The organism is Micromonospora sp. DT46, from assembly GCF_049841735.1.
In the GTDB taxonomy this organism is placed as follows: domain Bacteria; phylum Actinomycetota; class Actinomycetes; order Mycobacteriales; family Micromonosporaceae; genus Micromonospora; species Micromonospora reichwaldensis.
The window spans coordinates 1-48,609 of the sequence record NZ_JBNCKW010000002.1 but is presented as its reverse complement, the minus strand read 5'-3'; the positions used below and the strand labels follow the sequence as shown (position 1 = coordinate 48,609).

45 protein-coding genes are annotated in these 48,609 nt (G+C 74.5%); 25 read left to right on the top strand and 20 right to left on the bottom strand.

Features of this window, described 5'->3' with window-relative positions:
- Window positions 1-117: 117 nt before the first annotated feature.
- The 3 genes from ACLQ20_RS04450 to ACLQ20_RS04440 all read right to left on the bottom strand — a co-directional run bounded on the left by ACLQ20_RS04450 (window position 118) and on the right by ACLQ20_RS04440 (window position 2,653).
- A complete protein-coding gene (locus ACLQ20_RS04450) occupies window positions 118-930 on the bottom strand; it encodes an ABC transporter permease (protein ID WP_151456603.1) in 813 nt (270 codons plus the stop codon).
- Window positions 927-1,862: an ABC transporter ATP-binding protein gene (locus tag ACLQ20_RS04445; protein WP_151456604.1), complete on the bottom strand. Its 936-nt coding sequence runs from the start codon at window positions 1,860-1,862 to the stop codon at window positions 927-929. The genes ACLQ20_RS04450 and ACLQ20_RS04445 overlap by 4 nt, the downstream gene beginning before the upstream one ends.
- Before the next feature lie 131 nt (window positions 1,863-1,993).
- A complete protein-coding gene (locus ACLQ20_RS04440) occupies window positions 1,994-2,653 on the bottom strand; it encodes a hypothetical protein (protein WP_425854297.1) in 660 nt (219 codons plus the stop codon).
- 104 nt (window positions 2,654-2,757) lie between these two features.
- On the opposite strand from ACLQ20_RS04440, the gene ACLQ20_RS04435 reads away from it, so the two are divergent.
- The 3 genes from ACLQ20_RS04435 to ACLQ20_RS04425 all read left to right on the top strand — a co-directional run bounded on the left by ACLQ20_RS04435 (window position 2,758) and on the right by ACLQ20_RS04425 (window position 5,018).
- Entirely contained in the window at window positions 2,758-3,264 is a 507-nt protein-coding gene (locus tag ACLQ20_RS04435; RefSeq protein ID WP_425854296.1) for a hypothetical protein, read from the top strand.
- Between the two features lie 111 nt (window positions 3,265-3,375).
- On the top strand, window positions 3,376-4,155 hold the full coding sequence (locus ACLQ20_RS04430; protein ID WP_425854294.1) for a GNAT family N-acetyltransferase: 780 nt from the start codon (window positions 3,376-3,378) through the stop codon (window positions 4,153-4,155).
- Window positions 4,152-5,018 carry a lysophospholipid acyltransferase family protein gene (locus tag ACLQ20_RS04425; protein WP_425854292.1) on the top strand — a complete coding sequence of 289 codons (867 nt, stop codon included), beginning with the start codon at window positions 4,152-4,154 and terminating at the stop codon, window positions 5,016-5,018. Before ACLQ20_RS04430 ends, ACLQ20_RS04425 begins: the two co-directional genes overlap by 4 nt.
- Before the next feature lie 19 nt (window positions 5,019-5,037).
- Here the strand turns inward: ACLQ20_RS04425 and ACLQ20_RS04420 are convergent, their stop codons facing one another.
- Window positions 5,038-5,238, bottom strand: a complete 201-nt coding sequence (locus tag ACLQ20_RS04420) for a DUF397 domain-containing protein (RefSeq protein WP_225852412.1) — start codon at window positions 5,236-5,238, stop codon at window positions 5,038-5,040.
- Window positions 5,229-6,026 carry a helix-turn-helix domain-containing protein gene (locus ACLQ20_RS04415; protein ID WP_151456608.1) on the bottom strand — a complete coding sequence of 266 codons (798 nt, stop codon included), beginning with the start codon at window positions 6,024-6,026 and terminating at the stop codon, window positions 5,229-5,231. Before ACLQ20_RS04415 ends, ACLQ20_RS04420 begins: the two co-directional genes overlap by 10 nt.
- Before the next feature lie 522 nt (window positions 6,027-6,548).
- Here ACLQ20_RS04415 and ACLQ20_RS04410 point away from each other — a divergent pair.
- The 8 genes from ACLQ20_RS04410 (at window position 6,549) to ACLQ20_RS04375 (ending at window position 14,784) form a co-directional block, all read left to right on the top strand.
- On the top strand, window positions 6,549-6,887 hold the full coding sequence (locus tag ACLQ20_RS04410) for a hypothetical protein (protein WP_151457816.1): 339 nt from the start codon (window positions 6,549-6,551) through the stop codon (window positions 6,885-6,887).
- A gap of 96 nt (window positions 6,888-6,983) precedes the next feature.
- Window positions 6,984-7,814 (top strand): DUF4097 family beta strand repeat-containing protein, encoded by an 831-nt coding sequence (locus ACLQ20_RS04405; protein WP_327029485.1) that lies wholly within the window; start codon window positions 6,984-6,986, stop codon window positions 7,812-7,814.
- Window positions 7,811-8,491 (top strand): PadR family transcriptional regulator, encoded by a 681-nt coding sequence (locus tag ACLQ20_RS04400; protein WP_425854290.1) that lies wholly within the window; start codon window positions 7,811-7,813, stop codon window positions 8,489-8,491. The genes ACLQ20_RS04405 and ACLQ20_RS04400 overlap by 4 nt, the downstream gene beginning before the upstream one ends.
- 75 nt (window positions 8,492-8,566) lie before the next feature.
- Entirely contained in the window at window positions 8,567-9,268 is a 702-nt protein-coding gene (locus tag ACLQ20_RS04395) for a response regulator transcription factor (protein WP_151457730.1), read from the top strand.
- Window positions 9,265-10,821, top strand: a complete 1,557-nt coding sequence (locus tag ACLQ20_RS04390; protein ID WP_425854287.1) for a HAMP domain-containing sensor histidine kinase — start codon at window positions 9,265-9,267, stop codon at window positions 10,819-10,821. The genes ACLQ20_RS04395 and ACLQ20_RS04390 overlap by 4 nt, the downstream gene beginning before the upstream one ends.
- Window positions 10,822-10,883: 62 nt before the next feature.
- Entirely contained in the window at window positions 10,884-12,689 is a 1,806-nt protein-coding gene (locus ACLQ20_RS04385; protein WP_425854285.1) for a trypsin-like peptidase domain-containing protein, read from the top strand.
- Between the two features lie 175 nt (window positions 12,690-12,864).
- Window positions 12,865-13,536: a BON domain-containing protein gene (locus tag ACLQ20_RS04380; RefSeq protein WP_151457651.1), complete on the top strand. Its 672-nt coding sequence runs from the start codon at window positions 12,865-12,867 to the stop codon at window positions 13,534-13,536.
- 186 nt (window positions 13,537-13,722) lie between these two features.
- Window positions 13,723-14,784 carry a glycosyltransferase family 4 protein gene (locus ACLQ20_RS04375; protein ID WP_151457652.1) on the top strand — a complete coding sequence of 354 codons (1,062 nt, stop codon included), beginning with the start codon at window positions 13,723-13,725 and terminating at the stop codon, window positions 14,782-14,784.
- A 10-nt stretch (window positions 14,785-14,794) separates the two neighbouring features.
- Here ACLQ20_RS04375 and ACLQ20_RS04370 read toward each other — a convergent pair whose 3' ends face one another.
- Window positions 14,795-16,345: a serine/threonine-protein kinase gene (locus ACLQ20_RS04370; RefSeq protein WP_425854283.1), complete on the bottom strand. Its 1,551-nt coding sequence runs from the start codon at window positions 16,343-16,345 to the stop codon at window positions 14,795-14,797.
- Between the two features lie 180 nt (window positions 16,346-16,525).
- Here ACLQ20_RS04370 and ACLQ20_RS04365 point away from each other — a divergent pair, with 180 nt between their 5' ends.
- The 5 genes from ACLQ20_RS04365 (at window position 16,526) to ACLQ20_RS04345 (ending at window position 23,668) form a co-directional block, all read left to right on the top strand.
- A complete protein-coding gene (locus ACLQ20_RS04365; RefSeq protein ID WP_132231132.1) occupies window positions 16,526-17,359 on the top strand; it encodes a patatin-like phospholipase family protein in 834 nt (277 codons plus the stop codon).
- Window positions 17,359-18,375 (top strand): 1-acyl-sn-glycerol-3-phosphate acyltransferase, encoded by a 1,017-nt coding sequence (locus ACLQ20_RS04360; protein ID WP_132231133.1) that lies wholly within the window; start codon window positions 17,359-17,361, stop codon window positions 18,373-18,375. Before ACLQ20_RS04365 ends, ACLQ20_RS04360 begins: the two co-directional genes overlap by 1 nt.
- A gap of 9 nt (window positions 18,376-18,384) precedes the next feature.
- On the top strand, window positions 18,385-18,705 hold the full coding sequence (cutA, locus tag ACLQ20_RS04355) for a divalent-cation tolerance protein CutA (RefSeq protein WP_151455675.1): 321 nt from the start codon (window positions 18,385-18,387) through the stop codon (window positions 18,703-18,705).
- Between the two features lie 47 nt (window positions 18,706-18,752).
- Entirely contained in the window at window positions 18,753-22,466 is a 3,714-nt protein-coding gene (locus ACLQ20_RS04350) for an SCO7613 C-terminal domain-containing membrane protein (protein WP_425854280.1), read from the top strand.
- 152 nt (window positions 22,467-22,618) lie between these two features.
- A complete protein-coding gene (locus ACLQ20_RS04345; protein WP_151455677.1) occupies window positions 22,619-23,668 on the top strand; it encodes a fatty acid desaturase family protein in 1,050 nt (349 codons plus the stop codon).
- A 58-nt stretch (window positions 23,669-23,726) separates the two neighbouring features.
- Here the strand turns inward: ACLQ20_RS04345 and ACLQ20_RS04340 are convergent, their stop codons facing one another.
- On the bottom strand, window positions 23,727-24,500 hold the full coding sequence (locus ACLQ20_RS04340; protein ID WP_425854278.1) for a hypothetical protein: 774 nt from the start codon (window positions 24,498-24,500) through the stop codon (window positions 23,727-23,729).
- A 198-nt stretch (window positions 24,501-24,698) separates the two neighbouring features.
- Between ACLQ20_RS04340 and ACLQ20_RS04335 the strand changes: the two genes are divergently transcribed.
- Both ACLQ20_RS04335 and ACLQ20_RS04330 read left to right on the top strand, forming a co-directional pair.
- The gene (locus ACLQ20_RS04335) at window positions 24,699-24,992 is read left to right on the top strand and encodes a 4a-hydroxytetrahydrobiopterin dehydratase (RefSeq protein WP_151455679.1); all 294 of its coding nucleotides are present in this window, start codon (window positions 24,699-24,701) and stop codon (window positions 24,990-24,992) included.
- Window positions 24,989-26,140, top strand: coding sequence for an FHA domain-containing protein (locus ACLQ20_RS04330; protein ID WP_151455680.1), 1,152 nt, complete (start codon window positions 24,989-24,991; stop codon window positions 26,138-26,140). The genes ACLQ20_RS04335 and ACLQ20_RS04330 overlap by 4 nt, the downstream gene beginning before the upstream one ends.
- 65 nt (window positions 26,141-26,205) lie before the next feature.
- Here the strand turns inward: ACLQ20_RS04330 and rocD are convergent, their stop codons facing one another.
- The 4 genes from rocD to ACLQ20_RS04310 all read right to left on the bottom strand — a co-directional run bounded on the left by rocD (window position 26,206) and on the right by ACLQ20_RS04310 (window position 31,509).
- On the bottom strand, window positions 26,206-27,420 hold the full coding sequence (gene rocD, locus ACLQ20_RS04325; RefSeq protein WP_192581461.1) for an ornithine--oxo-acid transaminase: 1,215 nt from the start codon (window positions 27,418-27,420) through the stop codon (window positions 26,206-26,208).
- Window positions 27,417-28,232, bottom strand: a complete 816-nt coding sequence (ddaH, locus tag ACLQ20_RS04320) for a dimethylargininase (RefSeq protein WP_207913845.1) — start codon at window positions 28,230-28,232, stop codon at window positions 27,417-27,419. Before ddaH ends, rocD begins: the two co-directional genes overlap by 4 nt.
- Before the next feature lie 341 nt (window positions 28,233-28,573).
- A complete protein-coding gene (locus tag ACLQ20_RS04315) occupies window positions 28,574-29,407 on the bottom strand; it encodes a thrombospondin (RefSeq protein ID WP_425854276.1) in 834 nt (277 codons plus the stop codon).
- Window positions 29,408-29,583: 176 nt separating this feature from the next.
- A complete protein-coding gene (locus tag ACLQ20_RS04310; protein ID WP_425854274.1) occupies window positions 29,584-31,509 on the bottom strand; it encodes a ricin-type beta-trefoil lectin domain protein in 1,926 nt (641 codons plus the stop codon).
- A gap of 252 nt (window positions 31,510-31,761) precedes the next feature.
- On the opposite strand from ACLQ20_RS04310, the gene ACLQ20_RS04305 reads away from it, so the two are divergent.
- Window positions 31,762-32,571: an Fpg/Nei family DNA glycosylase gene (locus ACLQ20_RS04305; RefSeq protein ID WP_425854272.1), complete on the top strand. Its 810-nt coding sequence runs from the start codon at window positions 31,762-31,764 to the stop codon at window positions 32,569-32,571.
- A 24-nt stretch (window positions 32,572-32,595) separates the two neighbouring features.
- Here ACLQ20_RS04305 and ACLQ20_RS04300 read toward each other — a convergent pair whose 3' ends face one another.
- From ACLQ20_RS04300 to ACLQ20_RS04275, 6 genes are all read right to left on the bottom strand, one after another.
- Window positions 32,596-33,480 (bottom strand): aminoglycoside phosphotransferase family protein, encoded by an 885-nt coding sequence (locus tag ACLQ20_RS04300; protein WP_425854270.1) that lies wholly within the window; start codon window positions 33,478-33,480, stop codon window positions 32,596-32,598.
- A gap of 178 nt (window positions 33,481-33,658) precedes the next feature.
- Window positions 33,659-35,077: a WGR domain-containing protein gene (locus ACLQ20_RS04295; protein ID WP_425854269.1), complete on the bottom strand. Its 1,419-nt coding sequence runs from the start codon at window positions 35,075-35,077 to the stop codon at window positions 33,659-33,661.
- Window positions 35,078-35,230: 153 nt separating this feature from the next.
- Window positions 35,231-36,610, bottom strand: coding sequence for an FAD-dependent oxidoreductase (locus ACLQ20_RS04290; RefSeq protein WP_425854267.1), 1,380 nt, complete (start codon window positions 36,608-36,610; stop codon window positions 35,231-35,233).
- Between the two features lie 13 nt (window positions 36,611-36,623).
- Window positions 36,624-37,772: a carboxylate-amine ligase gene (locus ACLQ20_RS04285; RefSeq protein WP_192581566.1), complete on the bottom strand. Its 1,149-nt coding sequence runs from the start codon at window positions 37,770-37,772 to the stop codon at window positions 36,624-36,626.
- 149 nt (window positions 37,773-37,921) lie between these two features.
- Window positions 37,922-38,269 carry a hypothetical protein gene (locus ACLQ20_RS04280; protein ID WP_192581567.1) on the bottom strand — a complete coding sequence of 116 codons (348 nt, stop codon included), beginning with the start codon at window positions 38,267-38,269 and terminating at the stop codon, window positions 37,922-37,924.
- A 38-nt stretch (window positions 38,270-38,307) separates the two neighbouring features.
- Window positions 38,308-38,778, bottom strand: a complete 471-nt coding sequence (locus ACLQ20_RS04275) for a hypothetical protein (RefSeq protein WP_225852466.1) — start codon at window positions 38,776-38,778, stop codon at window positions 38,308-38,310.
- A gap of 316 nt (window positions 38,779-39,094) precedes the next feature.
- On the opposite strand from ACLQ20_RS04275, the gene ACLQ20_RS04270 reads away from it, so the two are divergent.
- The 4 genes from ACLQ20_RS04270 to ACLQ20_RS04255 all read left to right on the top strand — a co-directional run bounded on the left by ACLQ20_RS04270 (window position 39,095) and on the right by ACLQ20_RS04255 (window position 43,352).
- Complete coding sequence (locus ACLQ20_RS04270; protein WP_311413083.1) at window positions 39,095-39,388, top strand: DUF6412 domain-containing protein; 294 nt, start codon at window positions 39,095-39,097, stop codon at window positions 39,386-39,388.
- 93 nt (window positions 39,389-39,481) lie between these two features.
- Window positions 39,482-40,231, top strand: a complete 750-nt coding sequence (locus ACLQ20_RS04265) for a YidC/Oxa1 family membrane protein insertase (RefSeq protein ID WP_151457082.1) — start codon at window positions 39,482-39,484, stop codon at window positions 40,229-40,231.
- Window positions 40,232-40,304: 73 nt separating this feature from the next.
- Entirely contained in the window at window positions 40,305-41,729 is a 1,425-nt protein-coding gene (locus tag ACLQ20_RS04260; protein WP_358117849.1) for a carbohydrate-binding protein, read from the top strand.
- Window positions 41,730-41,948: 219 nt separating this feature from the next.
- Complete coding sequence (locus ACLQ20_RS04255; protein ID WP_358117895.1) at window positions 41,949-43,352, top strand: chitinase; 1,404 nt, start codon at window positions 41,949-41,951, stop codon at window positions 43,350-43,352.
- Window positions 43,353-43,567: 215 nt separating this feature from the next.
- Here ACLQ20_RS04255 and ACLQ20_RS04250 read toward each other — a convergent pair whose 3' ends face one another.
- The 3 genes from ACLQ20_RS04250 to ACLQ20_RS04240 all read right to left on the bottom strand — a co-directional run bounded on the left by ACLQ20_RS04250 (window position 43,568) and on the right by ACLQ20_RS04240 (window position 45,571).
- Complete coding sequence (locus ACLQ20_RS04250) at window positions 43,568-44,224, bottom strand: DedA family protein (protein ID WP_311412091.1); 657 nt, start codon at window positions 44,222-44,224, stop codon at window positions 43,568-43,570.
- An 85-nt stretch (window positions 44,225-44,309) separates the two neighbouring features.
- Window positions 44,310-44,912: a DUF1349 domain-containing protein gene (locus ACLQ20_RS04245; protein WP_358117852.1), complete on the bottom strand. Its 603-nt coding sequence runs from the start codon at window positions 44,910-44,912 to the stop codon at window positions 44,310-44,312.
- A gap of 104 nt (window positions 44,913-45,016) precedes the next feature.
- Entirely contained in the window at window positions 45,017-45,571 is a 555-nt protein-coding gene (locus tag ACLQ20_RS04240; protein ID WP_358117855.1) for a hypothetical protein, read from the bottom strand.
- 202 nt (window positions 45,572-45,773) lie between these two features.
- Here ACLQ20_RS04240 and ACLQ20_RS04235 point away from each other — a divergent pair, with 202 nt between their 5' ends.
- A complete protein-coding gene (locus tag ACLQ20_RS04235) occupies window positions 45,774-47,366 on the top strand; it encodes a class I SAM-dependent methyltransferase (RefSeq protein WP_425854262.1) in 1,593 nt (530 codons plus the stop codon).
- 119 nt (window positions 47,367-47,485) lie between these two features.
- On the top strand, window positions 47,486-48,609 hold a 1,124-nt coding region (locus tag ACLQ20_RS04230; RefSeq protein WP_425854261.1), incomplete at its 3' end, for a peptidoglycan DD-metalloendopeptidase family protein.

The following is a 48,609-nucleotide window of genomic DNA, read 5'->3' as shown; positions in this document are numbered from 1 at the left end:
CCCACCGGCTGGGGGGGCGCCCGGCGGCGGTAACGCCCCGTGGGGGGGGTCGCCCCCTGGGCGTCCGGGGGGGGGGGGGGGGCGGGCCCCCCCCCCCGCCGCCAATGCCCGGACGCGTCAGGAGATGTCGCGCCGCCGGGTGATGAGCACGCCGACGACCCCGCTCACCACCGCGTAGCCGATCAGCACGAGCGCGCCGACCCACCAGGCGGGGGTGAAGTCGGTCTGGCCCTCGCTGACCATGACGGTCGAGGCGATGGCGGGCCAGATCACCTGCCACTTGACCACGGCCTCGCTGTTGAGCAGGTTCGACAGCAGCATGAACAGCAGCCCCACCACCTGCGTGCCGACGAGGTAGAGCACCGCGGCGGTGATCACCGCGCCGAGCTGGTTGGTGATCAGCGTGCCGATGCCGATGCCGAGGACCGTCCAGATCGCGTACGCCAGCAGGTTGAGCAGCAGCGCCCGCTGCACGGCCCACTCGCCGAGCAGGGTGCCGTGGCCGTTGGCCGACAGGAACACCGCCCCGGCGGCCAGGTCGATCAGCGTGGTCACCAGCCAGAAACCGATGCCCAGCAGGCTGGCCGCGACCAGCTTGCTGAGGATCACCGACGTGCGCCGCGGTGTGGCCAGGAACGTGGTGGTCGCCGTCTGGTGGAAGAACTCGTTGGTGACCATCAGGATGCCGATCAGCATCACGAACATCAGGCCCAGGTACTGCCCGGAGGTGTACAGGTTCGCGGCCTGCGCCGCCGCGGAGGCCTGGTCGCCGGTGACGCCCAGTTCCTCGGCGTTGCCGTTCAACGTCTCGTTGGCGACCCAGGCGTTGAAGGCGAAGGCCAGCGCGATCGACAGGAACGCGGCGATGGCCAGCCACCACCAGGTGCTGGTAGTGCGGATCTTGAGAAGCTCGGACCGGACGAGGTTCATCGGATGCCCGCCTTTCCGGCCGTCAGCTCCAGGAAGACCCGTTCGAGGTCGGGCCGTTCCGTGGTCAGTTCATGCAGTTCGACGCCGGCCGTCAGGGCGACCCGGCCCACGGTCGGGGCGTCCACCCCGCCCACCAGCAGGACGCCGTGCTCGTCGACGTCGACCGTCGCCGGACCCTCCTTGAGGGCGGCGGTCAGCGCGTCGGCCTGCGGGGTGCGGACGCGGACCCGTACGCCCTGCGCCATCGAGCCCATGACCTGCTCGACCGTGCCCTGGCGGACCAGCTGCCCGGCGGCGATGATCACCACGTCGTCGGCGAGCAGCTGCATCTCCGACAGCAGGTGGCTGGAGACCAGCACCGTGCGGCCCTCGTGCGCGAGGTTCTTGAGGAAGCCGCGCATCCACCGGATGCCCTCCGGGTCGAGCCCGTTGGCGGGCTCGTCGAGGATCAGCACGCGGGGGTCGCCGAGCATCCCGGCGGCGATGCCGAGCCGCTGCTTCATGCCGAGCGAGTAGCCCTTGAACTTGCGCTTCGCCGCCGGAGTGAGCCCGACCTGCGCCAGCGCCTCGTCGGCCCGGTGCTTCGGCAGGCCGGCCGCCGCGGCGATCACCCGCAGGTGGTTGATGCCGGTGCGGCCCTTGTGCGCGCTGGACGCCTCCAGCACGGCGCCGACGTGCCGCAGCGGGTCGGTCAGGTCGGCGTAGCGCCGCCCGCTGATGGTCGCCGTCCCGCTGGTCGGCGTGACCAGGTTCAGCAGCATCCGCAGCGTGGTCGTCTTGCCGGCGCCGTTGGGGCCGAGGAAGCCGGTCACCCGCCCCGGTTCGACGGTGAACGACAGATCGTTGACGGCCCGGACGTTCTTGTACTGCTTCGTCAGGCCGGACACCACGATCTGACCGTCACCGGTGGGGCTTCTCTGCCCGTCAGTCATTGCTCTCCTTCGTGCGGTGGCGTCGGGGTACGCCGTGACACAGCGTGGCGGGCGGGCGCAACCAGGTCAATCAGGCGCACTTCCGAGATCCACCTCCGCCTCAGGCAGGAGGCCCTCATCCCCAGGAACGATTATCCGATGTCGTCGGCCACGGCGATCCAGGTTGCCCGGGCCCAGGCCAGGAGAGCGCCGTCGGGTGCGTACAGGCTGGTGTGCACGAGCGCCTTGCGGCCCTCGCCGCCGACCATGACGCCGGTCACCACGCACTCGTCGCCCGGCTCCGGCAGCGCCGCTACCACCGCTGCGATCCGGCCCAGGACGTACGGCCGGCCGGGGGCGATCACGGCCCAGCCGCCGGGGCAGTCCAGCGCGGCCCAGACGGTGGCGGTCGTGACCGACCCGGGCACCCGGAACGGCGCGGCGGTGCGGCCGTCCGGCAGCCGCCCCGGAAAGATCCGCAGCCCGTCGGCGCGGTCCGGACCGCAGACGTAGCAGCCCGGGAAGGGGTGGTCGACCAGCCCGGGGTACGCCGCCGAGGCGGCCCGCGCGGCCGGCAGGTCCACCGGCGGCACCACCGCCCGGGGGTCCTCCGTGGGGCGGACCTGGGCGACGAGGTTGCCCTGCGGGTCGCGGACCTCGCCGTCGACGAGAGTGAGCGGGGTCTCCAGCGGGGGAGGGCGACGCAACGTCACCTCGACCGGCCCGGGGCCGACGGCGCCGGCGAGTACCCCGGCGCTCCAGCCGCCGTTGCCCGAGCCGGGCGGCCCGTTGAAACGCGACTCGATGATCATGAGACACCTCCGACCGCGACGCCGGCCCCGTCGCCGGTGCGCCCCCGGCAGCCTCGCACGCGGTCGACCCCGGTGTTCGTCCGGTGCTGTGCCACTGTGGGGTCGTGCCAAGTCCTCACCTGCCGGCCGGCCCGACCCGCCAGGCGGCCCGGCGCCGGCTCCGCTCGCTCGCCGGCTGGGAGCTGCTGAACATCCCCCTACAGGCGTGGGTGTGGTTCCAACTGGTGGGCCTGCCGCCGACGGCGGCGAACCTCGCCGGCTTCGGGGCGTTCGCGGCCCTGCTCGTGGTGGGCGCGGCCTACTGGGCGCTCAAGCTCCGGCAGTTGCGCCGTGGGGAGCCGCGCCTGCCCGGCCGGCGCCACTTCGGCACCGCCCGCGCCGCCCTGCCGGTCCTCCTGGCCGTCGTGATCATCGCCTGTGCCGTGGCCGCCGTGCGGACGCCCGGCGCGCAGTCGTACCCGGGGCTGGCCTTCGGGCTCTTCGCCGCGCTCGAATACGTCAACTACTTCCACGTGCAGCTCATGCACGACAACCGGGCCGACCTGCGGCGCCTGGTCACGGTGGGGTTCCGGCGCTCGCATCTCGCCCGGGACCTGCGCGCCACCCGCTGAGACGAGCGCCGACCTCGCCGCGGTCGTCGCCCCGACACCGGCACGGGCCGTTCACCTCATCGACACCCCTCACCCCGCCGGGCGGCAACCCGGGCCGCCTACACAGGTCCCATGGCCGTTCTGCACGCCGCTGGCGCACCCCTGACGACCAGCGGTTACACCCTGCTGATCGCCGACGACCCGAGCGAGGTCGCGGCCGCGCAACGCCTCCGTCACGAGGTGTTCGCCACCGAACTCGGCGCCACCCTGCGCCCGGGGGCCGCCGGGCTCGATGTCGACGACCTCGACGCGTACTGCGACCACCTGATCGTCCGGCAGGAGGGCACCGGCGAGGTGGTCGGCACGTACCGGCTGCTCCCGCCGGGCCGCACCGAGCGGCGGTACGCCGCGACCGAGTTCGACCTCACCGGGCTCGACCCGCTCCGCGACGACCTGGTCGAGGCCGGCCGGTCCTGCGTACACCCCGATCACCGCTCCGGCGCGGTGATCAACCTCATGTGGGCCGGCATCGTCCGCTACCTGCACCTGCGCGGGTCGCGTTGGCTCGGCGGCTGCGCGTCGGTGCCCGTTGCCGACGGGGGCGGGACCGTCGCGCGGGTGTGGGACGAGGTCGCGGCCCGGCACCTGGCCCCGCCGCGGCTGCGCGTACGGCCGAGGCGCCCCTGGTTCGCCGAGCCGGACGGGCTCGTCGGGCCGGCGGCGGCCGACGGCCCGGCCGCGCGGGCCTCCGTTCCGCCGCTGCTGCGCGGCTACCTGCGCCTCGGGGCCTGGGTCTGCGGCGAGCCGGCGTACGACCCGGACTTCGGGGTGGCCGACTTCTACGTGCTCTTCTCCCTGGACCGGATGAACCCCCGTTACCTGCGGCACTTCCTCGGCGGGGCCGAGCGGTGAGCATCGCCGGACGCCTCTGGCTGCCCGCCTCGGGGTGCGGGCCCACCTGCCTTCCGGCGGCCGGCGAGGCGCCGGCCGTGTCGCCCGTCCGGCGGGCGGGCCGCACCCTCGCCGTCCTCGGGACGCTGTCGGCGGGGACGGTGCTGGCGGTGCTGCTGCCGGTGCTGCCGGCCGGGGACCGGGCGGCGGCCCTGCGTGGTTGGGCCCGGTGGACGCTGCGCGCGTTCGGCGTGCGCCTCGTGGTGCGCGGCCGGCCGCCCCGGCGGCCGGCGCTGCTGGTCGCCAACCATGCCTCCTGGCTGGACGTGCTCGCGCTGCTGGCCGTCGCGCCGGCCCGGATGGTGGCCAAGCGGGAGGTCCGGTCCTGGCCGCTGGTCGGGCTGCTCGCGGCGGCGGCCGGCACCGTCCTGGTCGACCGGGCCCGCCCCCGCGCCCTGCCCGCGACGGTGGCCCGGGTCACCGCCGCGCTGCGCGCCGGCAGCCCGGTGGCGGTCTTTCCGGAGGGTACGACCTGGTGCGGCACCGCCGACGCGATCGCCTGCCGCCCCGACCGGGGGTTCCGTCCGGCGCTGTTCCAGGCGGCGATCGACGCCGGGGCGCCGGTGGTGCCGCTGCGGATCGGCTACCGGTGGGCCGCGACCGGCGTGCCGACCACGGCCGCCGCATTCGTCGGGGACGACGACCTGCTGCGCTCGGTGGGCCGGGTGCTCGCCGCCCGGGACCTGGAGGTGCGGGTGAGCGTCTCCGCCGCCCTGCATCCCGCCCGGGACGCCGACCGGCGGCTGCTCGCCCGGGCGGCCGAGTCGGTCGTGCACGTCCCCGCTGCCGCCGTCGGGAGGGCGCCGGCGGGATACGCGGCATGAAGACGGGGGGAGGAGCGGATCAGCCGACCGGGCCGATCCGCCTGGCCAGGCCGACGAACGACTGCCACGCCCGGGAGTCGAAGTGGAGGGTGCCGCCCTCGCGGTCCTTGGTGTCGCGTACCAGCACGACGCCCGGCAGGTTGTCCGCGACCTCGACGCAGGAACCGCCGTTGCCGCCGGATCTCGTCGACTTACGCCACCGCGGGGTCATCACGTCCATGACTTCGCCACCTCCTTGATCAGCACGGTCGACTGCCGGCGGGGGAGGGCCTCGTTCCGCACGATCTCCCACGTCCTGGCCAGCCTAGCAATGTCGGTGGATGCGTCGACGATCTGCGCGCTGAGCTGGTTGTCCGCGTGGGCCACGCGGGTGCCGTCCGGCAGCTCGGCGATGATGAACTGGCCGGCCAGTCCGAGATACATGCCGGCGTCGGCCGGGACGACGTGGAGCTGCACGTGTTCCTGCGTCGCGAGGGCCACCAGGTGATCGAGCTGCTCGGCCATGAGCCCCGGCTGGTCGAGCACCGGCCGGCGCAGCACGGCCTCGTCGACGACGGCGATGAGCTGGGGTGGCCGCTCCCGGCCGAGGATCGCCTGACGCTCCAGCCTGGACGCGACGATCCGCTCGACCTCGTCGGCCGTGAACCGGCCCCCCGCCAGCGTGGCGCGGGCGTAGCGTTCGGTCTGGAGCAGGCCCGGCACGTACGCCAGCTCGAACCAGCGCAACGTCGCCGCCTCCCGCTCGAACTCGATCCACTCCCGCAGCCAGGCCGGCGTGGCGTCCAGCCGGGCCAGCTCACGGAGCATCCGGCCGAACCGCTCGCCCGTGTCGTGCTGGTCGTCGATCGCCTTCATGTACTCCCGGGTCGGCGGGCGACCGCCCGTCTCGACGGAGCTGACGTGCGACCCGGAGTAGCCGATCGTCCTGCCGAAGTCGTCCTGGCTCAGGCCGAGCTGAGCGCGGAACGTGCGTAGCTCACCCAGCACGTAGTTGGTGGCGGTGCCCATCGATTCCCCACATTCTGCTCGGTCCCGTCGGCGTGTCTCCCGTGCCCGCTCGACCGGCTCGTTGACCTGCGCGGATGCGGCGAGCATGTGTCGACGGTAGTGGTGTCCTCACCAGACTGTCACCACGCGGGCCCGTTCGCCGTCGTCGAGGACGTGGGCGGGTCCTGCCGGGGCCGCCCCGCTTTCCCGTGGCGGGGCGGCCCACCTCGACAGCGGGGTGGGGGAGAAAGTGGGTCACCGTGGAGGCTGGCACCGGAGTCGGTGCGGACGGCACTGCGCCTGCCCGAACTGCGCGGAGCGGCGGGAGATCCGGAGCCGGCGGCCGAAGCCCGCTCCGGCACCGCACCCGCCGCCCCGCCCGGGCAGGCCGGCTCCGTACATCCCCGGCCCCATCGGGCCCTTCGTGCCGCCTCCGGTCGGGCCGAGGGCGAACGACGCGACCGAGATCCTGTGGTACGGCGCGGCCGATCTCACCGCCGCCGGGCGGGCGCGCCGGATGAACGGAGGGCGCTGGTGAGGCCCGTGCTCTCCACCCGGCTCCCGCAGCCCGGCCCCGGACCGCGCCCCGAGCGACCCCGCCACCGGATCGAGGGCCGGCCGCCGCACACGCCGCTGCGACCGCACTGGGGTTGTCGCTCGTGCGGCCAGCCGTGGCCCTGCGCGACCGCGCGACTGTTGCTCAAGGCCGAGCACGAGGGCGCGCAGCAGAGCCTCACGATCTACCTGGCCGGCCTCATGTACGAGGCGATGCGCGACCTCTACCACCTCGACCCCCGCGGCGGCCCCACCCCTCGGGCCATGTTCGACCGCTTCGTGGCCTGGGGCCCGTACCGCCGGCCTCTCGTGGAACCGGTGCCGTGAGGCCGTCACGTCGGCGCTTGTCATATCGCGATGTATCGCGTTAGTGTCCTGCCATCCGACGTGCCGGCGACGCGGCACGCCGTGGAGGGAGGACCGATGACCGACTGGACCGTGCACGCCCCGCAGCGGATCACCCTGGACGGGCCCGTCGGCCGACTTGACGTCCACCTGCTCAGCGGTCGCCTCAACGTGGTGGCCACCGATGGGCCGCCCCGGGTCGACATCACCCGGGTCGGCCGCCGGCCGGTCCTGGTGGAGTATCGCGACGGCCGGCTCTCCGTACGCCAGCAGCGACGCTGGCGGCTCGCGGACCACATCTTCTGGCTGGGCCCGCTGTCCCGGCTGCCCCGGGTCGACGTCTCCGTCGCGGTCCCGGCCGACGTGCTGGCCGACCTGGAGTTGGTGGAGGGTTCGCTGGTCGCGTCGGGCCTGCGCGGCGAGACCCGGGTGGAGGTGACCTCCGGCCGGATCGCCCTGATGGGCCTGCACGGCCGGACGTCGGCGAAGACCATGGCGGGCCCGGTCGAGGCGCTGGGGGTGGCCGGCGACCTGGACCTGGAGACCGTCGCGGGAGAGGTGACCCTCGCCGACAGCGCGGCCGGGCGGGTCCGCGCGCACACCGTCTCCGGGGCCATCACCTGCGACCTGGACAACCCCCGGCGCAGCGACATCCGGCTCAGCACGGTCTCCGGCAGCATCACCGTCCGGGTCCGCGCGGACAGCGACCTGGCCGTCCGCCTGCACACCACGTCGGGCCGGATCACCAGCGGCTTCCCCGAGGTGCGGGGCAGCGCCGTCCCCGGGTCCGTGGTGGACAGCGAGGGCGTGCTCGGCGCGGGTGAGGGTAGGCTCTCCGCGTCCGCCACGTCGGGCAGCATCGCGCTGCTCGCCCGCCCGGTGGACGACGACGAGGAGGAGCTGCCGTGACCGCCGTGTTCAGTCACGGGCGGCTCCGGCTCTACCTGCTCAAGCTCCTCGACGACGGCCCGAAGCACGGCTACGAGCTGATCCGCCTGCTGGAGGAGCGCTTCCTCGGCCTCTACGCGCCCAGCGCCGGCACCATCTATCCCCGGTTGCAGCGGCTGGAGGCCGACGGCCTGGTCACCCACACCGCCGCCGGCGGCCGGAAGGTCTACGAGATCACCGAGGCGGGCCGGGCCGAGCTGCGGCAGCGGGCCGGCGAGCTGACCGCCCTGGAGTCGGACATCGCCGCCTCCGTGGAGGACCTGTCAGCCCTGGCCGGAGAGATCCAGAACGAGGTACGCGGCTCTGTCCGCGACCTGAAGCGGGAGCTGCGCGAGGCGGCCCGGCAGACCCGCCGTCCCCGCTGGGCGCCCCCCGGCGCCGGCCCGACGCCCGCCCCCGCCCCCGGCCCGTCGCCCGTACCCCCCGCCGGCCCGTCGCCCGCGTTCGGCGCGCCGTCGGAAGCCGGGCCGGCGTCCGCGTCCACCGCCACGCTGGCCGAGTTCGACCAGCGGCTGGCGACCTTCGCCGTCGAGGTGGGCGCCCTGGTCCGGGCCCGCCGGCTCAGCGACTCGCAGCTGCGTACGGCCATCCGGCTGCTCGACGGCGCGCTGGACGGGCTGCGCCGGCTGCTGCGCTGAGTCCGACGCCGCCTCACAGCTACTTTCCAGCGAGTGCCCAGCGCGGACGCAGCGAGAGCGCGGATGATGGGCGGCATGGCCGCTACCCAGACCGAGGCGCGACTGCTCGTCGTCGAGGACGATCCCAACATCCTCGAACTGCTCTCCGCGAGTCTGCGCTTCGCGGGCTTCGACGTGGCCACCGCGACGAGCGGCAGCGCCGCTCTCAACGCCGCCAAGGACCACCGGCCCGACCTGGTGGTGCTCGACGTGATGCTGCCCGACCTGGACGGCTTCGAGGTCATCCGGATGCTGCGCGAGGGCGGCACCCGTACGCCGGTGGTCTTCCTCACCGCCCGTGACGCGACCGACGACAAGATCCGGGGGCTGACCCTGGGCGGGGACGACTACGTCACCAAGCCGTTCAGCCTGGAGGAGCTGACCGCCCGGATCCGGGCGGTGCTGCGGCGGACCAGCAGCGGCGAGCAGACGCCCTCCCGGCTCACCTTCGCCGACCTGGAGCTGGACGAGGAGACCCACGAGGTGCACCGGGCCGGCCAGCGGGTGCAGCTCTCACCGACCGAGTTCAAGCTGCTGCGCTACCTGATGCTGAACGCCAACCGGGTGCTGTCCAAGGCGCAGATCCTCGACCACGTGTGGAACTACGACTTCCGGGGCGACGACAACATCGTCGAGTCCTACATCTCCTACCTGCGCCGCAAGGTGGACAACACCCAGCCCCGGCTGATCCACACCCTCCGAGGCGTCGGCTACGTCCTGCGCAAGCCGGCGGCGTGAACCCCCTCGACCAGGGCAAGGCGCGGCTGCGCAGCGTCCCGCTGCGGGTCAAGCTGGTCGCCGCGGTGCTGGCCCTGGTCGCCGCCGCGCTCCTGGTGATCAGCTCCCTGACCACCTTCTTTCTCCGCAACTACCTGGTCGGCCAGGTGGACGGCCAGATCAAGTCGGCCAGCCAGGGGCTCGGGCAACTGCTGCCCGGGCTCCGCAGCGGCAGGGTCGAGGCGATGCTGCCCAGCAGCTACGTCGTTTCGATCGCCGACGAGAATCAGGTGTACCCGACGCGCTACGACGACCTCAGCCTCGACCCCGAGCAACTGCCCGACTTCCCCACGGACTGGAGCGGGTTCGCGGCGCGGGTGGGCGAGCCCCGCACTGTCGTGTCCCAGGACGGTCGCACCCGCTGGCGGGTGGTCTACGCGGGACAGAAGGACGGCTCGGTGCTGGCCGTGGGCCAGCCGCTCACCCAGGTGGATCGCGCCGTGAAGCAGCTGGTCTGGATAGACCTGCTGGTCGGCGGCGCGGTGCTGGTCCTGCTCGCCTCCATCGGCGCGGCGATCGTCCGGACCAGCCTGAAGCCGCTGGTGGAGATAGAACGTACGGCCGCTGCCATCGCCGGTGGCGACCTCACCCGGCGGGTGCCCGACCCGGAGCAGGGGCAGCCCGTCCCCACGTCCGAGCTGGGGCGGCTCTCCCGGGCGTTGAACGCCATGCTGAACCAGATCGAGGTCGCCTTCACCGCGCGGGCCGCCTCGGAGTTGGCCGCCCGGTCCGCCGAGGCCGCCGCCCGGGAGGCGGCCGGCTCGGCGCGGGCCTCCGAGGCGCGGGCCCGCCGCTCCGAGGAGCGGATGCGGCAGTTCGTCGCGGACGCCTCGCACGAGCTGCGGACGCCGCTGACCACCATCCGGGGCTTCTCCGAGCTGTACCGGCAGGGCGCGGCGAGCGCGCCGGAGCAGACCGCCGACCTGCTGCGCCGCATCGAGCAGGAGGCGGCCCGGATGGGGCTGCTGGTGGAGGACCTGCTGCTGCTCGCCCGGCTGGACCGGGAGCGACCGCTCTCCCTCGCCCCGGTGGAGCTGCCCGTGCTGGCGAGCGAGGCGGTCGAGGCCGCCCGGGCGGTGGCGCCCGAGCGCCGGATCGAGCTGGAGGTCACCCCCGGCTCCGGTCCGCTGGTCGTCTACGGCGACGACGCCCGGCTGCGCCAGATCATCGGCAACCTGATGACCAACGCGCTCACGCACACCCCGCCGGAGGCCTCGGTGACCCTGCGGCTGCGCGCCGAGCCCGGGAACCTGGCCGTGGTCGAGGTGGCGGACACCGGTCCCGGGCTCAACCCGGAGCAGGCGGAGCGGGTCTTCGAGCGCTTCTACCGGGTGGACGCGGCGCGTACCCGGCGAGCCGGCGGCAACACCGGCACCGGCCTCGGCCTGGCCATCGTCGCGGCGCTGGTGCGCGCCCACCACGGCACCGTCGAGGTGGCCGAGACCCCCGGCGGGGGAGCGACCTTCCGGGTCCGGCTCCCGCTCGTGCCGGACGACGAGGGCGATGGCGAGTGACTTTCAGCCAACATTCAGGTGCGTTCCAGGCGGATCGCAGTGGTGCGCGTCAAGGTGGAGACATGACCGAGCACGAGTCCGACCCGCAGCGCCGGCCGGCCCACCCCGACGCCGAGCCGTCGCACCCCACCGCCGAGCTGCCGCGTGCCGAGCGCGCGCAGTCCGACTCCGCCCCCGGCGGTGACTCCGCCCCGACCGTCGGCCTGACCACCGTGCCCGGCGGCGACCCCGCCCCGGCCGCCGGTGACTCCACCCCGACCGTCAGGTTCGGCACTGCGCCCGGCGGCGACACCGGCCCGGCCGCCGGTGGCTCCGCCCCACTTGGCGGCGAGGCGCCGCGTACCGCCGGGTCGGGCCCGGCCGCCGACGGCCCGCCGGCCGGCGACGGCGGCCCGCGCGCCGCCGAGCCGGCCCGCGCCCCCGACGGTGCCGGTCCGCTCGACCGACCCGCCCCGCCCGGCCCCTTCGCGCCCGCCCCGGCCGTTGCGCAGCACCCGGCCGCCGGCCAGCCCCAGCCGGCTCATCCGCAGGCCGCCGGCCAGCCCGGTCACCCGCACGCGGCGGGCCAGTCCGGTTACCCGCAGGCCGCGGGTCAGCCCGGCTACCCGCAGGCCGCGGGTCAGCCCGGCTACCCCCAGGCCGCCGGGCAGCCAGGTCACCCGCAGTCCGGCTACCCGCAGGCTCCCGGCGCGCCCTGGTACGGCCAGCAGTCCGGCTGGAGCGGCGGGGGACAGCCGGGACAGCCGTACGGTCACCAGCCGCACCCCTCCGGCCAGCCCGTCCCGCCCTGGGCGGCCCCGCAGAATGCGGGCCCCCGGCCAAGCCGGATCGCCAAGTTCGCCGGCGCCGGGGTGGCGGTCTTCGCGCTGATGCTCGGCTCGGGCGTCGCCGGCGGGGCGCTCGCGCTCGCCGTCGACGGCGACTCGGGCATCACCCGCACCTACTCCGCCGCGCCGATCATCAACGGCGCCGACCTGCCCCGGATCGCCGCCGCCGTGCAGCCCAGCGTCGTCTCGATCGGCACGGACAACGGCGAGGGCTCCGGCGTGATCCTCACCGCCGACGGCTTCGTGCTCACCAACAACCACGTGGTCGCCTCCGCCACCGACGGCAAGGCCGTGGTGACCTTCGCCGACGGCAAGACCGCCGAGGCCAAGATCGTCGGCACCGACCCGAAGACCGACCTCGCGGTGGTCAAGGCCAACGGCGTCAGCGGCCTCAAGGCCGCCACCTTCGGAGACAGCGACGCCATGCAGGTCGGCGACCAGGTGCTCGCCCTCGGCAGCCCGCTGGGCCTCCAGGGCTCGGTCACCGCCGGCATCCTCAGCGCCCGGGACCGCACCATCCAGGCGGGCAGTGGGCAGCAGCGGCAGGACCCGGCGCAGGGGGCCAGCTCGATCGCGGGGCTGCTCCAGACCGACGCGCCGATCAACCCGGGCAACTCCGGCGGCGCACTGGTCAACACCAGGGGCGAGGTGATCGGCATCAACACCGCGATCGCCACCGCCGGGCAGGGCAGCAGCGGCAACATCGGCGTCGGCTTCGCCATCCCCAGCAACAAGGCCAAGGACGTGGCCGGCAAGCTCCAGCGGGGCGAGAAGGTCAGCCACCCGTCGCTCGGGGTCAGCGTGACCCCCGCCGAGGGCGGCGGGGCCCTGGTCGCCGCCGTCACGCCGGGCAGCCCCGCCGAGAAGGCCGGCCTGCAGCGCGGCGACGTGGTCACCCGGTTCGGCGACAAGGCCGTCAACGACTCGGACGACCTGGTCGGCGCCGTGCAGGCCGGCAAGGTCGGCGACCGGGTCGAGGTGACCTACAAGCGCAACGGCACCGAATCCCGGGCGACCGTGACGCTCGCCGAGACGTCGTAACCGGCAACCGAAGACATTCCTCCTCCCTCCGGGCGGCGGGTGGCGGGGCCAAGGGGGTTGGCTCCGTCACCCGTCGCTCCCTCTGACGGCGGTTCACCCGGTGCGGGTGAGCCGCCGTCACCCGTCGCGCCGGAATCGTCGGCAGTCAGGACCGGCGAGGCGTACGGAGGGTGCGATGACCACGGCAGCGGCCGTTCGGACCGACGAGCGGATCCAGCGGGACGTGCTCGACGAACTGGGCTGGGACGCCCAGGCGCAGCCGAACGAGATCGGGGTGACCGTCCACGACGGCGTGGTCACCCTGACCGGCTGGGTCGACGGATACGCGCGGAAGTGGGCGGCGCGGCGCTGCGCGCAGCGCGTACGGGGGGTGCGGGCGGTCGCCGACGACGTCGAGGTGCGCCTGCCCGGCGAGCCGGGGCGTACGGACGCCGAGATCGCGATCGCGGCGGGCCGGGCGCTGGAGTGGGACAGCTTCGTCCCCGCCGAGCGGCTGGACGTCACCGTGGCCAACGGCTGGGTGATGCTCCGTGGCGAGGTGGAGTTCGGCTGGCAGCGGCGTACCGCCGAGCGGGAGTTGCGCCGGCTGCGGGGCGTACGCGGGGTGACCAACCTGGTCGAGGTGCGCCCCGTCGCCCGTACCGACAGCGAGCGGCTCCGGCGCGACCTCCAGCGGGCGCTGGGGCGCGGCATCGGCACGGAGCGGGTGACCGTCCAGGTGGACGGGGACACGGTCGTGCTGACCGGGGTGGTGCGCTCCTGGTGGGAAAGGGACGAGGCGGAGCGGGTGGCCTGGTCCGGCGAGGGGGTACGGGCGGTGCGGGAGCAGCTCCTCGTGGGCGGGTGACCGCCCGGATCGTCCCGTTTAGTGGCGCCGCCGCCGGGAACCCGTCGTCGATCCCGCCCGCCCAGCGGGCACCGGTCGCGGCGGGGCCGGTCCGGTGATGCCACAGCAGTGACCGAGGGGGAGGAATCCGTGGCCGTGAACCATCCGTCGCCCGACCGATCGGCACCGCGGCCGTTGCGGATCGCGATGGTGGTGCCGCCGTGGCTGTCGGTGCCGCCGCCCGGCTACGGCGGGCTGGAACAGGTGGTGACCGGCCTGGTGGAGACGCTGGTCGACCGGGGTCACGCGGTCACCGTGTTCGGGGCGGGCCGGGAGCACGGGACCGCGGCGGCGTTCGTCTCCACGGTGCCCGAACTCCAGTTCGACCGGCTCGGCGAGGCGCTGCCCGAGCTGGCCCACCTGGCCCGGGTCAACCACCGGGTCCACGCAGGCGACTTCGACATCGTCCACGACCACACCACCATCGGCCCGCTGATCGCCGGCCACCGGGCCGTGCCCACCGTCGCCACCGTGCACGGCAACCCCGTCGGCGAGTACGGCGACGTGCTCAGCGAGACCGACAGGGGGGTCGGGCTGGTGGCCATCTCGCATGCCCAGCGCCGGCTCAACCCGCCGCTGCACTGGGTCGGTACGGTGCACAACGCGATGGACGTCCGGGGCATCCCGCACAAGACCGCCCCCGGGCGGGGGCCGGTGCTCTGGCTGGCCCGGTTCAGCCCCGACAAGGGCCCGGACGTCGCCATCCGGGCCTGCCGGGCCGCCGGCCTGCCGCTGGTGCTGGCCGGCAAGTGCAACGAGCCGGCCGAGCGCCGCTACTACGACCAGGTGGTCCGGCCCCTGCTCGGCGAGGACGTCCGGGTGGTGCTCGACGCCGACCGGGCCGAGGCGCTGCGGCTGCTGGTCGAGGCCCGGTGCCTGATCATGCCGATCCGGTGGGACGAACCGTTCGGCATGGTGATGGTGGAGGCGATGGCGACCGGGACACCGGTGGTGGCGCTGGACCGGGGGGCGGTGCCGGAACTCGTCCGACCGGGAAGGACCGGCCTGATCTGCGAGCACGTGGACGAGCTGCCGAGCGCCCTGCGCGCGGCGACGGGCATCGATCCGGCGGCCTGCGTCGCGCACGTGGCGGAGAACTTCTCCACCGGGCGGATGGCCACCGGCTACGAGGAGGTGTACCGCCGCTTCATCGCGGAGGCGGCGTCGCCCGAGGCGGCCCGGGCGCCGGTCCGGGCGCGGGCCCGCTGACCGCCGGCGGTCAGACCTGCGCCGCCCCGAGCGCGGTGATCGCGCTGTCCAGCCGGCGGGCGTACGCGTCGGTGAGGGCGCCCTCGCCGCGCCGGATCGCGACCTTCTCGCGGAGCCGGGCGATCCGCTCGCCCAGGTCGCCCGAGCGGGCGCGGGCCGCGTCGGTCAGGTTACGCAGCTCGTTGCGGAAGTCGAGGCCGACGTCGGGGCGGATCCCCCCGTCGTCGAGACCGGCGCCGATCAGCCCGTCGACCCGGTTGGCCGCCTCGATGAGGTCGCCGCGCTCCGGGGCCGTCGGGGTCGGCCGGGGCGCGACCGGCGGCGCGGACGTCGGGGTCGGGGAGGCCGCCGGGGGTGGTGCGGCGTCGACCGTGGGCGTGGGCGTGGGGGAGGGCGGCGGGTCGGACGGGCCGGTGCTGGGCAGCGCCCGGGGCGGGCTCGACTCATCCTGACGGATCGCGGGCACGGCCAGGGCCACCCCCACGAGCAGTACGACCGGCACGATCAGCACCGGGCGCGGCAGGCGGCGCCGACGGCGCTCCCGGGCGTGCCGGGCGCTGCGCGGCTCGGACCCACCGCCCGGCCCTTCCGCGCCCGGTCCTTCCGTGCCCGGCACCGCTCCGTCACCCGGCACCGTCCCGCCCCCCGGGGTCGGGGTGGCCGGCTGGGCGGGCAGGGTCGGGAGGGTGACCGTCGGCGCGAGCATGGTGGCGGCCTGCGGATCGGCGGGGAGCAGTTGGTCGCGCAGGAGGGTGGCGACCTGGCGGGCGGTGGGCCGCGCCAGCGGGTCCCGCTCCAGGCAGCGCAGGCAGGTGCGGGCGACCTCCGTCGGCAGGCCCGGCAGGTCGGCCAGCGAGGGCGGGCCCTCCCCGGCGAGCGCCTCGCTGAGCTGCTCCCAGGTGTCCGCCGGGTACGGCACCCGACCGGTCAGCGCCTCGTAGAGCAGCACGCCGAGGGAGTACACGTCGGTGGCCGGCTGGGCGGGTGCCCCGTCGAGCCGTTCCGGCGCCACGTACGCGGGCGTGCCGAAGGTGCCCCCGTCCTCGTCGTCGTCCGGCGCGCCGATCCGGGTGGCGATGCCGAAGTCGAGCACCTTGACCCCCGCCCGGGTCATCATCACGTTGGCCGGGGTGATGTCCCGGTGCACGATGCCGAGCCGGTGCGCGGCGGCGAGCGCGTCCGCGACCTGGGCGGCGACCTCGACCGCCTCGGCCCACGGCAGCGGCCCCTCGGTGAGCCGGACCTCCAGCTCCTCGCCGGCCAGCAGCTCCATCACCACGAACGACGTGATCGACCCGTCGGGCGCGACGGTCTCGCCGTAGTCGTGCACCGAGGTGACGTGCGGGTGGACGAGCTGGGCGGCGGCGCGGGCCTCCTCGCGCACCATGTCGCGGAAGCGGGCGTCGGCGGCGAGCGACGGGGCGAGCACCTTCAGCGCCACGATCCGGTCGAGCACCTCGTCGCGCGCCCGCCAGATCACCGACATGCCGCCGGCGCCGATCTGGTCGACGAGCCGGTACCGGCGGGCCAGCAACCGGCCGGGGTGCAGTGCTGGCTTCACGGAACGCACCTGCCTCGCTGTGGGAGCGCTATCAGGTTGCGCGAATGTGTCGGGCCTGTCAACGGTCGACTACCTTCCGGGACCGGGGCCGCGTCGGCCGTGCCCGTGCCGGGGCCGCCCTCGGCCGCCGCCGGGCCGGCACGGGGCGGCCACTTTTCCGCCCGTGCCAGGATGGAACGTATGTCGCAGGGACCGGTGGCGTTCGTGCTCGGGGGCGGGGGAGTCCTCGGGGCGGTCGAGGTGGGCATGCTGCGGGCGCTGTTCCGGGCCGGCATCCGGCCCGACGTGGTGCTCGGCACCTCGATCGGGGCGGTCAACGGCGCGCTGGTCGCCGCCGAACCGTCCGAGGCGGTCACCGACCGGCTGGTCCGGCTCTGGGCCTCCCCGGAGGCGAGTGAGGTGTACGGCGACTCGGTGGCCCGCCAACTGCGCCGGTTCGCCGCCCGTACCCACCTGCACTCGCCCCGCCCGCTGCGCAAGCTGCTGGAGGCCGAGCTGGGTGCGGAGACCACCTTCGCCGACCTCAAGGTGCCCTTCCGCTGCTGCGCGGCCAACATCGAGCGGGCCGCCGAGCACTGGTTCGACAGCGGGCCGCTGGTGCCGGCCGTGCTCGCCTCCGCCTCGGTCCCGGGGCTCCTGCCGCCGGCCCGGATCGACGACCAGCACTACATCGACGGCGGGATCGTGAACTCCATCCCGATCGGCGAGGCGGTCGCCGTGGGCGCCACGCGGATCTTCGTACTCCAGGTGGGCCGGATCGAGCGGGCGCTGACCCCACCCCGGCGACCCTGGGAGATCGCCCAGGTCGCGTTCGAGATCGCCCGGCGGCACCGGTTCGCCCGGGAGATGGCGGCCCTGCCCGACGGGGTGGAGGTGCACGTGCTGCCCACCGGCGGGCTGGAGCCGCGCGACGACACGCCGTGGGCGTACCGGGACATGGCGGCGGTGGGGCGGCGGATCAGCCGCGCCTACACGGCCTCCCGGCGCTACCTGGCGACGCAGTTGGAGCACTGATGCCCCTACCGCCGCGGTGGGTACGCCGGCTGCTCCTGGCCCCCGGCGTGGTGCTGCTGGCCTTCCTGGTCGTGACGACCCTGCCGGTCTGGGCGCTGCTCGCGGCGGCCGCCTCGCCGCTGGTCCCGGGCCGGCTGCGGCCGCTGCGCCTGCTCTGGCTCGGCTGTGTCTACCTGGTCTGGGACGCGACGGCGCTGCTCGCGCTCTTCGTGCTCTGGGTCGCCTCCGGCTTCGGCTGGCGGGTCCGCTCGCCCGGCTTCCAGCGGGCGCACTACGTGCTCGCCGGCTGGTTCCTGCGGGCACTCTTCTGGCACGCCCGCTGGGCGCTGCACCTGAGCATCGACGTGGTGGGCACCGACCCGGACACGGCCCTGCCGGGCCGGCCCGAGCTGGTGCTCTGCCGGCACGCCGGCCCGGGCGACTCGTTCATCCTGATCCACGCCCTGGTCAACTGGTTCAACCGGGAGCCGCGGATCGTGCTGAAGGACAGCCTCCAGTGGGATCCGGCGGTCGACGTGCTGCTCAACCGGCTGCCGAACCGCTTCCTCGCGCCGGGGCCGGACCGCCGGGGGTCGGTGACCGAGCAGATCGGGCACCTGGCCCACGGCCTGGACGACGACGACGCGTTCGTGATCTTCCCGGAGGGCGGCAACTTCACCCCCGGCCGCCGGCTGCGGGCCATCGAGAAGCTGCGCGGCCTCGGCCTCGAACGGATGGCGCGGCGCGCAGAGCGGCTGCGGCACGTGCTCGCCCCGCAGCCGGGCGGGCTGCTCGCGGCGCTGGACGCCGCGCCCGACGCCGGGGTGATCTTCGTGGCGCACACCGGCCTGGACCGGATGCTGAGCGTCGGCGACGTGTGGCGGGAACTGCCGATGGACAAGCGGATCATCATGCGCTTCTGGTCGGTGCCGCCGGAGGAGGTGCCGACCGGCCGCCAGGAGCGGATCGACTGGCTTTTCGACTGGTGGGCGCGGATCGACGAGTGGATCGCGGCCAATCGGGACGGTGCCGCGTAGGGTGCGCTGGTGGACCAGATCTGCGTGGTGACGACGGTGGTGGACGCCCGTTCGGTCGCGGACGTGATGGCGGCGGCGGCCGTCGCCGGTCGGCTCGCCGCCTGCGCCCAGGTGGGCGGCCAGGTGGACAGCACCTACTGGTGGCGTTCCGGGGTGGACACGAGCACCGAGTGGTCGGTGCAGTTCAAGACCGCGCCGGACCGGGCCGCCGCGCTGGTGGAGCAGATCCGGGCCAGCCACCCGTACGAGGTGCCGGAGATCCTGGTCACCCGGGTGGAGAGCGGCGACCCCGCCTACGCCACCTGGGTGCACGAGCACACCCGGCCCTGAGTACCCGCACTCTGGTCAGGTGATCTCCCGGCCACCATGATGGCCGGGTGCAGAACACCGGTTATCCCTGTCCCGCCTGCGGCGCGCCGGCCGACCTCGGCTCCGGCTGCTCCGGTTGCGGCCGACCGCCGCACCCGGCCGCCGCCGAGGTGGTCCGGCTCGACCGGGAGATCGTCGCGCTCGGCGGCCAGGTCGAGCGGGCCCGCGCGGCGTACCAGGGACTCGCCGGCCGGCTGAACGCGGCCCGGCACCGTCGGGCGGCGCTGGCCGCCGCGGTCCGGGCGGAGTTCCCCGTGTCGCGCCCGGCGGCGCCCGCGACCCCGGGGCCGGTGCGCCCCGCGTCGGTCGTGACCCCGCCGCCGGGCGTGACCGTGCCGCCGGCCGCGACCCCGGTGCCGGCGTGGCCGGGCCGGGGGCCGGTCGCTCCGGTCCCCGCGCCGGCGGGTGCGGGCGTCGGCGGCGCGGAGACCTCCACCCGTACGGTGCAGGGCCTGCTCTTCGTCCTCGGTGGGCTGCTGCTGGGCACCGCCGCGGTGGTCTTCACGGCGGTCGCCTGGGCGTCGGTGGGGGTCGCCGGCCGGGCCCTGATCCTGTTCGCGTTCACCGCCCTCGCCCTGGCCGCGCCGCTGGTGGCGGTGCGGCGCGGGCTGCGCGGCACTGCGGAGACCTTCGCCGCCGTGGGGCTGCTGCTGGTGCTGCTGGACGGCTACGCCGCCTGGTCGGTGGACCTGGTCGGGGTGGCGGACTGGCCCGCCACCCGGTACGCCGCGCTGGTCGGGGGGGCCGGCGCGGCGGTCGCTGCCGGGTACGCCCGGCTCAGCGGTCTGACCGTGCCGTGGTTCGCCGCCCTGGTGACCGCGCAGCCGGTGCTGCCCCTGCTCGTCGTCGACGCCCGGCCGGACGCCGCCGGCTGGGCGATGACCTTCCTGGGGGTGGCGCTGCTCGACCTGGCGGTGCTGGTCGCGCTGCGCCGCCGGGGCGCTCCGGCGGCCGGTGCCGTGGCCGTCGGGACGCCGGCCGCCGAGGGCCCGACCGTTGGTGGCCCCGTCGCCGGTGCCGTGGCCCCGGCCGCTGCGGCGCCCGCGCCGTCCGGCGAGCGTCCGGCGGTCCTCGCCGGGCGCGTCCTCGCCTGGGTGGGGCACGCGGGCGCGCTGTTCGTGGCCGCGTGCTGCGCGCTCGTACCGCTGGCCCTCGGCCGGGCCGCCGGCGTTCCGCTGCTGGCCGGTGCGCCGCTGCTGCTGGTGTCGCTGACCCTGCTCGGCACCGCGCTGCTCACCGGCGGGGCGGTGTTCCGCGCGGTGGCCGCCGCGCTGCTGGTGCCGGTGCTGGCCGGCGCGGTGATCCGCCCGATCGCCGAGCTGGACCTGTCGCTGCTGCTCACGGCGCTGGTCGTGGTGGCGGTGGCCGGCGCGGTACGGCTGCTGCCCGCCGGGTGGCGGACCGGTCCCCGGGCCGGCGCGCTGCTGGTGGCCGGCGGGACGGCGCAGTTCGTCGTGCTGCTGGCCGTCGCGCTCGCCGGCGCCACCGCCGGCCGGTCGCTGCCGCCGTGGCAGGGGGCCGCAGCCGGGCCCGACGCCGACGGGGGGTGGCAGCTTCCGGTGGCGATCGCGCTGACCGTGGCCGCCTTCGGACTGTTGCTGCCGAGGGCCGCCCGGCCGGCGCTGGCCGCGATCGGCGCGGCGGTCGTCGTGCTGGCGGTGCCGGCCGGCTGGCCGTCGCCCTGGCCGGCGGTGGTGGCGCTGGACCTGGTGGCGGCGGTGGGCCTGCTGGCCGTCGCGGTGGGGCGTCCGGGCGTCCGGTCCTGGACGGTCCTGGCCGCGGGGGTGGCCGGGACCCTCCTGCTCGGGCACGGACTGGTCGTCGGGTTCGCCGCGACGGCGGGTGCGGGTGCGGCGCTCGCGGTGGTGCTGGTCGCCGGGACCGCCGTGGCGGCGGCCGGCCGGCGCGGCACGGCCGTGCAGCGCCGGGTGGCCGGGGCGGCGTCGGCCGTCGTGCCGGTCGCGGTGCCGGCCGGCGCGGTCGTCGCCCTCCTCGCCGCCGGTGCGCCGGCCTGGTGGCAGGCGCGGGCGGCGCTCGCCGCCGTCGCGCTGCTGCCCGTCGGGCTGCTCGCGGTCCGCCGGCACTGGCCCGACCTGCGGGCGTACGCCTCCGGCGGGGTCGCCGTGGCGGTCACGGCGGTCGGGTTGGCGCCGCTGGTCGTACCGGCCGACGAACCGGTGACGCTCTACGCCGCCGTGGCGGTCCTGCTGGCGACGCTGGGCGGTGCGGTGCGCTCCGACGTCGTACTGCGGGTGGCCGGCATCGGGCTGCTGGTGGTCTCGGCCGCCGCCGCCCTGCCGGTGGCGTTCACGGCGCTCGTCGCCCCGTACGGCGAGGTGTCGCCCTGGTCCGGGGCGCCCACGGTCCGGGCCGACCCGGGGGCGCTCCCGGTGGGCCTGGCGTTGGCCTTGCTGGCGGTGGCCGGGGTGCTGGCCGGCCGGCTGGACCGGGCTGCCGTGCGGACCGGCCCCACCGGCGCGGACGCCGTTCCGTCGGCGGGCGCCGTCCCGTCGGCGGGCGCCGGCCATGCTGCGGGCGCCGGCCATGCTGCGGGCGCCGGTTGGTGGCGGGGCACGCTGGTCGCGGTGCCGTTCGCCGCGGCCGCGCTGCCCGTGCTGCTGGTGGCCGCAGGCGTGCCGTGGCCGGTGCTGCCGGTCGGCACGCTGCTCGGCGGGGTGGCCCTGGTGCTGCTCGCCGCCCTGGCCGCACCGCGTCCGCTGCTCGCCCCGGTCGGGTTGCCGGTGGGTCTGGTGCTGGTGGCGTCCGGGCTGCTCGGGCTGCTGGCCACCCGGACGGGCACGATCGTCGGCCTCGGCGTGCTCGTCGTCGCGGCGGCGGTGGTCGGGGTGGCGGCCCGCCGGGACGACGCCCGGCTGGGTGGCGCCCTGGTCGCGGTGGCCGCCGCGACCAGCCTCGCGGTCGTCGCGCCGCTGGCCGGCGGGCTGCCGGTACGGGCGGCCACGTTCAGCGTGCTCGCCGTCGCGGCACTCACCCTGGCCGCCGCGGCGGTGCTCGGTCGGGTCGGGGTGTCCCCGGCCGGTCCGGCCCGCCGGGGACGGGCCACGGCGGCGGCGTTGGACGCGGCGGCCCAGGCGGTGGCGCTGGTCGCGCTGCTGCTCGCGGTGGGCTCGCTCCGCCACGCCGCGGCGGTCTGCGTGCTGTGGGGCGCCGCCGTCGCGCTGCGGGTGCTGCCCCGGGGCGAGTCGGCGGGCCGGCGGTGGGCCTTCGCGGGCATCGCGGGCGGCAGTGAACTGCTCGGCGGCTGGCTGCTGCTGGCCGCAGGCGACGTGGCGGTGCTGGAGGCGTACACGGTGCCGGCGGCGGCGCTGGCTCTCGTGGCGGGCGTGGTGGCGCTGCGTACCCGGCCAGGGTTGAACAGCTGGCTGGCGCTGGGTCCGGGGCTCGCGGCCGGGCTGCTGCCGAGCCTGGTGTCCGTGCTGGTGGCTGCGGACCCCCAGCCGTGGCGGCGGCTGCTGCTGGGCGTCGCCGCGCTCGCCGCGGTGCTCGCCGGGGCGACCCGCCGCTGGCAGGCGCCGGTGCTGCTGGGTGGGGTGACCCTGGCACTGCTCGCGCTGCACGAGCTGGTCCGTGGCTGGGACCTGCTGCCCCGGTGGATCTTCCTGGCCGTCGGCGGGTTCGCGCTGATCGGGCTCGCCACGACCTACGAGCGGCGCCGCCGGGACCTGGCCCGGCTCCGGGCCGCCGTCGGCCGGATGGGCTGATCAGGCCCGGTCACGGGTGCCGGGGGTAGGGCTCGCCCTACCCCCGAACCGGGGGTGGGCAGGGTTACTCAGCGCAACCGTTCGCCGGAGACTGGGAGCGGGACGCGCCGGCCGGCGCGCTCCGGGATCGAGGAACTGGAACGGGAGCCGCGATGGTGCTCGGAGCGGTGGCGGACCCGCCGGTACGGCGGGGCAGTGACTACGCGCAGTTGTCCCGGCGGATCAGCGGGGCGGGCCTGCTGGAGCGACGCCCGGGACGGTACGTGACCCGGATCGTGCTCACGCTGGGCGTCTTCGCGGCGGGCTGGGCGGCCGTCGGGCTGGTCGGCGACTCGTGGGCGCAGCTCCTGGTCGCCGTCTTCCTCGCCGTCGCCACCACCCAGGTCGCGTTCCTCGGCCACGACGCCGGCCACCGGCAGATGTTCCGGCGGCGCGGGCCGAGCGAGGCCATCGGCCTGCTCACCGGCAACCTGGCGGTCGGGCTGAGCTACGGCTGGTGGGTCGACAAGCACAACCGGCACCACGCCAACCCCAACCACGAGGACGAGGACCCCGACGTCGGGGCCGGCGCGCTGGTCTGGACGTACGAGCAGGCCGCCGCGACGCGCGGGTTCGGTCGCCGGCTGGCCCGCCGGCAGGCGTGGCTGTTCTTCCCGATGCTGCTGCTGGAGGGGCTCGCCCTGCACGTGGCGAGCGTGCAGGCGATCGTGGGGCGGGACTCCGACGGCGGGTTCCGCACCCCGATGCGGCACCGCCGCGTCGAGGCGCTGCTGCTGGTCCTACACGCCGTGGGCTACCTCGGTGCGCTGCTGCTGGTGATGTCGCCGGTGAAGGCGCTGCTCTTCGTCGCCGTCCACCAGGGGCTGTGGGGCTTCTACATGGGCTGCTCGTTCGCCCCCAACCACAAGGGCATGCCGATGCCCACCGCCGACGACGACCTGGACTTCCTGCGTAAGCAGGTGCTCACCTCCCGCAACGTGCGGGGCAGTCGGCTCGTCGACGTCGCCCTGGGCGGGCTCAACTACCAGATCGAGCACCACCTGTTCCCGAACATGCCCCGGGCCAACCTGCGCCGGGCCCGGCCGATCGTCCGCGCCTTCTGCGCCGAGCAGGGCATCCCGTACGCCGAGACGGGGCTGGTCGAGTCGTACCGTCAGGCGCTCGCGCACCTGCACGAGGTGGGCCGGCCGCTGCGCGGCTGACACGCGCGAACGGGGGCGGCGCCGACCGGCGCCGCCCCCGTTCCGTGTGCGGTAGGGCTCAGGAGCCCATGGACTCGATCAGCTCCTGCGGGGCCTCCTGCGTGTCGCCCGCGGGGGGCTTCTTGACGGTGACCGGGGCGCCGAAGTCCGAGTAGTTGGTGATCATGGTGCCCAGCGACTCGTGCAGCACCTGGGTGTCGATGGCGAACTCGACGAGCCGGCCCTGGTCGTCCACCCTGGCGGTGAACGGGACGGCCTTGGCCTTGTCACCGAGGGCCTGGATGGCCTTGTCGTCGGGCTTGGTGCGGGTGTAATCGAGGGTGCCCGAGTAGCTGCCCGGGGCGGTCCTCTCGACGTCCACCACGCTGTCGACCATCTGCTTCGCGCCGCCCGGGTCGCCGTCGGGCATCAGGTTGAGCTGACCGCTCTTGCCGAGCTTGGTGGCGTCCATGTGCATCCACTTCTTCGGCATCCCCTGCATGCCGCTGACCTTCAGGTAGACGTCGTTGCCGAGCATCAGGATCCGGAAGGTGCCCTCCGCGCCCATCTTCAGCGTCATGTCGCCGGTCTTGGTGGCCGGGTCCATCACGCCGCTGCCGTTGATGACCGGCGACGTGAGCCGCATCTTGACGGTCTGTTGGTTCAGCTTCTTCGCGGCGGCGGCCAGCTCGGCGCGGGCATCGGCGGGGGCGCTGCTGGCCGGTGCCGCGCCGGTGGTGCCACCGTCGCCGGCCGGAGCAGCCGTGTCCGTCCCCGTACCGCACCCGGTGAGACCGAGGGCGAGCGCGGCGACGAGCGCGACCCCCGTGGTCGCCAGCCGTCGAGTGTTCATCGTGGAAATCTCCTCACGCAGGGTGGGCCGGGGCGACGCCGGTCGCGGGCCCGGCCGGGCCGCCGGTCAGCCTAACCCCGCCGGTCCACAGCCGCTCATCTATGCCGTGGCGATCTTCGGACCGCCGCGCCGCCGGGGTGGGCCACACCTCCCGCCGCTGGTCGGCGTCGTCGCGACCGGTCCCGGTAGGGTCTCCCCATGGCAGACGTGCTCACCGCCGAGGCGGTGCGAGACGAGCTGGGTGGGCTGGCGGGCTGGTCGGGAGACCCCGCCGGGATCACCCGCACCGTGGAGCTGGCCAGCTTCCCGGCGGCCATCGCGGTGGTCGACCGGGTCGCCGTGACGGCGGAGGAACTGGACCACCACCCCGACATCGACATCCGCTGGCGGGCCCTGACCTTCCGGTGCGTCACGCACTCGGCGGGCGGGGTCACGCGGCGTGACCTGGAACTGGCTCGGCGGATCGACGAGATCGTGGGGAGCGTCGGATGAGATTCGAGATCAGCAAGGTGCTGGACGCCATCGAGGGCCGGGTCAGCACCGACCCGTCGCTGGCCCGGGCCGTCGTCGACCTGGCCGAGGTGATCCGCTACCAGGATCTCGACGGCGGCCGGCCGGCGAGCCTGCTCCGCCTCGGCATGGTGATCGACGCCCTCGCCCGGGAGATGGAGGAGGACAGCGTCCCGGTCTACGCGGTGGTCCACCGGGCCCTGCTCTCCGACGCCGACCTCACCTCCAACGAGCGCATGGTGGTCCGCCGGTGGGCCGACGACGGGCTGGTCGAGGTGCTCGACAACCCGGGCGACCGGATGCTGGAGGTGGCGGACCTGCTCGGGCTGCCTGTGCTCACCCGGGTGCGGGCCGACGGCCTGCGCGGGCGCTACCCGTGGCTGGTCGAGCAGGCCGGCCGGGTGCTCGCCCCGGTGCCCGGCGCCGGCGGGCCGGCCTTCGTCGCCCACGTCGGCGGCGGGCACACGCCCGTCGCCGGTGACCGGTCACCGGCCGGCGTGAAGCTGCTCGCCCGGCGCTGGCGCTGCGCGGAGCCCGGCTGCGCGCTCTTCGGCGGTGGTGGGGGCGGCGGGGCCTTCGCCGACCTGTCCCGGGTGGTGGAGCGCAGCCCGGCCGGCCAGCCGCCGCCCACGCTGCGCGGCGGCGTGCCGACCTGCCCCCGGCACGGCACCCGGCTCGGCGACGCCGGTCCGCGACCGCGGAGCGCCGTCCTGGCCGTGCGGGTGGGCGGGCTGATCCGCCGACGCTTCGTGCTCACCGAGGAGGAGCCGGCGGTGGTCGGCCGCGCCCCCGACCAGGCCGGCGGGATCACGCTCGGGCAATGGCTCAACGACGAGGCGCGCCGCTGGATCAGCCGCAGCCACGTCCGGTTCGAGCTGCGGGTCGGCGAGGTGATCGTGACCGACGTGAGCACCAACGGCTCGGGCATCCGCCCGGGCGGGTCGATGGCGGAGGGCGACCGGGTCCCGCTGGCGCCGCAGCAGTCCCGGGTGCTGGCGGAGGGCGACATGGTGGAGCTCTACCCCGGGGTGCAGATCGGCCGGCCCGACGAGCTTCCCACCGGAGCCCCCTACACGCCCACGTCGGTCATGGCCGAGGCGCCCACGATGGCGATGCGCCTGCCCCGCTGAGCCGCCGGGAGACGACGGCGGGCGCCGGGACCGTGGTCCCGACGCCCGCCCGTGTCGTACGGGGCTCAGCCGGCCAGCACCGCGGCGAGCTGGGCGACCGCGTGGTCGATCTCCTCCTCGGTGATCACCAGCGGCGGGGCGAGCCGGATGGTGGCGCCGTGGGTGTCCTTGGCGAGCACCCCGCGCTCGGCGAGCCGCTCGCACGCCTCCCGGCCGCTCATCAGCGCCGGGTCGATGTCGAGGCCGGCCCACAGGCCCCGGCCCCGCACCGCGACGAGGCCCCTGCCGACCAGCGACCGGAGGCCGGCGTGCAGCCGGGCGCCCAGCTCGGTCGAGCGCCGCTGGAACTCGCCGGTGGCCAGCAGCCGGACGACCTCGGTGGCGACGGCGCAGGCCAGCGGGTTGCCGCCGAACGTGGAGCCGTGCTGGCCCGGCCTGAGCACGCCGAGCACGTCGGCGTTCGCGGCCACCGCGGAGACCGGCACGATGCCGCCGCCGAGCGCCTTGCCCAGCAGGTACATGTCGGGCGTGACGCCCTCGTGGTCGCAGGCGAAGGTGTCCCCGGTCCGGCCGAGGCCGGACTGGATCTCGTCGGCGATGAAGAGCACGTTCTGCTCGGTGCAGACCCGGCGTACGCCCGGCAGGTAGCCCTCCGGCGGCACGACGACGCCCTGCTCGCCCTGGATCGGCTCGATCAGCACCGCGACGGTGTTCTCGTCGATGGCGGCGGTCAGCGCCGCCAGGTCGCCGTAGGGGACGACCGTGAACCCCGGGGTGTACGGCCCGAAGTCGGCCCGGGCGTCCTCGTCGGTGGAGAAGCTGACGATGGTGGTCGTCCGGCCGTGGAAGTTCCCCTCGGCCACCACGATGTTGGCCTGCCCCGGCGCGACGCCCTTGACCTGGTAGCCCCACTTGCGGGCGACCTTGATGCCGGTCTCCACGGCCTCGGCGCCGGTGTTCATCGGCAGCACGAGGTCCTTGCGGCACAGCTCGGCCAGCTCGCGGCAGAAGTCGGCGAACTGGTCGTGGACGAACGCCCGGCTGGTGAGCGTCAGCCGGTCGAGCTGCGCGTGCGCGGCGGCGATCAGCGTCGGGTGGCGGTGGCCGAAGTTCAGCGCCGAGTAGCCGGCCAGGCAGTCGAGGTAGCGGCGGCCGTCCACGTCGGTCAGCCAGGAGCCCTCGGCGGAGGAGATGACCACCGGCAGCGGGTGGTAGTTGTGCGCGGTCCACCGCTCCGCGTCGCGGATCGCCTCCGGCGTCCGCAGCATGTCGTCGATCACTGGCTCGCCTTTCCCTGACGGAGTCGCAACGTGCAGCACTTCGGTCCGCCGCCGGCCTTGCGCAGCTCGGAGAGGTCGACACCGATGGTCTCGTAGCCCCGGTCGCGCAGCTTCGCGGCCAGGCCGGTGGCCTGCTCCGGCAGCACCACGTGCCGGCCGTCGCTGACCGCGTTCAGCCCGAAGACCTCGGCGTCGGCGAGGGTGGCGTGCACCGCGTCGGGGAAGAGCCGGCGCAGCACCGCCCGGCTGCCCGGCGAGAACGCCTCCGGCAGGTACGCCACCGTCCGCTCGTCGAGCACGGTGAGCGCGGTGTCCAGGTGGTAGAAGCGCGGGTCGACCAGCTGCATGGTCACCACGGGGTAGCCGAAGACCTCCTGGAGCTGCGCGTGCGAGGCGTGCGCGGTGCGGAAGCCGGTGCCGGCCAGCAGGAAGTCGCCGGCCAGCAGGATGTCGCCCTCGCCCTCGTTGACGTGCTTCGGGTCGTGCATCTCGAAGCCGGCGGCCTCGAACCAGGCGCGGTAGGCGGGGGCCTCGTCGGCGCGCTGCGGGTCGCGGAACTGCACGGCCATCGCCTTGCCGTCGATCACCGTGCCGCCGTTGGCGGCGAACACCATGTCGGGCAGGCCGGGCACCGGAGCGATCTCCTCGACGGTGTGGCCCAGGTCCCGGTAGATCTGGCGCAGCTGCTCCCACTGCCGGACGGCGAGGTCGGCGTCGACCGGCGCGGTCGGGTCCATCCACGGGTTGATGGCGTAGTCGACGGCGAAGTACGTCGGCCGGCACATCAGGAAGCGCTGGCTGGTGGCGTCCATCGTCATTGTCCTGCTCCCAGGGGTCGGGCGCGCCCGGCCACCTTCGGCCCACGGGCTGGCGCCGTTGCTCAACGTTATGCGGCGCCGATGGTGGAATCCACCGCTGGAAGTTGCGCAGGCCGACGGAACGTTGCGTCTGGGGAGTGCTGAACGATGGTTCGTTGCGTTTCGGGCCCTGTCGGTGTGCCCGGCCGGAAGGTGGGCCCGGAAAACACTTCGGGGGCGGCGAACCGCCGCCCCCGAAAAAGGGTTGCCCGGCTGGTGAACCACCAGGCTGGTCGGGCGTCGCCGGTGAACCACCGGCGCTGCCGGCGCATCGCCGGCGAGCCGAACAGTGCCCGCTAGAAGCGGTCCACAAACTGTGAGTCGAGCCACTCGCGGAACCGCTGCACCCAGTCCCCGTCGGTGGTCGGCCAGTCGAACTGGCCGGTCATCGCCAGCACGCCCAGCACCACCGCGCCGAGGCCCAGCGCGACGCCGAGCAGCGCGTCGGTCTTGCCGGCGATGTGCCGGCGACGGGTGGCCATCAGGCCCAGCACCGCGAGGACCGCGCCGAGGGCGCCGAGGGCGATGCCGTACCCGGCGAGGCTGCCGGTGAGCACGAAGAGCGCCCCGGCCACGCCGACGATCAGCCCCAGCGTGGCGAGGATGCTGGCCCGGGGCTTCGGGCCGGCGACCACCGCCCGCTCCGGCTCGCGGTCGGGAACGCCGTCGCCGTCGCGGTCGACGGGCCGCTCCACGGTGTCCCCGTCGACCGCGCGGTCCCGGTCCGTCCGGGCGCCCAGCGCCGCGTTCCGGTCCAGGTCGGTCGTCCGACCGTCGAGGGTCCGTTCGAGCGCCGGGTCGGGCTCGGTGCTCCGGGGGGCGCGTCGGTCGTCGTCGATGGGTCGGGCCGTGGCCGCCCGGGCGACGGCCGCCCGCTCGGCCGCCCGCCGCTCGGCGGCGCCGTCCCGCCCGGCGCCGTCGGGCGCGGCGCTGCTGCGGTAGGTCGTCTGCTCGCCGTCGCGGTCGGTGACCATCGGACGGCTAGGCCCGCTGCCGCCGTCCGCGTCGGCCCGCGGCGCGCCGTCCCGGCCGGTGCCGGCGGGCGCGTCACGGTCGTCGACGCGGCCGTCGAGGTTCTCGTCCCGTGTCGGCGCCTCTTCCGACCTGCGGGACAGCGAGGGAATCTTCACCACACACACCTCCTCGTGAATGCGTGGTGGCCGATGCAAAGACTTGCCGCCCACGCGGTACACGTCCGCAATACCCAGGTGGTCGTTCTCCGACACGGATACCCGGCCGGCCGTTCTCCGAGGGGTGCCCGCCCGGCCGGCCGCCGGGCGGGCACCCCACGCCGGGTCGAGGCGTGTCAGGCGGGCACCGTCCACTTCTGGTTCGCGCCCCCGGTGCACGTCCAGATCTGGGTCGGTGTCGCGTTGGCCGAGCTGTTGTCCACCACGTCCAGGCACTTGTTCGCGCTGGCGCTGACCAGGTCGCGGGCCGCCGTCGCGGTCCACCGCTGGTTCGCGGCGCCGGTGCAGGTCCACAGCTGGGTCCGGGTGCCGTCGGCGGTGGCGTTGTCCCGGACGTCCAGGCACTTGCCCAGGGCCCGTACGGTGCCGTCGGCGCCGAGCGTCCACTGCTGCGCGGCGCTGCCGTTGCAGTCGTACAGCTGGACGGCGGTGCCGTCGGCGCTGTTGGCCCCGGCGACGTCGAGGCACCTGCCGGCCAGGCCGACGATCGGGCCGGTCCGCCCGCCGCCGCCGGACTGGCTGCCCGCCCAGGTGAACGTGGCCGTGGTCCGGGCCGGCAGCGAGTACGTGAAGGACTGCCCGCCCCAGACGACCTTGACCGACTGGCTGCCGGTGCCGCCGTTGTGCGCGATGAGCGCCTTGGACCCGTCCGGGTTCACGTACGCCACGTTCTGCACCGTGCCGTTGGCGGTCGAGTCGATCCGGTACGCGCCGGGCTTGACGAACTTCGTCAGGTGCCCGGTGGTGTAGTACTCGACGGTGTAGTCGACCTGGCCTGCGCGGGGGCCGCCCTCCTGCACGGTGACCAGGCCGGTGCAGACGTCGCAGCCGCCGTTGTGCGGGCCCATGTTCTGGTTCAGGGCGAGGCTCCACTTGACCAGGCTGCTGCTGTAGTTGCGGGCGTAGTTGACGATGTCGGCCAGGTCCTCGTTGTGCTGGTTGCCGATCCAGGTGCCGCCCGAGTGCTCGGTGCTGAACTGGCGCACCGACGGGTACTGGTTGCGTACCTGGGTGCCGACGGACGGCTCACCGAAGTAGCCGTGCCAGGCGATGCCGCCGAAGAGCGGGTCGTTGCGGATGCCCGGGTCGGCCAGCAGCACCGCCCCGAAGTTGGGATGGTCGCCGTAGTTCCAGTCGTGCACGAGGACCTTGGTGCTGAGGCCGGCGGCGCGCAGCGCGGGGTAGAGGTGGTTCTTGGTGAACTCGACCAGCCCTGGCCCGTTCCAGCTCATGCCCGGGTAGTTCATCTCGGTCGGCGCGGCGGGCTTGCAGCAGTTCGGCTCGTTCTGCACCGACAGGTAGTTCACCGGAATGCCGGCGGCCTGGTAGGTCTGCACGTACCTGACCAGGTACTGGGCGTACATCGGGTAGTACTCCCACTTGAGCCAGCCCATCTGGTCCATCCGGCCGTTGTCCTTCATCCAGCCGGGGGCGCTCCACGGCACCCCCTTCACCCGCAGCTCCGGGTTGAGCGACCGGGCCTGGGCGGTGAGCAGCCGCACGTTGGTGTCGTAGCCGTTGCTGTAGAAGTCGTTTAGGTCGCAGCAGGTGTCGTCGAGGGAGACGTTGCCCGGGCGGGAGAGGTCCGAGGCGCCGATGGGGTTGCGGACGAAGGAGAGCCCGATGCCCTCGGTCGGGGAGAAGAGCTTGCGCATCACGGCGTCGCGGGTGGCCGCGCTGATCGGCCCGCCCCGGAACAGGTACGCGGTGGTGTCCGTGATCGACGCACCACCGCCCTCGAACTGCTGGTAGCGGGTGTTCTCGTTGACGGTGACGGTGTGCGTCGCGCCGCCGCTGGAGGGGGCGAAGGCGAGCGGGGCCTGCTGCTGGAGGCCCCGGCTCACCTGGCGGCCACCGGGGTCCGTGGTGGTGGTCAGCCAGACGTTCACCGGCTCGTTGGCGGCGGACGCCGGCGCCGGCAGCGTGACCGTGGCGGCGGCCACGGCGGTGACGAGCGCGAGCAGGCCGGCGCCTGCGGACGCGACTCGGCGCCGGGCTCGCCGGCGGTGACCCGCCGTGGCGGGTACGGGAGTGGTGGACATCGGGTGTCTTCCTCTCGCGCGGCGGTGGTGGCGATGTGCGAACGCACGAACCGGCCGGTAACGGGCGCGTTTATGCCACGGATTGCCCGGACCTGTCCGAACCTCCGTGAGACTCAGTTAATATTCCTTCGTAATAGAAGTCAATGAATCTGCCCGACTGTCTGTCCGGCGCGCTGCGCGCGTGCGGCAGCAGGGACCCGCCCGGTCCCGCGCCGACCTTCGTCCCCGGCGCGCTGGCTATCCTTGGCACCCGTGCCAGAGGGACACACCATCCACCGCCTGGCGGCGCGGCACGCCGAGCTGTTCGGCGGGGACAAGCTGCACGCCGCCAGCCCGCAGGGCCGCTTCGCCGAGGGCGCGGCCCGCCTCTCCGGCACCGTCCTGGAGGCCACCGAGGCGTACGGCAAGCACCTGCTGCACCACCACGCGGGCGAGCTGACCCTGCACGTGCACCTCGGGCTCTACGGCAGGTTCGCCGACGGCGCCGGGGAGCTGCCGGAGCCCGTCGGCCAGGTGCGGCTGCGGCTGACCAGCGACCGGCACTGGCTCGACCTGCGCGGCCCCACCGCCTGCGAGCTGCTCACCCCGCCCGAGGTCGCGGCGCTGCGGGCCCGGCTCGGCCCCGACCCGCTGCGCGTCGACGCCGACCCCGAGCGGGCGTACGCCCGGATCTCCCGCAGCCCCACGCCGCTGGCCGCGCTGCTGCTCGACCAGTCGGTGGTGGCCGGCACCGGGCTGATCTTCGTCACCGAGGCGCTGTTCCGGGCCGGGCTGCCGCCGACGCTGCCCGGCCGGCGGCTGACCCGCGCCGGCTGGGACGCGCTCTGGGCCGACCTGGTGGCGCTGATGCGGCTCGCCGTCACGCGCGGCCGCATCGACACCGTCCGCGACACGCACCTGCCCGAGGCGATGGGCCGCCCCGCCCGCGTCGACCGGCACGGCGGCGAGGTGTACGTCTACCGCCGCCCCGGCGACCCCTGCCACGTCTGCGCCACGCCGGTCAGCCGGGGCGAACTGGCCGGCCGCAACCTCTACTGGTGCCCCACCTGCCAACCGTCCTGACCGCCGCCCACGCCGACGTCGGTCTCACCGGGGAGGCGCGGCGAGCAGCCAGCGGACCACCTCGACCTGGTTGGGGAAGACCTGGCCCTCGCCGAAGCTCCAGGCCAGCGTCTGTCCGATCGTCCAGCCCCACACCCGCTCCCGGTCCAGGCCCAGCTCCGCGCTGAGCCGGTCCAGCCGGTGCCGTACGGCGTCCGGCGAGTGCCCCAGCTCCGCGCCGCGCACCAGCGGCACCACCCCGAACTCGCGCTCGCCGGTCAGCGGCTTCGGGTCGATGACCAGCCACGGCTCCCGGGTCGCCCGCAGCACGTTGCCGGCGTGCAGGTCCTGGTTGACGAGCACCTGCTCGCCCTGGCTGTCGACCAGGTCGGCCAGCAGCCCGAGCGCCGTGTCGATCAGCCGCCGCTCGTACGGCCGGCCGGCCCGCTCCCAGTTGGCCGGCAACCGTTCCGCCCAGCCGGCTGCCTCCTCGGCGAGTGGGGTGAACGGCGCACCGGCCGGGCGCCAGACCCGGGGCAGCAACTCCACCGCCGCGTCCAGCGCCGCATCGGCGGGCAACTCGTGCAGCGGCGTGCCGGGCACGCACCGCTCGACCAGCATCGCCCGCCGCTGCGGGTCGTGGGCGAGCAACCGGGCCGCCCCCACCCCGGCCCAGCGCTCCAGCGCCGTCGCCTCGTGGACGCTGTCGGGGTCCGGGTACTGGAGCTTCAGCACCGCCGGGGTGCCGTCGGGCAGCTCCGCCGGCAGGGCCAGCGAGGCGAAGGCGTACGGGAAGGGCGGCCCGAGCCGCAGCGACCAGCGCGCCGTGCAGGCGGCCAGCCTGTCCGGCAGCGCCGCCAGCCACTCCCGCCCGGCCGGCGTGCCCCGCACCCAGCCCAGCCCGTCGGGGATCAGGAGTTCGGAATCCACCCGGCCATCCTTCACCAGCGCCCGCCCACACCGCACCATCGATTCCCCGCCCACCGCGGGTGGTGGTGATCAAGAGGTTCGGGTCCGCAACGGAGATCGAACCGGACGCAAACCTCTTGATCACCGCGTCGGGGAAGGGGCGGGCGGCGGAGGGGAGGGGGCGGGGGAGGGAGCGCGGTCAGCGCAACCGGCGGATGTCGCCGTGGGCGCGGTAGAAGCCGCCCCGGCCGGACTCGCGGACCTGGGTGACCAGGTAGCGCGCGCCCGGCTCGCGGATGCCCTTCGGGAACTGCACGGACCAGTCCCGGTGGAAACCGGGGGAGACCACATGCACCCGCAGCCGTCCCCGGTCCTCGACGCACTGCACGACCACGCCGCCGTTGACGTCGCTGGTCACCTCGACCGTCGTCCAGGCCGCCGGCTCCGGCATCCGGGGCGGGGCCTTGACGTCGACCACCTCCGGCACGCTGCCGGCCTCCGCCGCCCGGATCGCCGGCTCGCTGGCGTCGATGCAGGCCAGGTGGCCGCTGGTGGTGACGACGTAGAGCCGATCCTCGTGGTACTGCATCGAGTAGGCCGAGCCGCAGCCGGTGCCGAGCTTCCACAGCCGGTTGCCGGCCGCGTCGAAGCAGTAGATCGAGGACTGGCTGTCGCCGGCGAAGACGAACCGGCCGCCCTCGGCCGTGGCGCAGGAGAAGACCGGGGCGTCACAGCGGTAGGTGCGCTCGGCGCGGCCGTCCTTCGCCAGCCGCACCACCTCCCGGGTGCCGGTGCCCGCGAAGACCGCGTCGCGCTCCTGCCAACCGAAGAGCACCGATCCGGTACGGGTGTGCCACCGCTCCTGGCCCGTCCGCCAGTCGTAGCTGGTCACCCCCTGGGAGTGGCCGTGGTAGAGCGCGTCGGCATCGCAGCGCACCATCCACGCCGACCGGCCGCGACCCTGCCGGCGCCAGAGGAACTCGTCCTCGTGGTCGACGGCGACGATGCCGCCGCCCGCGTCGGAGACGCCCAGCACCCCGTCGTGGATGTCCAACCAGTAGATGTCGATCTCCGGCGCGATCTCGTAGGCCACCCGGGGCACCTTGCCGGACAGGTCGTAGACGTTGCCGTCGTCGCAGCCCGCGTAGATCCAGGCGTCGTCGGCGACGATGCACTTCACCCCGTCGGGGAGGCGGACCTGGTCGAGCACCCGGGCGTCGTGGCCGAGCGTGGTGATGACCCCGCGCTCGTTGCCGACCATGCAGCTCTGCCCGTCGACGAAGATGCCGAAGGCGGGGGCGCCGGAGTCGTAGCGCCACAGCACCGGGGCGGTGCGGGCGGTGGAGCGGGTGCTGACGATCTGCCGCCGGGAGACGGCGCGCTTCTGCCGCACGCCGCGCACGGCCGGGGCGTACCCCTTGCGGACCTTCTCGCCGATCTTCTTCGCCGCCGCCGCGCGGGCCTTGGTGTTGTCGGCGTAGGCCGTGGTCTTGACCTGGCCCTGGTCGCCGATGCGGCCGTAGCGGACGGTCAGCGCGGCATCGTCGACGACGACCTCGTAGAACTTGTGCGCACCATCCGCTTCGGACAGTTCGAGGTAGGTCGTCTCCTGCGGCATGGGGGCCTCCGAGGGGGGTCAGCGACCGGCCTGGCGTGACCGGTGGGGCGCGAGCGGGCACACGCTAACCCCCACCCCCGACAGCCGCACGCAAGGAAGGGGCCCTTCCTGTCGCCTGCGCGACAGGAAGGGCCCCTTCCTCACACCTGACGCTCAGCGGCCGACGGCAGCCAGGGCGTCGACGGCCTTGCGGGCGGCGATCAGCACCGGGTCCCAGACCGGGGCGTACGGCGGGGCGTAGCCCAGGTCGAGCGCGGTCATGTCGTCCACCGTCATGCCGTTCCAGAGCGCCACCGCGAGGGTGTCGATCCGCTTGGCCGCCTCGGACCAGCCCACGATCTGCGCCCCGAGCAGCCGCCCGCTGGGCTTCTCCGCGATCAGCTTCACCGTCATCGGCCGGGCGCCCGGGTAGTAGCCGGCGCGGTTGGTCGACTCGGCGATCACCGAGACGAACTCGAACCCCGCCGCCGCGGCGTCCTTCTCGCGCAACCCGGTGCGCCCGACCTCCAGGTCGCAGACCTTCGTGACGGCGGTGCCGATCACTCCGGCGAAGGTGGCGTACCCGCCGCCGATGTTGATGCCGGCGACCCGGCCCTGCTTGTTGGCGTGGGTGCCCAGTGGCACGTGCACCGGCAGCCCGGTCACCCGGTGCACGGTCTCCACGCAGTCACCGGCCGCCCAGACGTCCGGCACCCCCTGCACCCGCATCCGGCGGTCGACCCGGATCCCGCCGGTGACGCCCAGCGGCAGGCCGGCGGCCTCCGCGAGCGCCGTGTTGGGGCGTACGCCCAGACCGAGGACGACCACGTCGGTGGGGATGGGCCCCTCGGCGGTGACCACCGCGGACACCCGGCCGTCGGTCTCCTCCAGGCCGGTCACCCCGAGACCGGTGCGGATGGTGACGCCGATGCCCCGCATCGCGTCCGTGACCAGCTCGGCCATGTCCGGGTCCACGGTGGCCATCGGCTGCTCGGCCTGCTCGACCAGGGTGACGGCGAGCCCGCGCTGGATCAGCGCCTCGGCCATCTCCACGCCGATGTAGCCGCCGCCGATCACCACCGCCCGGCGCGGCCGGGGCTCGGCGTCCAGCCAGTCGCGCAGCGCGGCGCCGTCGTCGAGGGTCTGCATCCCGAAGACCCCGCCGGCGTCGGTGTCCGCCCAGTCGGGCTTCTTGGGCACGGCCCCGGTGGCGTACATCAGGGTGTCGAAACGCTCCCGGACCTCGCCGCCGTCGTCGAGGTCCCGGGCGGTGACCTCGCGCCGGTCGAGGTCGATGGCGGTCACCTCGTGCCGGAGCCGGACGTCGATGTCGAACTTCTCCCGGAACGTCTCCGGGGCGCGGGCGATCAACTGGTCCCGTTCGGGCACCAGCCCGCTGATCCAGTACGGGATGCCGCACGCCGAGTACGACGTGAAGTGCCCCCGCTCGAAGGCGACGATCTCCAGGTCGCCGCGGTCCCGCCGGCGTCGAGCCTGCGACGCCGCCGCCATTCCCGCAGCGTCCCCACCGATGACGATCAGCCGTTGCGCCACGTTCATCATCCTGTCACGAGCGGCCCGCGCCACGGGTCTGCCGCGCGACGTCCTCCACCACGTCCACGAGCCTGCCGGTACGCGCGAAGACGGCGCGCTGCCGGGCCGCCCCGCTGCCGTGCCGGCGCAGCCCGGCGACGAGCCCGGTCACCTCGTCGAGGTCGCCGTGCCGTTCCAGCGCCGGGCGCAGCCGCTCGATCAGCTGGTCGAACAGCTCCCAGGCCGGCCGCAGCTCGCCGTCGGTCAGGTCGACGCCGTCCCCCTCCAGCCCGTCGTGGGCCGCCCGCCAGTGCGCGGCGACCAGCAGGTGGTGGTCGGTACGCAGGGCCGGCCGCCCGGCGGCGATGTCGTCCATCGCGGTCGCCACCATGGCCCGGACCAGCGCGGCGACGAGCACCGCGTCGTCCACCGACGGGCAGACGTCACCGATGCGGATCTCCACCGTCGGGTACTTGGCCGACAGGCGGGCGTACCAGTAGAGCATCCCCTCGTCGAGCATCACGCCGCTGGCGATCAACTGCCGGATCAGCCGTTCGTAGTGCTCGTGGGACTCCAGGTACGGGGTGGGCGCCACCGACGGCCAGCGCTCCCACTCCACCGACCGCCAGCTCGCGTACCCGGTGTCCTCGCCCCTGGCGAAGGGGGAGTTGGTGGTGACGGCGTGCAGCACCGGCAGCCAGGGCCGGACGTGGTTGAGCACCTGCACGCCGGTCTCCGGGTCGGGCACCCCGACGTGCACGTGCATGCCGTTGTTGCCGGGGCCGGGAACCAGCAGGCGGAACCGCTCGATCATCCGGTCGAAGCGGGGCTTGTCGACCACCGGGGGCACCGGACCGTCGACCGGCCCGGTGCCGATGGCGAGCAGCCGTACGCCGGCCCGCTCGGCCGCGTCGGCGAGCGCGGCCCGCAGCACGCCGAGGGAGTGCCGGATCGAGGAGAGTTCCAGGCCGGGCGGGCTGCCGATCTCGATCTGGCTGGTCTGGAACTCCCGCTCCACCTGACCGCGCAGCTCGGGCGGCACCTGCTCCATGACGAGGTCGACAGCGGGCACCGCGGCCCCGGTGTGCGGGTCGACGAGCAGGAACTCCTCCTCGACACCCACCGTGAGCAGGTTGGTCCCCTCGGCCGTACCGCTCGGAGCCTCCGCCACCTGGCCGGTCATCGTCACCACCGTCCGTTCGCGCCCGGCAGCGGTCCGTCCGCGCGGGGTCGGTCAGTGGTTACCCACCGTGCGGAGGCGGAGAAACGCGGCCCCGGCGTGTCGCCCGCCGCGCGCCCGCAAAGGGGATCACGCCGTGCGCGACCCGCAGGTCACCGTGGCCAGCGGTCCTCGCCGTCGCGCACCAGGGCGCGGACGCGGCGCAGCGTGGCGTCCGGGGCCAGGATGGCCTCCCGCCACCGGTCCAGGGTCTGGCGCAGGTCCCAGACCGTCGCCCGCAGCTGCCGTTCCTGCTCGCGGGCCGAGTCGAGCTGCGCCCGGGTGAGCAGCGCGGCCTCCTCCAACTCGGCGACCCGGGTGCGCAGCGGCTGCACCAGCGTGAGGGCGGCGTCGGTGAGGGTGTCGGCGGCGTCCGCCTTGAACTTGCCCCGCTGCACGATGACGGTGGCGATGACGGCGAGGCCGCCGGTCCCCCCGAGCACGCCGAGGACGGAGAGCAGGACCTGCACCCAGTGCGGGGCGGCCGGCGCCGTGGTGTTCACGTCCCACCCCTGGCGGAGAAGGTGCCACCGACGGCCACCCCGGCGAACTGGGTGGCCTGGCCGGCCAGGGCCAGCCGGCGCAGGTCGAGCGCGATCTGGACGGCGCGCCACCCGGAGCCGACGGCCACCGCGACGACGAACGACATCGCCGCGACCCCCTGCGCGCCGGCGACCACCGCCAGGGCGACGGCGTACATGCCGGTGATCGTGCCCAGCGCGAGCACCGACGCGAGTTCGATCCCGAGGCCGGTGGAGAGCCGGCCCGGCCAGAGCACGCCCAGCAGCCCGGCGACGCCGGCCACGATGAGGCCCGACTCCCACCCCGCCTGGATGGGCCCCGGCATGGCCATCTCCACCGACTGCGGCCGGACGTCGAGGACGATCAGGAGGACGCCGCACACGGGGGCGGTCGCCATGATGGCGATCTCGAAGGGCTGGTGCCTCGATCGGATTCGGTTGTGGGGCACGGCAGCTCCTCAGAATGGCCCGCCACCTCGTCGAGGTGACCCGTCGGCCGGGGCGGGCGCCCGGTGCCGACGGTGTACCGGGAGGACCCGCTCCCACCGCCCGGGTCGGCGTGGCATCCCGACGACGCGGAAGCACACCGGCGACCGAGAAGGACGACACACCGACGTCGGCTGTCGACGCACCCAAGTCGTACCACTTCCGCCGCGCCTCCGTCCACCCCGGACCTGTCGCATAAGCGCAGGTCAGAGCGGGTGCGGGAGGCCGGTTGCGCGAACTGGGCCGGGTGGCGTGACAGCGGGTCCTAGGCTGGTCGGCGTGCCGGGGCTGCTGGGGATCGTGCTGGGGACGTGGGCGTACGCCCTCGCCCACCTGACCCTGCTCGCCGACCGCCCGGCCGGGTTGCTCGCCGGGGCCGCGCTCGCCGCGGTGGCGCTGCTCGCCGTCGCGCTCGCGGCGCACGCGGCCGGCGTCGTCGACACGCCCCGGGCCGGCCGCGCCGCCGCCCTGCGCGCCCGGGCCCGCCGCCGCCGGGTGCCGCGACAGGTCGACCCGGACGCCGCCGGGCGTCCCCGTCCCCGCGCGCCCGGGCCGTTCCCCTCGGCCGCGTAGCACCGCCGCGCGGCCGATTCCGCCGCCATCCGCCCGTCCGGCGACCCGCCTTCCCGCCGGACCGGCACCCGGAATCGGACCGAGGGGTCACCCATGCTCGCCTTCGCACCTCTGCACGACGCCGTCGGCGCCGCCGGCCGCGCGCTCACCTGGTTCACCACCCTGCTGGAACCGCTGGCCGGCGACGCGGCCACGGCCGCCGCCATCGTCGCCCTCACCGTCGTCGTCCGGCTGCTGATCTCGCCGCTGACCCTCATGCAGGTCCGCGGGGAGCGGCGCCGCGCGGCGCTCGCCCCCGACGTCCGCGAGCTTCAGCGGCGGTACGCGGACGACCCCACCCGGTTGCAGGGCGAACTGTTCGCGCTCTACCGGGCCAACGGCGCCAGCCCGGTGTCCGGCTGCCTGCCGCTGCTGCTCCAGGCCCCGTTCCTGCTGGTGATGTACCGGCTCTTCACCACCGCCGAGGGCGGCACCGGGCTGCTGGCCGAGCGCCTGGCCGGTGTGCCGCTGGGCCACCACCTCGGCGACGGGGCGGTCGGCGGCGCGCTGCCGCTGTTCGGCGCCCTGCTGGCGGCCCTGCTCGTGCTCGCCTGGTGGACGTCGCGGCGGATGCGGCGCGCGGCGGCGGCGACGGGAACGGTGGCCGGTACGCCGACCGAGGGGCCGGGCGCGGCCGTGCTCGGCCGGCTGCTGCCGCTGCTGCCGTACACGACAGTGCTGGTGGCGCTGGTGCTGCCGCTGGCGGCGGTGATCTACCTGGTCACCACCACCGCCTGGTCGGCGGGGGAGCAGGCGGTGCTGCGCCGCCCGCGCCCCGAGCCAGCCCGCATCGATGGGCGTTGACATCTGCGGAGCCGGCACGTACAACTCCTGAGAGAGCGCTCTCTCGCCCGTTCCCCGCAGAGAGGCACGTCAAATGACACCTGCCCCGGCGGCGCCCGCCGCCCTGCCCCCGCGACGCCGGCTGACCCTGGCGTTGACCCTCCTCACCGCCGCCGCGACCGCACTGGTCGGCACGACCGTGACGGCGAACGCCGCCGTCCCGGCGCCCGCGCCCGGCTGGAGCCTGGTGTGGAGCGACGACTTCACCGGTGCGGCCGGCACCCTGCCGTCCGCCGGCAACTGGATCATCGACACCGGCACCAGCTATCCCGGCGGCCCGCCGAACTGGGGCACCGGGGAGATCCAGACGTACACCAACAGCACCGCCAACGTCAGTCACGACGGCGGCGGCAACCTGCGGATCACCCCGCTGCGCGACGCCTCGGGCCGCTGGACCTCGGCCCGGATCGAGACCGTGCGCAGCAACTTCAAGCCGCCGTCCGGCGGCGTGCTGGCCATCGAGGGCCGCATCCAGATGCCCAACGTCACCGGGGCCCAGGCGTCCGGCTACTGGCCGGCGTTCTGGGCGCTCGGCTCGCCGTACCGGGGCAACTACCAGAACTGGCCGGGCATCGGCGAGTTCGACGTGATGGAGAACGTCAACGGCCTCAACTCGGTCTGGGGCGTACTGCACTGCGGCGTGGCCCCCGGCGGGCCGTGCGACGAGTTCAACGGCATCGGCGCGTCCCGGGCCTGCCCCGGCAGCACCTGCCAGTCGGCCTTCCACACCTACCGGTTCGAGTGGGACGCCTCGGCCAGCCCGCAGCAGCTGCGCTGGTACGTCGACGGCCAGCTCTACCACTCGGTCAGCCAGTCCCGGGTCGGCGAGCCGTACTGGTCGCAGATGACCAACCACGCCGGCTACTTCCTGCTGCTCAACGTGGCGATGGGCGGGGCCTTCCCGAACGGGGTGGCCGGTGGCGCCACGCCGACCGCCGCCACCGTCCCCGGCCGTCCGATGCTTGTCGACTACGTGGCGGTGTACAGCCGGGGTGGCGGCACCACGCCCCCGCCCACGACCCCGCCGCCCACGACCCCACCGCCCGGTGGGGTGCGCGACGCGTACGCGACGATCCAGGCGGAGTCGTTCAACGGGCAGAACGGGGTGCTCGTCGAGGCGTGCGCCGAGGGCGGGCAGAACATCGGCGCACTGCGCAACGGCGACTGGGTGCGGTTCGACAACGTCGAGTTCGGGGCCAGCCCGCCACGCGACTTCGTCGCCCGGGTCGCGTCCGGCGCGGCGGGCGGGGTCAGCGGCCTGGTGGAGGTCCGGCTGGACAGCCCGACCGGCCCGACGATCGGCAGCTTCGCGATCGGGAACACCGGCGGCTGGCAGAGCTGGCGTTCGGTTCCCGGCAACGTCGCCGGCCCGACCGGCCGCCGGACCGTCTACCTGACCTTCAGCAGCGGGCAGCCCGCCGACTTCGTCAACGTCAACTGGTTCACCTTCCGCCGCTGAGCCTGCTCGGCCCGCTGGGGCCGGCTGGGCTTGCTGGAGCTCGCTGATCCCGCTGCTTCCCCGAGCCCGCTGAGCCCGCTCCTGTCCGCTGAGTCCCGTGGAGCCCCCGGCTGTTGCCGGGGGCTCCCGTCGGCCTGCTCTGGACAGAAACAGTTAACACTCCTAATAATAGGCGTCAATGTCGATGCCGATGGATGGCATCCGGGTGTGGAGGGTGTCGTGAAAAGATCTAGATCTCTGGTGTTCTCGCTGGTCACAGCCGTGGTGGCGGCGCTCGGCGCGGTGTGGGTGGCGATGCCCGCGTTCGCCGCCGGGGTGACCGCCAGCTTCGTCAAGACGTCCGACTGGGGATCGGGCTGGGAGGGGAAGTACACGATCACGAACGGCGGCGGGTCCACGGTCGACGGCTGGACCGTCGCCTTCGACCTGCCGGCCGGCACCACTCTCGGCAGCTACTGGGACGCGCTGCTGACCTCGTCCGGCCAGCGGCACACCTTCACCAACCGGTCCTGGAACGGTCGCCTCGCCCCGGGCGCCTCGGTCTCGTTCGGCTTTCTGGGCGCCGGGCCGGGCTCGCCCACCAACTGCCAGCTCAACGGCACGGCGTGCGGTGGCGGCACCAGCCCCACCACCGCGCCGCCCACCACCGCGCCGCCGACGACGGCACCCCCGACCACCCCGCCCCCGACCACGCCGCCCCCGACGAGCCCGCCGCCGAACACCGGCCTGCCGAAGCACATCCTCACCGGGTACTGGCACAACTTCGACAACCCGGCCGTCGAGCTGCGGCTGCGTGACGTGCCGGCCGAGTACGACGTCGTCGCGGTCGCCTTCGCCGACGCCACCGCCACCCCCGGCGCGGTCGCCTTCGCCATCGACCCCGGCCTGTCCGCCGCCCTCGGCGGCTACACCGACGCCGACTTCTCCGCCGACGTCCGGACCCTCCAGTCCCGGGGCAAGAAGGTGATCATCTCCGTCGGCGGCGAGACCGGCCGGGTGGCGGTCAACGACGCCGCCTCCGCCGCCGCGTTCAGCGACAGCGTCCACGCGCTGATCAAGCGGTACGGCTTCGACGGCGTCGACATCGACCTGGAGAACGGGCTCAACCCGACCTACATGGCCCAGGCGCTGCGCTCACTGCGCGCCAAGGTGGGCGCCGGACTGATCATCGCGATGGCCCCGCAGACCATCGACATGCAGTCCCCGGCCAGCAGCTACTTCAAGCTGGCGCTCGACATCAAGGACATCCTCACCGTCGTCAACACCCAGTTCTACAACTCGGGGGCGATGCTGGGCTGCGACCGCAACGCCGCGTACCCCCAGGGGACGGTGAACTTCATCGTCGCGCTGGCCTGCATCCAGTTGGAGGCCGGCCTGCGTCCGGACCAGGTCGGCCTCGGCCTGCCGGCCGGTCCCGGCGCGGCCGGTGGCGGCATCGTCGCGCCCAGCGTGGTCAACGCGGCGCTGGACTGCCTGGCCCGGGGCACCAACTGCGGCAGCTTCCGCCCGCCGCGCACCTACCCGGGCATCCGCGGCGCGATGACCTGGTCGGTCAACTGGGACGTGAGCAACGGCAACACCTTCGCCCGTACGGTGGCCCCCCACCTGGACACCCTCCCCTGACCCCTCCCCGCCCCTCCTGACCCCGCCCCTCCTGCCCCCGCTCTTCCCCGCCCGCCCGCGTCAACGGCCCGACAGGGTCGATCATGCAGTTGTGGTGGTCCGCATAAGCCGCGTATGTGGTCACTACCGGCACCACAACTGCATGATCGGCGCGGCGCGGCGCGGCGAGGTGCGGCGGGTTGGGGCGGGGCGGGTGCGGCGGGGGTGGGTGGGAGTCAGGGGGTGGCGTCGGCGTGGGCGCGGCGGCGACGGGTCTTCTTGATCACCCACCAGGCGATCATCACGACGAAGACGGCGATGATGCCGTAGTCGAACCACTTGCTGTACTGCTCGATCTGCTGCCAGCGGGAGCCGAGCGCGTAGCCCAGGCCGACGAAGAGCGCGTTCCAGATGCCGCTGCCCAGCGTGGTGAACACGATGAACTCCGGCAGCGGCATCCGGTTGGCCCCGGCGGGGATGGAGATCAGGCTGCGGACCACCGGCATCATCCGGCCGAAGAGGACCGCCCACCGGCCGTGTCGCTCGAACCAGCGGTCGGCCTTCTCCAGGTCGTCCAGGTCGACCAGGGGCAGCCGGTCGAGCCAGCGCTTGAGCCGGTCCTCGCCGGCAGCCGCGCCCAGCCAGTAGAGGACCAGTGCCCCGCCCAGGGAGCCGGCGGTGGCGGCGAGCCCCACCAGGACGACGTTGAACCGTCCCTCGCTGGCCAGGTAGCCGGCCATCGCCAGCACGATCTCGCTCGGGATCGGCGGGATGATGCTCTCCAGGGCGACCAGCAGGGCCACCCCGACGGCGCCGGCGGCGTCGATCACCCCCGCCACCCACCCGGTCAGGCCGCCGAGTTCGGTCGGGTCGACGTTCTCGGCGAGTGCCATCGCGATCCTTTCGGCCGGGTCCGATCAGAGACATCTACCCTGCGGCCCGGCCGTCACACCTGCCCGTGAGTAGGGCCACCCGGGTTCATTCCTCCGGGTGCAGCGCGGCGTCGGCCAGCCCGCGTCGCCAGCCGGTGAACCGGATCCGCAGGCCCGCCCGGGTGGGGGAGCAGCAGTACGGCCCGGCCGTCGCCACCGCGTCCGGGGCCAGCGGTGCGAGCCGGACCAGCCGCCACGGCTCGTCGTCGGCGCGGGCCCGTACGGTGAGCGCGTCCCCGTCGCGGCTGACCCGGACGGTCACCTCCCGCCCGGCCCACCTCGGCACGCCGGCGACCGACCAGTCGGAGACCTCCCGGGTCACCACGGCACCCACCTGCGGCTCGCCGTCGCTGACCTCCACCCCGGCCTTGACCCAGTTCCGGTCGTCCACCCGCACCAGCACGCCGGCCTGGTCGAACTGCTCGCCGTAGTCGAGCACGAAGGCCACCTCCATCGCCTCGCCGGCGGGCAGCGGCGCGAGCAGCGCCGGGGCGTCGTCGTGGACGAAGCCGTACGAGGTGTGCCGCCACAGGTCGCTGCCCTCGGCCGGCTGCACCAGCAACTCGCCCGCCGGCCCGTTCTCGACCCGCACCGGCTCGTTCCACCACTCACCCTCGGCCCAGTCGACCGGTCGTTCCGCGTCACCCATGTCGGCGACCGTACCGCCGTGGCCCGCCCGGACGCCGGCACGGGCCCGGTCGCGTCGGGTGGCTGCCGGCCGGGGCGACCGTCCGGTGTCACGTGGCGGTGCCGTCAGCCGGCGTCACACACGTCCCGGAGGTGCTGGGCGTCGCGGTCCGTCCTGGCCTGCACCACCTCGTAGTCGCTCGCGACCATGCCCGACAGGATGAAGCGCAGCTCGGAGAAGTCCTGCGACAGTGCCACCGTGGCCTGGTGGACGCCGCCCTCGGCCTGGAGGCTCGCGCCCATCATGCCCTGGTACGCGGTCGTGGCCGCGGCCTGCCGGCTCTGCCGGGTCGAACCCGAGGTCCGGTAGAACCGGTCGACGACGGCGAGCGCCTCCTCGCAGCCGGCCGGTTGCAGCGGCGCCAGCGACGGCAGTCGACCCGGGGCGGGCGGCCGCGGCGTCCTGGTGACGGGGTGGTCCTTCGTGGCGTCCGCCGCGGGCGCGGTCGTCTGGTCCGGCGGGGTCCGGTCGGGCCTGGCCCGGTCGGGCGTGGTCGGGTCGGGCCCCGGTGACGGCCCCGCTCCGGCTCCCGAGGCCGGCGGCGGCACGGAGGGCTCCCGTGGCAGCACGTACGTGAGCAGGGTGAGCACGGTGGCCACCACACCGGCGATCGCGCCCACCGCGGCCCAGTCCGGGCTGCGCGACGCGGAGCCGGCTCCGGACGGGCTGCGCCCAGATCGTTGACTGCTGATGTCTCCAATGTAACGGCGGGCCGGTCCGGGGGCGGTCCCCGTTCTCCGCCGAGGGCTGCCGGCCCGCTGCCGGTCGGTGCCACCCACCCCTGCCGCGCACCGCACGCGGGGCATCGGCTAGGAACGTGCCATGCCCCGCTACCTGCTCTTTCCCGGCCGCCACCACCTGTTGACCCGCTTCCAGGCCGGGTACCTCCGCCAGCTCGCGGCGCAGGGCGACGACCCCCTCGCCGACGGTGACGGCGCGACCGGGAGCGAGGACGCCGGCGGCACGACCGGGAGCGACGACGCCGGCGGCGCGACCGTGGTGTGGGCGGTCACCTCGGCCAACCACGAGAACACCCGGCGCAACCCGGTCCCGTACCACCGGCGGGAGGCGGCGATCGAACGGTTCAGCGTGCTCGCCGGGCTCCGGTCGGTGGTGGTGCCGGTGTTCGACACCGTACCGACCGACAGGTTCGCCGAGGTGACCCTGAAGACCGTCGCGGCGTCCACCGGGTTGGAGCTGACCCCGGCGGACACGGTGGTCGCCTGCTCGACGCCGGAGGTCGCCGCGATGTACGAACGGCTCGGTTTCCGGATCGCCGGGGTGGAGGCCGACGTCGAGCCGACACCGGTCCGGCCGTGGGACGTCCTGCTGCGCCTGGCCGACGACGACCCGTCGTGGCGGGACCTCACCCATCCGGCCACCGTCGACGTGTACCGCCGCTACCGGCTCGACGACCTGGTCCGCTCCGTGGTGAACGACCCGGTGGTCGGCGACGAGGGCGGACTGACCGCCACCCGCGACTACCGGACGTACGCCGAGGCGTTCAGCGACGCCGCGCAGCGCAAGTGGGACGCGGTGCGCGAGCACGTGCGACCGGGGCGGATCGTCGACGTCGGCTGCGGCGCGGGCGCCGTCCTGGAGCTGGCCGACCGGGAGCCGGCCCTGCGGGAGAGTGACCTGATCGGCGTCGAGGTGGCCCGGCACCTGTTCGAGGAGTGCGTCCACAAGAAGGCGCAGGGCGTCTTCGCCAACCCGAACGTCTTCTTCTACCGGCGCAACGTGCTCGGCGGGGCGGTGTTCGCGCCGCGCTCGGTGGACACCACGATGACCTTCGCGCTGACCCACGAGATCTGGTCGTACGGCGAGCGGATGGCCTCGCTGCGCCGGTTCGTGCAGGCCCTCTACGACCACACCGTGCCCGGCGGGGTGTGGATCAACAGCGACGTGTGCGGGCCGGACGGCCGGGACCGGACGGTGCACCTGCGCCTGGCCACGACGGACGGCGTCAACCCGCCCCGGCCGCGTGCCGACCTGGCGGCCCTGGCGCCCGGTGAGGTGACGGCGTACGTCGACGCGCTGTCGACCCGGGCCCGGCTGGACCAGTTCGCGGTCGACTACCGGTTCCCGTTCGCGTACCGCCCGGTGGACGGGGCGGACGGCGTGGTCGAGCTGACCCTCGGCGCGGCGATGGACTTCCTCACCCGCAAGGACTACACCGACAACTGGCTGTCGGAGACCCAGGAACAGTTCTGCGGCCTGGAGTACGCCGACTGGAAGTCGTTGCTCACCGACGTCGGGTTCGAGATCGACCCAGCGAGCGCGACGTCCCGCAACGACTGGATCGTCACCAACCGCCTCGCCCCGGTGGCCGCCCTCAGCACCCCGGCCGGCGAACCGCTGGACTGGCCCGTCACCCACGTGCGCCTGATCGCCCGCCGCCCGGTCAACACCTGACGGCCCCGGCCCGAAGGCCCCCGCCGTCGCAGCACGGGCGCGGGGGAGGACGCCGGCGACTCCTTCGTCTATCTTGTCTCCGCAGTTGTATCGATGCCGATGAGATCGCGAGGCATGGCGTGACCAAGGAGACAGCGGGTAGGCGGCTGCGGGCGCTGACGGTGGCCGCGGCGGTCCTGTGCGGACTTGCGCTCGTGCCGGCGCAGCCGGCGGCCGCGCAGACCGGGGCCATGATCCAGCCGGTGGGCGGGCGGGTCACGGGGGTGTTGTCGAACCGGTGCGGCGCCACCGACAGCGACCACTACGGGGTGGACGTCGCGGGGAACGGTGGGACGGCGATCGGGGCCGCCTATCCGGGCACGGTCGCGTTCGCCGGTTGGACCTCCGGCGGGGGCAACATGGTGACGCTCTCGCACGCCAGCGGCTACCAGACCCGCTACCTGCACATGGCGCAGCCGGCCTCGGTCGCGCTCGGGCAGCAGGTCGGGCAGGGGCAGGTGCTCGGGTACGTCGGCAGCACCGGCAACTCGACCGGCCCGCACCTGCACTTCGAGATCCGCCGCAACGGCGCGGTCCACAACATCGCCCCGGCGTACGCCTGCGGCGCCACGGTGACCAAGGGCGCGCCGATCAACCTTCCGTTCCCGGACCTGACGCCGGCCGGGGCCGCTCCCGACCGGTTCGCGTTCGTCAACTCGGCGGGGGTGTTGTACGCGAAGGATGGCGCGTACTCGTCGTGGCAGGCGGTCAACGCCGGTGGGGCGACGAAGGTGGTGCTGTCCGGCAACCGGATCGGTTGGGTGCAGGGTGGCAACTTCTATGTCAAGGACGGTGTGTACGGGCAGTGGTTGACGCTGGCTGGGGGCGGGCAGGTGCGGGACATCGCGGTCAGTGGTGACCGGTTTGCGTTCGTGAACTCGGCGGGGGTGCTGTACGCGAAGGATGGCGCGTACTCGTCGTGGCAGGCGGTGAACTCGGGTGGGGCGACGAGGGTGGTGCTGTCCGGTAACCGGATCGGTTGGGTGCAGGGCGGCAACTTCTATGTCAAGGAGGGTGTCTACGGGCAGTGGTTGACGCTGGCTGGGGGCGGGCAGGTGCGGGACATCGCGGTCAGTGGTGACCGGTTCGCGTTCGTGAACTCGGCGGGGGTGTTGTACGCGAAGGACGGCGCGTACTCGTCGTGGCAGGCGGTGAACTCGGGTGGGGCGACGAGGGTGGTGCTGTCCGGTAACCGGATCGGTTG

What these genes read in the sequence shown, in the direction of transcription:
- ACLQ20_RS04450 (WP_151456603.1), bottom strand. Translation starts at nt 930, where the DNA reads ATGAACCTCGTCCGGTCCGAGCTTCTCAAGATCCGCACTACCAGCACC.
- ACLQ20_RS04445 (WP_151456604.1), bottom strand. Translation starts at nt 1,862, where the DNA reads ATGACTGACGGGCAGAGAAGCCCCACCGGTGACGGTCAGATCGTGGTG.
- ACLQ20_RS04440 (WP_425854297.1), bottom strand. Translation starts at nt 2,653, where the DNA reads ATGATCATCGAGTCGCGTTTCAACGGGCCGCCCGGCTCGGGCAACGGC.
- ACLQ20_RS04430 (WP_425854294.1), top strand. Translation starts at nt 3,376, where the DNA reads ATGGCCGTTCTGCACGCCGCTGGCGCACCCCTGACGACCAGCGGTTAC.
- ACLQ20_RS04420 (WP_225852412.1), bottom strand. Translation starts at nt 5,238, where the DNA reads ATGGACGTGATGACCCCGCGGTGGCGTAAGTCGACGAGATCCGGCGGC.
- ACLQ20_RS04415 (WP_151456608.1), bottom strand. Translation starts at nt 6,026, where the DNA reads ATGGGCACCGCCACCAACTACGTGCTGGGTGAGCTACGCACGTTCCGC.
- ACLQ20_RS04405 (WP_327029485.1), top strand. Translation starts at nt 6,984, where the DNA reads ATGACCGACTGGACCGTGCACGCCCCGCAGCGGATCACCCTGGACGGG.
- ACLQ20_RS04395 (WP_151457730.1), top strand. Translation starts at nt 8,567, where the DNA reads ATGGCCGCTACCCAGACCGAGGCGCGACTGCTCGTCGTCGAGGACGAT.
- ACLQ20_RS04385 (WP_425854285.1), top strand. Translation starts at nt 10,884, where the DNA reads ATGACCGAGCACGAGTCCGACCCGCAGCGCCGGCCGGCCCACCCCGAC.
- ACLQ20_RS04380 (WP_151457651.1), top strand. Translation starts at nt 12,865, where the DNA reads ATGACCACGGCAGCGGCCGTTCGGACCGACGAGCGGATCCAGCGGGAC.
- ACLQ20_RS04375 (WP_151457652.1), top strand. Translation starts at nt 13,723, where the DNA reads ATGGTGGTGCCGCCGTGGCTGTCGGTGCCGCCGCCCGGCTACGGCGGG.
- ACLQ20_RS04365 (WP_132231132.1), top strand. Translation starts at nt 16,526, where the DNA reads ATGTCGCAGGGACCGGTGGCGTTCGTGCTCGGGGGCGGGGGAGTCCTC.
- ACLQ20_RS04360 (WP_132231133.1), top strand. Translation starts at nt 17,359, where the DNA reads ATGCCCCTACCGCCGCGGTGGGTACGCCGGCTGCTCCTGGCCCCCGGC.
- ACLQ20_RS04345 (WP_151455677.1), top strand. Translation starts at nt 22,619, where the DNA reads ATGGTGCTCGGAGCGGTGGCGGACCCGCCGGTACGGCGGGGCAGTGAC.
- ACLQ20_RS04340 (WP_425854278.1), bottom strand. Translation starts at nt 24,500, where the DNA reads ATGAACACTCGACGGCTGGCGACCACGGGGGTCGCGCTCGTCGCCGCG.
- ACLQ20_RS04335 (WP_151455679.1), top strand. Translation starts at nt 24,699, where the DNA reads ATGGCAGACGTGCTCACCGCCGAGGCGGTGCGAGACGAGCTGGGTGGG.
- ACLQ20_RS04330 (WP_151455680.1), top strand. Translation starts at nt 24,989, where the DNA reads ATGAGATTCGAGATCAGCAAGGTGCTGGACGCCATCGAGGGCCGGGTC.
- ddaH (WP_207913845.1), bottom strand. Translation starts at nt 28,232, where the DNA reads ATGGACGCCACCAGCCAGCGCTTCCTGATGTGCCGGCCGACGTACTTC.
- ACLQ20_RS04310 (WP_425854274.1), bottom strand. Translation starts at nt 31,509, where the DNA reads ATGTCCACCACTCCCGTACCCGCCACGGCGGGTCACCGCCGGCGAGCC.
- ACLQ20_RS04295 (WP_425854269.1), bottom strand. Translation starts at nt 35,077, where the DNA reads ATGCCGCAGGAGACGACCTACCTCGAACTGTCCGAAGCGGATGGTGCG.
- ACLQ20_RS04285 (WP_192581566.1), bottom strand. Translation starts at nt 37,772, where the DNA reads ATGACCGGCCAGGTGGCGGAGGCTCCGAGCGGTACGGCCGAGGGGACC.
- ACLQ20_RS04265 (WP_151457082.1), top strand. Translation starts at nt 39,482, where the DNA reads ATGCTCGCCTTCGCACCTCTGCACGACGCCGTCGGCGCCGCCGGCCGC.
- ACLQ20_RS04260 (WP_358117849.1), top strand. Translation starts at nt 40,305, where the DNA reads ATGACACCTGCCCCGGCGGCGCCCGCCGCCCTGCCCCCGCGACGCCGG.
- ACLQ20_RS04250 (WP_311412091.1), bottom strand. Translation starts at nt 44,224, where the DNA reads ATGGCACTCGCCGAGAACGTCGACCCGACCGAACTCGGCGGCCTGACC.
- ACLQ20_RS04245 (WP_358117852.1), bottom strand. Translation starts at nt 44,912, where the DNA reads ATGGGTGACGCGGAACGACCGGTCGACTGGGCCGAGGGTGAGTGGTGG.
- ACLQ20_RS04235 (WP_425854262.1), top strand. Translation starts at nt 45,774, where the DNA reads ATGCCCCGCTACCTGCTCTTTCCCGGCCGCCACCACCTGTTGACCCGC.